This window comes from Pseudoalteromonas sp. BSi20311, from assembly GCF_000239875.1.
Classification (GTDB): Bacteria; Pseudomonadota; Gammaproteobacteria; order Enterobacterales; family Alteromonadaceae; genus Pseudoalteromonas.
Genome location: NZ_BADU01000097.1, coordinates 1 through 41,195, shown reverse-complemented (window position 1 = coordinate 41,195; position 41,195 = coordinate 1). Strand labels below are relative to the sequence as shown.

40 protein-coding genes and 1 rRNA gene are annotated in these 41,195 nt (G+C 40.8%); 26 read left to right on the top strand and 15 right to left on the bottom strand.

Features of this window, described 5'->3' with window-relative positions; genetic code table 11:
• Positions 1 to 384: 384 nt before the first annotated feature.
• The 5 genes from mnmE to rpmH all read right to left on the bottom strand — a co-directional run bounded on the left by mnmE (position 385) and on the right by rpmH (position 4,496).
• The gene (mnmE, locus tag P20311_RS11575; protein WP_008112978.1) at positions 385 to 1,749 is read right to left on the bottom strand and encodes a tRNA uridine-5-carboxymethylaminomethyl(34) synthesis GTPase MnmE; all 1,365 of its coding nucleotides are present in this window, start codon (positions 1,747 to 1,749) and stop codon (positions 385 to 387) included.
• A gap of 131 nt (positions 1,750 to 1,880) precedes the next feature.
• Complete coding sequence (yidC, locus tag P20311_RS11570; protein WP_008112975.1) at positions 1,881 to 3,518, bottom strand: membrane protein insertase YidC; 1,638 nt, start codon at positions 3,516 to 3,518, stop codon at positions 1,881 to 1,883.
• A gap of 8 nt (positions 3,519 to 3,526) precedes the next feature.
• Entirely contained in the window at positions 3,527 to 3,802 is a 276-nt protein-coding gene (gene yidD / locus P20311_RS11565) for a membrane protein insertion efficiency factor YidD (RefSeq protein ID WP_008112973.1), read from the bottom strand.
• 126 nt (positions 3,803 to 3,928) lie between these two features.
• Positions 3,929 to 4,354 (bottom strand): ribonuclease P protein component, encoded by a 426-nt coding sequence (rnpA, locus tag P20311_RS11560; protein ID WP_008112970.1) that lies wholly within the window; start codon positions 4,352 to 4,354, stop codon positions 3,929 to 3,931.
• Between the two features lie 7 nt (positions 4,355 to 4,361).
• Complete coding sequence (gene rpmH, locus P20311_RS11555) at positions 4,362 to 4,496, bottom strand: 50S ribosomal protein L34 (protein ID WP_008112968.1); 135 nt, start codon at positions 4,494 to 4,496, stop codon at positions 4,362 to 4,364.
• A 506-nt stretch (positions 4,497 to 5,002) separates the two neighbouring features.
• Between rpmH and dnaA the strand changes: the two genes are divergently transcribed.
• The 8 genes from dnaA to P20311_RS11515 all read left to right on the top strand — a co-directional run bounded on the left by dnaA (position 5,003) and on the right by P20311_RS11515 (position 15,261).
• Entirely contained in the window at positions 5,003 to 6,391 is a 1,389-nt protein-coding gene (dnaA, locus tag P20311_RS11550) for a chromosomal replication initiator protein DnaA (RefSeq protein ID WP_008112967.1), read from the top strand.
• Between the two features lie 13 nt (positions 6,392 to 6,404).
• On the top strand, positions 6,405 to 7,508 hold the full coding sequence (gene dnaN, locus P20311_RS11545; RefSeq protein ID WP_008112965.1) for a DNA polymerase III subunit beta: 1,104 nt from the start codon (positions 6,405 to 6,407) through the stop codon (positions 7,506 to 7,508).
• A gap of 15 nt (positions 7,509 to 7,523) precedes the next feature.
• Positions 7,524 to 8,618: a DNA replication/repair protein RecF gene (gene recF / locus P20311_RS11540; protein WP_008112963.1), complete on the top strand. Its 1,095-nt coding sequence runs from the start codon at positions 7,524 to 7,526 to the stop codon at positions 8,616 to 8,618.
• Positions 8,619 to 8,630: 12 nt separating this feature from the next.
• Positions 8,631 to 11,057, top strand: coding sequence for a DNA topoisomerase (ATP-hydrolyzing) subunit B (gene gyrB, locus P20311_RS11535; protein WP_008112961.1), 2,427 nt, complete (start codon positions 8,631 to 8,633; stop codon positions 11,055 to 11,057).
• 140 nt (positions 11,058 to 11,197) lie between these two features.
• A complete protein-coding gene (glyQ, locus tag P20311_RS11530) occupies positions 11,198 to 12,100 on the top strand; it encodes a glycine--tRNA ligase subunit alpha (RefSeq protein WP_008112959.1) in 903 nt (300 codons plus the stop codon).
• A 2-nt stretch (positions 12,101 to 12,102) separates the two neighbouring features.
• On the top strand, positions 12,103 to 14,172 hold the full coding sequence (gene glyS, locus P20311_RS11525; RefSeq protein ID WP_008112957.1) for a glycine--tRNA ligase subunit beta: 2,070 nt from the start codon (positions 12,103 to 12,105) through the stop codon (positions 14,170 to 14,172).
• Positions 14,173 to 14,245: 73 nt separating this feature from the next.
• Complete coding sequence (locus tag P20311_RS11520; RefSeq protein WP_036985110.1) at positions 14,246 to 14,695, top strand: hypothetical protein; 450 nt, start codon at positions 14,246 to 14,248, stop codon at positions 14,693 to 14,695.
• 71 nt (positions 14,696 to 14,766) lie between these two features.
• The gene (locus P20311_RS11515) at positions 14,767 to 15,261 is read left to right on the top strand and encodes a hypothetical protein (RefSeq protein ID WP_008112954.1); all 495 of its coding nucleotides are present in this window, start codon (positions 14,767 to 14,769) and stop codon (positions 15,259 to 15,261) included.
• Between the two features lie 6 nt (positions 15,262 to 15,267).
• Here P20311_RS11515 and tusA read toward each other — a convergent pair whose 3' ends face one another.
• The 3 genes from tusA to fadB all read right to left on the bottom strand — a co-directional run bounded on the left by tusA (position 15,268) and on the right by fadB (position 19,090).
• Positions 15,268 to 15,507, bottom strand: coding sequence for a sulfurtransferase TusA (gene tusA, locus P20311_RS11510; protein ID WP_008112953.1), 240 nt, complete (start codon positions 15,505 to 15,507; stop codon positions 15,268 to 15,270).
• A 249-nt stretch (positions 15,508 to 15,756) separates the two neighbouring features.
• On the bottom strand, positions 15,757 to 16,926 hold the full coding sequence (gene fadA / locus P20311_RS11505; RefSeq protein ID WP_008112952.1) for an acetyl-CoA C-acyltransferase FadA: 1,170 nt from the start codon (positions 16,924 to 16,926) through the stop codon (positions 15,757 to 15,759).
• A gap of 4 nt (positions 16,927 to 16,930) precedes the next feature.
• Complete coding sequence (fadB, locus tag P20311_RS11500) at positions 16,931 to 19,090, bottom strand: fatty acid oxidation complex subunit alpha FadB (protein WP_008112951.1); 2,160 nt, start codon at positions 19,088 to 19,090, stop codon at positions 16,931 to 16,933.
• Positions 19,091 to 19,393: 303 nt separating this feature from the next.
• Between fadB and P20311_RS11495 the strand changes: the two genes are divergently transcribed.
• The 9 genes from P20311_RS11495 to P20311_RS11455 all read left to right on the top strand — a co-directional run bounded on the left by P20311_RS11495 (position 19,394) and on the right by P20311_RS11455 (position 27,285).
• Complete coding sequence (locus P20311_RS11495) at positions 19,394 to 21,280, top strand: lytic transglycosylase domain-containing protein (protein ID WP_008112950.1); 1,887 nt, start codon at positions 19,394 to 19,396, stop codon at positions 21,278 to 21,280.
• Between the two features lie 117 nt (positions 21,281 to 21,397).
• Positions 21,398 to 22,720 (top strand): Xaa-Pro dipeptidase, encoded by a 1,323-nt coding sequence (gene pepQ / locus P20311_RS11490; protein ID WP_008112949.1) that lies wholly within the window; start codon positions 21,398 to 21,400, stop codon positions 22,718 to 22,720.
• An 80-nt stretch (positions 22,721 to 22,800) separates the two neighbouring features.
• The gene (locus tag P20311_RS11485; RefSeq protein ID WP_008112947.1) at positions 22,801 to 23,415 is read left to right on the top strand and encodes a YigZ family protein; all 615 of its coding nucleotides are present in this window, start codon (positions 22,801 to 22,803) and stop codon (positions 23,413 to 23,415) included.
• Positions 23,416 to 23,509: 94 nt separating this feature from the next.
• Entirely contained in the window at positions 23,510 to 24,961 is a 1,452-nt protein-coding gene (locus P20311_RS11480; protein ID WP_008467072.1) for a TrkH family potassium uptake protein, read from the top strand.
• 24 nt (positions 24,962 to 24,985) lie between these two features.
• The gene (locus P20311_RS11475; RefSeq protein WP_008112943.1) at positions 24,986 to 25,648 is read left to right on the top strand and encodes a flagellar brake protein; all 663 of its coding nucleotides are present in this window, start codon (positions 24,986 to 24,988) and stop codon (positions 25,646 to 25,648) included.
• A 515-nt stretch (positions 25,649 to 26,163) separates the two neighbouring features.
• Positions 26,164 to 26,376, top strand: a complete 213-nt coding sequence (locus P20311_RS11470) for an EF-hand domain-containing protein (RefSeq protein WP_008112941.1) — start codon at positions 26,164 to 26,166, stop codon at positions 26,374 to 26,376.
• A gap of 69 nt (positions 26,377 to 26,445) precedes the next feature.
• Positions 26,446 to 26,658 (top strand): EF-hand domain-containing protein, encoded by a 213-nt coding sequence (locus P20311_RS11465; RefSeq protein WP_008112939.1) that lies wholly within the window; start codon positions 26,446 to 26,448, stop codon positions 26,656 to 26,658.
• Between the two features lie 134 nt (positions 26,659 to 26,792).
• Entirely contained in the window at positions 26,793 to 27,005 is a 213-nt protein-coding gene (locus P20311_RS11460; protein WP_008112937.1) for an EF-hand domain-containing protein, read from the top strand.
• A 64-nt stretch (positions 27,006 to 27,069) separates the two neighbouring features.
• Positions 27,070 to 27,285, top strand: coding sequence for a calmodulin (locus P20311_RS11455; protein ID WP_008112935.1), 216 nt, complete (start codon positions 27,070 to 27,072; stop codon positions 27,283 to 27,285).
• Between the two features lie 85 nt (positions 27,286 to 27,370).
• Here P20311_RS11455 and trkA read toward each other — a convergent pair whose 3' ends face one another.
• The 4 genes from trkA to def form a co-directional block, all read right to left on the bottom strand.
• Positions 27,371 to 28,747, bottom strand: coding sequence for a Trk system potassium transporter TrkA (gene trkA, locus P20311_RS11450; RefSeq protein ID WP_008112933.1), 1,377 nt, complete (start codon positions 28,745 to 28,747; stop codon positions 27,371 to 27,373).
• A 75-nt stretch (positions 28,748 to 28,822) separates the two neighbouring features.
• Positions 28,823 to 30,118: a 16S rRNA (cytosine(967)-C(5))-methyltransferase RsmB gene (gene rsmB, locus P20311_RS11445; protein ID WP_008112932.1), complete on the bottom strand. Its 1,296-nt coding sequence runs from the start codon at positions 30,116 to 30,118 to the stop codon at positions 28,823 to 28,825.
• Positions 30,111 to 31,064 carry a methionyl-tRNA formyltransferase gene (gene fmt / locus P20311_RS11440; RefSeq protein WP_008112930.1) on the bottom strand — a complete coding sequence of 318 codons (954 nt, stop codon included), beginning with the start codon at positions 31,062 to 31,064 and terminating at the stop codon, positions 30,111 to 30,113. Before fmt ends, rsmB begins: the two co-directional genes overlap by 8 nt.
• 31 nt (positions 31,065 to 31,095) lie before the next feature.
• Positions 31,096 to 31,602, bottom strand: coding sequence for a peptide deformylase (def, locus tag P20311_RS11435; protein ID WP_008112927.1), 507 nt, complete (start codon positions 31,600 to 31,602; stop codon positions 31,096 to 31,098).
• 119 nt (positions 31,603 to 31,721) lie between these two features.
• Between def and P20311_RS11430 the strand changes: the two genes are divergently transcribed.
• The 6 genes from P20311_RS11430 to hemF all read left to right on the top strand — a co-directional run bounded on the left by P20311_RS11430 (position 31,722) and on the right by hemF (position 36,647).
• The gene (locus P20311_RS11430) at positions 31,722 to 32,843 is read left to right on the top strand and encodes a LysM peptidoglycan-binding domain-containing protein (protein ID WP_008112925.1); all 1,122 of its coding nucleotides are present in this window, start codon (positions 31,722 to 31,724) and stop codon (positions 32,841 to 32,843) included.
• 28 nt (positions 32,844 to 32,871) lie between these two features.
• Complete coding sequence (dprA, locus tag P20311_RS11425; RefSeq protein ID WP_008112923.1) at positions 32,872 to 33,963, top strand: DNA-processing protein DprA; 1,092 nt, start codon at positions 32,872 to 32,874, stop codon at positions 33,961 to 33,963.
• A gap of 1 nt (position 33,964) precedes the next feature.
• A complete protein-coding gene (locus P20311_RS11420) occupies positions 33,965 to 34,438 on the top strand; it encodes a DUF494 family protein (protein WP_008112921.1) in 474 nt (157 codons plus the stop codon).
• Between the two features lie 126 nt (positions 34,439 to 34,564).
• The gene (locus P20311_RS11415; RefSeq protein ID WP_008112917.1) at positions 34,565 to 35,140 is read left to right on the top strand and encodes a type I DNA topoisomerase; all 576 of its coding nucleotides are present in this window, start codon (positions 34,565 to 34,567) and stop codon (positions 35,138 to 35,140) included.
• 23 nt (positions 35,141 to 35,163) lie between these two features.
• Positions 35,164 to 35,727: an L-threonylcarbamoyladenylate synthase gene (locus tag P20311_RS11410; protein ID WP_008112915.1), complete on the top strand. Its 564-nt coding sequence runs from the start codon at positions 35,164 to 35,166 to the stop codon at positions 35,725 to 35,727.
• Between the two features lie 2 nt (positions 35,728 to 35,729).
• Positions 35,730 to 36,647, top strand: coding sequence for an oxygen-dependent coproporphyrinogen oxidase (hemF, locus tag P20311_RS11405; RefSeq protein ID WP_008112912.1), 918 nt, complete (start codon positions 35,730 to 35,732; stop codon positions 36,645 to 36,647).
• Between the two features lie 46 nt (positions 36,648 to 36,693).
• Here hemF and P20311_RS11400 read toward each other — a convergent pair whose 3' ends face one another.
• A complete protein-coding gene (locus P20311_RS11400; protein ID WP_008112910.1) occupies positions 36,694 to 38,298 on the bottom strand; it encodes a methyl-accepting chemotaxis protein in 1,605 nt (534 codons plus the stop codon).
• A 102-nt stretch (positions 38,299 to 38,400) separates the two neighbouring features.
• Entirely contained in the window at positions 38,401 to 38,838 is a 438-nt protein-coding gene (locus P20311_RS11395) for a group II truncated hemoglobin (RefSeq protein WP_036985113.1), read from the bottom strand.
• A 52-nt stretch (positions 38,839 to 38,890) separates the two neighbouring features.
• Here P20311_RS11395 and aroE point away from each other — a divergent pair, with 52 nt between their 5' ends.
• Both aroE and P20311_RS11385 read left to right on the top strand, forming a co-directional pair.
• Positions 38,891 to 39,715 (top strand): shikimate dehydrogenase, encoded by an 825-nt coding sequence (gene aroE / locus P20311_RS11390; RefSeq protein WP_008112907.1) that lies wholly within the window; start codon positions 38,891 to 38,893, stop codon positions 39,713 to 39,715.
• A complete protein-coding gene (locus P20311_RS11385; RefSeq protein ID WP_008112905.1) occupies positions 39,712 to 39,966 on the top strand; it encodes a DUF1488 domain-containing protein in 255 nt (84 codons plus the stop codon). Before aroE ends, P20311_RS11385 begins: the two co-directional genes overlap by 4 nt.
• Position 39,967: 1 nt before the next feature.
• On the opposite strand, the gene P20311_RS11380 is transcribed toward P20311_RS11385, so the two are convergent.
• Complete coding sequence (locus P20311_RS11380; protein WP_008112903.1) at positions 39,968 to 40,507, bottom strand: gamma carbonic anhydrase family protein; 540 nt, start codon at positions 40,505 to 40,507, stop codon at positions 39,968 to 39,970.
• Between the two features lie 593 nt (positions 40,508 to 41,100).
• Here P20311_RS11380 and P20311_RS11375 point away from each other — a divergent pair.
• Positions 41,101 to 41,195: ribosomal RNA gene (locus tag P20311_RS11375) — 16S ribosomal RNA — on the top strand; the annotation flags it as partial.

The following is a 41,195-nucleotide window of genomic DNA, read 5'->3' as shown; positions in this document are numbered from 1 at the left end:
AAATTAACTATATTTTGCTGGTGGAGTGGGCGATCAAACTTACTTTTTAGGTACGTTTTATTTTTATGGTTTGATAATTACCTATGCCCCAGCTTGAAAAGCTAATGTAATAGGTTCTCTTTTAGGGCGAAATAAGCTTAATTTTTTACTATTAATGTAGGTAGCTTATCTGTTGTTTGGTGTGATTATAGGTTTAGCTCATCTGCCTTAAACACATTTTTAAACATGAATGGAGGCTAATATTGGTGCAATTTAGCTATATTTTTTAGTCTGTTTGGTTTTTAAAGTGAGTTATTAAAATACATTTTGGCGAGTCGATATTAAAAATAGTAGGACATTAAAAAGGGCACCTAGGTGCCCTTAATGATTAAATTATTAGTTCAACTATTTACCGATACAGAACGAGCTGAAAATTTTGCCAAGCAAATCATCAGAAGTAAATTCACCAGTTATTTCGTTAAGATACTGCTGTGTTAAACGTAGTTCTTCAGCGAGGATTTCACCGGCCACGTGCATTTCTAATTGTGTTTTACCGGTATCTAAGTGATAGGCTGCGTGTTCCAGTGCATCTAAGTGACGACGGCGTGCCATAAAGCCACCTTCTGTGGCACCATCAAAACCAATGCAGGCTTTTAAGTGCTCACGCACTAGTTCTATACCGTCAGCATTTTTAGCGCTTAAACTGATGACCGGATATTGTTGTTCTTGATCCATACCAACCGTATCACCCGATAAATCGGCTTTATTTCTGATCACGGTTACGCCCATACCTTGGGGTAATTTAGCCATAAATTCAGGCCAAATAGCATGTGGATCGGTATCAGTTGTATCGGTACCATCAAGCATAAATAATACCCGATCGGCTTGGTTTATTTCATCCCAGGCACGTTCAATACCTATTTGCTCAACTTTATCTGGGCTTTCTCGTAAGCCTGCGGTGTCGATTATATGCAGTGGCATACCATCTATATGTATATGCTCACGTAATACGTCACGAGTGGTGCCAGCTATTTCAGTTACGATGGCCGCTTCTCGCCCTGCCAATGCATTAAGTAAGCTTGATTTACCTGCATTAGGGCGACCAGCAATAACGACGCGCATACCTTCGCGCATTATGCTGCCTTGTTTGGCTTGATTGGTTACGGCATTAAGCTGCTCAATAATGGTATTTAAATCACCGCCCACTTTTCCGTCTGATAAAAAATCGATTTCTTCATCAGGAAAATCAATAGCCGCTTCTACGTACATGCGCAAGTGAATGACTTTTTCAACTAAGGTTTCTATGTGTTTAGAGAATTGGCCTTGAAGTGACTGTAGGGCGCTTTTAGCCGCTTGCTCACTGGTTGCATTAATTAAGTCGGCGATTGCTTCTGCTTGAGTTAAATCAAGCTTGTCGTTCATAAACGCACGCTCAGAGAATTCACCAGGCTTTGCTAAACGTACACCGTCTATTTTACTAATTTCTTTAAGTAGCATATCAAGCACAACAGGGCCGCCATGGCCTTGAAGTTCGAGTACATCTTCACCGGTAAATGAGTGTGGGCCGGCAAAGTAAATCGCAATACCTTGGTCAAGTTGCTGACCTGCAAGGGTGTTAAATGGCACATAGTCGGCATAGCGAACTTTAGGGACTTTGCCAATTATTTTTTCAGCAACCTGTTTGGCTAGGTTTCCTGAAACGCGAATAATACCAACACCGCCTCGGCCTGGGGCAGTGGCTTGTGCTGCAATTGTATCGTGATTGATCATGCGGTTTATTTGCCAACTTAAATAACGTAATGGCGGTATTGTAACCTATCAAATAGGCACTCGCGAATGCTGTTATAAAAAATTGGCAATAAAAAAGGCGACCTAAGTCGCCTTTATATAAGTAGGGAGGATTAATCGCCCCTTACTTTAATACCTTTCTTTTCCATGCCACGGTAGATGATTAACATCTGGACAATAGAGATAAGGTTAGACACTAACCAGTAAAGTACTAAACCAGATGGGAACCATAAGAAGAACACAGAGAAGATAACCGGCATAAAGGTCATCATTTTTTGCTGCATTGGATCGGTAACCGTCATAGGTTGTAGTTTTTGTGTAACAAACATACTCAAACCAAATAAGATTGGTAATACGTAGTATGGGTCTTGCGCAGAAAGGTCAGTTAGCCAAAGTACAAATTCAGCGTGACGAAGTTCTGTAGACTCTAAGAATACATAGAACAAGGCTAAGAAGATTGGCATTTGCAGTAAAATAGGGAAACAGCCACCCATAGGGTTTACTTTTTCTTTACGGTACATTTCCATCGTCGCTTGGCCGAATTTTTGACGATCATCGCCATACTTTTCTTTTAGCGCCTTCATCTTAGGCTGTAATGCACGCATTTTAGCCATTGAGGTGTACTGTGCTTTAGTCAGTGGGTACATTAATGATTTAACAATAATAGTGATGGCAATAATTGCTACACCCCAGTTACCTAAAATACTGTGTAACCATTTTAATAGCACAAATAAAGGTTGAGAAATAAACCATAACCAACCGTAATCAACGGTTAAGTCTAAGTCAGTGTGAATCGCTTCAAGTTTATCTGACTCTTTAGGGCCCATGTAATAAGTCGCAGTAAGTACTTGCTCACTACCAGCTTGAACATTTACCGCTTCGTCTTTAACACCAATAATAGCCGCGTTACTTTTAGTGATTAAACTATAAAGTGTATTTGCTTGATCTTGCATTGGTACCCAAGCACTTACAAAGTAACGCTGAATAAAGGCAACATAGCCACCTTGGGTATTAATGCTGAGGTTTTTATCGGCCATATCTGAAAAACTATACTTTTCGTATTTTTCTTCATCAGTACCGTATGCAGCCCCTAAATAGTTTTGATCAACCATACTGCCTTTTTCTTGTACGGTGCGCTTTATTTGTGTGTAAAGTTGCACTTGTACTGGCGCGCTAGTGGTGTTGTTAACTTTATATTCTAAGCCAACATCATATTGACCCTTTTTGAATACATAGGTTTTAGTGAAACTTACACCGTTACTATCAGTAAACTGAAGAGGAACACGAAGTTCATCACCCGTTAAAGTATAAGAAGTTTGTTCTGATTGGTAAGTAGGACGACCATTTGCTGATGCATCTGGGCCATTTAAACCAATTAAACCACTTTGAGAGAAGTATTGACTGCCATCAAACTCACCCAAAAGCATAAAGGGTGTTTCTTCACCTTTTACTTCTTCGTATTTCAGTAGGTCTGATTCAACAATATCACCACCTTTGGTGTCAATTTTTACTTTAAACACGTCTGTTGTAATATTTATAACAGCGCGTTTAGCTAAAGTTGTTGAAGCAGGTAAACCTGAGTCTGATGAAGCTGGAACATAATCATCTGATTCTGGTGAATTGGCTTTTAGTGTTTGTGTAGTGGCACTAGGATCGGCTTTTGGTGTGTTGTAGTCATTATTCCACTCTTGAAATAATAAAAACGACACTAGCATTAGGCCGATGAATAAAAACGTGCGTTGCGATTCCATAACAGCTCTTATTTCTCGTGTTGGTGGTTAATACGGGTTAATTTTTCAGGAACGGGGTCGTCTCCGCCTGAATGTAAAGGATGGCATTTTAATATGCGTTTAACAGCTAACCAACACCCTTTTACCGATCCATGCAAATTAATTGCTTGAATAGCGTAACTAGAGCACGTTGGATTAAAACGACAATGCGGACCCAATAGCGGGCTAATCCACTTTTGATAACCGCGGATAAATAAAACTAAACAACGTGTTGGTAAAGCAGCAAGTGGTTTAAGTAACCTCATGTTGTACATGCCCCTACGTTATGTTTAGTGAATAGATACCATGTATTTAAAGACTCACTATGAGATTTTAAACGCATGATTAAAAGGTGAGCTAAAGATACCTTAATTAACCCTGTAATTCTATTGCTATTGGGTTTGTTTAGTCGATTTAGCTGATTTGTTTGGGCGTTTTTTAAATGGTGGCGGTTTAGGGGCACCAGGTTTGCAGCGTTCATTAATCTTACGCCACAGCTTTGTAAGTTGTTTGGTTAATTCTTCATTAGACTGTTCATCAATGCCACTTTTAACCATCAACACAATATCAATATTATCGAGCGTGTGTTGGTTTAAACGAAAACTTTCGCGAGCAAGACGTTTAATACGGTTTCGTTGACATGCCTTTTTTACACGTTTTTTAGCAACAGTAAGGCCTAACCTAGGTTTAGACTGGTCACTTGGTTTTGCTAATAAGGTAAATAAAGGAGTTGCAGCCCGAGCGGGTTCGTTAAATATGCGAGAGTAATGCGAGGGAGTTAACAGACGTAACTCCCTGCCAAAGCTAAAGTCTTCCACTTATAAATTAAGCAGAAAGAACTTTGCGGCCTTTAGCACGGCGACGAGCTAATACTTTACGGCCATTTACAGTTGCCATACGAGCACGGAAACCGTGTGTACGTTTGCGTTTTAAAACGCTAGGTTGAAAAGTTCTTTTCATAACAATCTCATCCGATCGGTTAAAGTTAAAACATCCTATGCAGGTCGCGATCCTGGCACAGGTGCCATTGCGAGCGCGAGATATTATAGATGAAGTGACGAAAAGTCAATCATAATAGAGTGCGTAAAGCATGTTTATTTATGATCAATTTTCATGATCCGATAGGATCATCATAAATAAGAAGTTTTCCACAGCCCCTGTATAAAAAGTGAATAAAAGCATGGGAAAAGTAAATTAGATCGTAAATTGTGGTCGCGATCTGCTGCCAGTTTTGTTATGATCTCTAATCAAGCTTTAAAATAAAAAGCTATTTAAATCAGTCTGTTATTATATTTATACATCGATATCAACAATTTTACAAAAATCAATCTTTTACTTGTGGATAAAGTGCATTCATAATAGTCGGTCTTGGGCTGCTTATTGAGCCATTTAAACGCAATACAGGTGTGATTTTTGAATCATTATTGATGTGCGGGAATAAAAATTATATCTCTGGGAGTTTTACTGTGTATCTGTCGGTTTGGCAAAGTTGTTTATATGTATTGCAAGATGAATTGCCTTCGCAGCAATTCAGTATGTGGGTCAGACCACTTCAAGCAGAAAGTACCGAAGATACCTTGACGATTTATGCGCCTAATCGTTTCGTACTTGATTGGGTGAGAGAGAAGTACTTAAATAGAATAAATGAATTATTGGTAGAAATTTGTGGTGTAGAAGCACCCGAGTTACGCTTTGATGTAGGTAGCAAGCCGCTATTAAATGCACAAGCTGCACCAGTGGTTGAAACACAATCAGCGCCAAGCATGCAATCAACGGCAAAACAACCGCCTCGAGAACAAAAACCGGTTGTAGAGCCAGCTCCTAAATCTGGTTATAAATCAAACATTAAAGAAAACTATACCTTTGATAGTTTTGTTGAGGGTAAATCTAACCAATTAGCAAAAGCGGCTGCCACTCAGGTAGCAGACAACCCTGGCTCTGCATTTAACCCTGTATTTATTTACGGTGGTACGGGCTTAGGTAAAACGCATTTATTACATGCGGTAGGCAACGGTATTATGGCCAATAAGCCCGATGCTAAAATTGTTTACATGCATTCAGAACGTTTCGTTCAAGACATGGTTAAAGCACTGCAAAATAATGCGATTGAAGAGTTTAAGCGTTATTACCGTAGTGTTGATGCATTAATGATTGATGACATTCAATTTTTTGCTAATAAAGAACGTTCTCAAGAAGAATTCTTTCATACCTTTAATGCATTATTAGAAGGTAACCAACAAATTATTTTAACCTCTGACCGTTACCCTAAAGAGATTGAAGGGGTTGAAGATCGCCTTAAATCTCGTTTTGGTTGGGGATTAACCATCGCGATTGAGCCGCCAGAGCTTGAAACACGCGTTGCTATTTTGATGAAAAAAGCCCAGCAAAGTAAAATTAACTTACCGCATGAAGTGGCATTTTTTATTGCGAAAAAATTACGTTCAAACGTACGTGAGCTTGAAGGTGCATTAAACCGTGTAATTGCTAACGCAAACTTTACCGGTCGCCCAATTTCTATCGACTTTGTAAAAGAAGCACTGCGTGATTTATTAGCGCTGCAAGACAAACTAGTCACCATAGACAACATTCAACGTACGGTTGCTGAATACTATAGAATACGTGTATCTGATTTACTGTCTAAGCGCCGTAGCCGCTCTATAGCAAGGCCTCGCCAAGTTGCCATGGCACTATCTAAAGAACTCACTAATCACAGCTTACCTGAGATTGGGGATGCCTTTGGTGGGCGCGACCATACAACAGTACTGCACGCGTGTCGAAAAGTTAAATCATTACGTGACGAAAGCCACGAGATTAAAGAAGATTACCAAAACTTAATAAGAACATTGTCATCTTAGGGCTGACTTTATTATGCAAATAACAATATCAAGAGAACAATTTTTAAAACCATTGGTACAAGTATCGGGTGCCATTGAGCGTAAGCATACGTTACCTATTTTATCTAACGTATTGCTCGTGGTAGAAAATGGCCAGCTTTCAATGACAGGGACAGACCTTGAAATTGAGTTAGTGGCGAGTGTATTTGTAGGTGACGATGTTGCCGATACTAAACTCACATTACCGGCTAAAAAATTACTCGATATTTGTAAAAGTTTACCGGATGGTTCTGATCTTACTTTAAGCTTGCAAGACCATCAGTTACTTTTAACCAGTGGGAAAAGTCGTTTTTCATTGACCACTTTAGCTGCTGAAGATTTTCCTAATTTAGAGCAGTGGGATGGTGAAGTTGAGTTTCAACTAACGCGTTTAGAATTACGTAAATTACTTGAAAGCACACACTTCTCAATGGCAAACCAAGATGTGCGTTATTACTTAAACGGCATGTCGTTTGAAGTTGATAACAGCGATATAAAAACAGTTGCCACTGATGGGCATCGTTTAGCTATTGCACAAAAACAACTAGGTCAGTCGTTAAATACACAGCGCCAATTAATTATACCGCGCAAAGGCGTACAAGAAATTATGCGTCTAATGGTTGCTGATCAAGAGCTGGTAACTATTCAGTTTGGTGCCAACCACATTCGTATTATTGATATTGAATTTACCTTTACGAGTAAATTAGTTGATGGTCGATTCCCTGATTACCGTCGTGTTTTACCGCGCGGTGGCGATAAGGTCATTACCGCGAATCGTGAATGGCTTCGTAATGCTTTTCAGCGTGTGTCGATTTTATCGAACGAAAAGTTTCGTGGTGTACGCTTAAATTTATCAAACGGTTTATTAAAAATTACAGCCAACAACCCAGAGCAAGAGCAAGCTGAAGAAGTGGTTGAAGTAATGTACGAGGGTGATGACCTAGAAATAGGCTTTAATGTCTCTTATGTATTAGATGTATTAAATACATTAAAAACCGAAGATGTATTATTTACCCTTGCCGATTCAAACAGTAGTGCACTTATAGAAGGTGCCGGCGATGAAGAAGCTATGTACGTTGTTATGCCAATGCGTTTATAAGATCATAAATACATAATGAGCTTAAGTCATTTGAGCCTCAAATATTTTCGTAATATTGAGGCACTGACGCTAGAACCAGTTAACGGCGTTAATATAATTTATGGTGAAAACGGCAGCGGAAAAACCAGCCTTTTAGAGGCTATTTATTACCTTTCTCACGGCAAATCTTTCCGAACCTCTAAACATAAAAGCATCATAGCCCATCAACAAGATCAATTTGTTATTCATGGCCGCAAAGCGTTACACGATTTATCTATTCCAATAGGGATAAGTAAAACTCAAGCGGGTGAAACTAATTTAAAAATACAGGGTAAGGCGAGTCGAAAAGTATCTGAACTTGCTCAACTTATGCCAGTTCAAGTTATTACACCAGAAAGCTATTCATTATTTTTTGGTGGCCCTAAAGAGCGCAGAAAGTTTTTAGACTTAGGTTTGTTCCACGTGGAACATGAGTTTTTTTTCTTATGGCAATCGTTTAATAAAGTGCTAAAACAGCGCAATGCATTGTTGAAATCTAAGCCTAAGAATTATTTTGACCAAATCAAGTTTTGGGACAAAGAATTTGTTAGACTGGCTGAACAAATAAATAAATTAAGAATCGCGTATATAACTAGGTTTAAGCAGCAGTTTTTTGATAAAATGTGTGCAGAATTAACGCTAATACGTGATCTAGAAATTAGCTTTAATGCAGGCTGGAAGGAGACCGAATCTCTTTCTGATGCGTTAGAGCAAAGCTTTGAGCGAGATGCTCGCCAAGGCTTTACTAGTAAAGGCCCTCATAAGGCTGATTTTAGTTTTAGTGTCGCTGGCAGCAGTGTTGAGAATGTATTCTCACGCGGGCAGTTAAAGCTATTGTTGTATGCGTTAAAAGTAACGCAAAATAGTTTGATTGAGTCAGAGACAGATAAGCAATCTATATTGCTAATAGATGATTTACCTTCAGAGCTAAGCGAAGATACAAAAGAGAAAGTGGGTCAGTTATTGACTCATTGCAGTTCTCAAATATTTATTTCTTCAATTTTATCTGAAAGTATTTCTGCTGTGGTGGAACCCATGAAACGAGAACTAAAAATGTTCCACGTGAAACATGGCAACCTAATAACAAGATAAGTGGGATTAACCATGTCTGAGAATTATGATTCGTCGAGTATTAAAGTACTTAAAGGATTAGATGCAGTAAGAAAGCGTCCTGGTATGTATATAGGGGACACCGATGATGGTACGGGCTTACACCATATGGTGTTTGAGGTCGTTGATAACTCTATCGATGAGGCCTTAGCCGGTCACTGTGATGATATATTTGTCACAATTCACTTAGACGGTTCGGTATCTGTAAGAGATAACGGCCGTGGTATTCCTACTTCTATACATGAAGAAGAAGGTGTATCTGCAGCTGAAGTTATTATGACGGTATTACACGCTGGTGGTAAGTTTGATGATAACTCTTATAAAGTATCAGGTGGCTTACACGGTGTTGGTGTATCGGTAGTAAATGCATTATCAGAAAAGTTAAAACTAACTATTCGTCGTGAAGGTAAACTTTACGAGCAGTTTTACACTATGGGTGTTCCAGATGCACCACTTGCAGCTATTGGTGATTCTGAAACAACCGGTACTGAGTTACGTTTTTGGCCAAGTGCAGAAACGTTTACTAACCTAGATTTCCATTACGATATTTTAGCTAAGCGTTTACGCGAGTTATCGTTTTTGAACTCAGGTGTGAGCATCATTTTAAATGATGAGCGCGAAGAAAATAAGAGTGACCATTTTAAATACGAAGGTGGTATTAGAGCGTTCGTTGAATACTTAAACCGTAATAAAACGCCTGTACACAAAGGGGTATTCCACTTTACTCACGAACGTGAAGAAGACGGTATTAGTGTAGAAGTATCAATGCAATGGAATGATGCATTCCAAGAAAACATTTACTGTTTTACTAATAACATTCCACAACGTGATGGTGGTACGCACTTAGCCGGTTTTAGATCTGCGCTAACACGTACGCTTAATAACTACATGGAAAAAGAAGGCTTTAACAAAAAGGCTAAAACAACAAGTAACGCAACGGGCGATGATGCTCGTGAAGGCTTAACGGCTGTTGTTAGTGTTAAAGTTCCTGATCCTAAATTCTCATCACAGACAAAAGACAAGCTAGTATCTAGTGAAGTTAAGTCTGCCGTTGAGCAAGCCATGGCTGAAAAATTCACTGAGTTTTTATTAGAAAACCCAATGGATGCTAAAATTGTTGTTGGCAAAATTATTGATGCAGCACGCGCGCGTGAAGCAGCCCGTAAAGCACGTGAAATGACCCGCCGTAAAGGTGCTATGGATTTAGCTGGTTTACCGGGTAAACTAGCGGATTGCCAAGAAAAAGATCCAGCCCAATCTGAACTATATATAGTGGAGGGTGACTCAGCTGGCGGTTCAGCCAAGCAGGGTCGTAACCGTAAGAATCAAGCGATTCTTCCGCTTAAAGGTAAAATCTTAAACGTAGAAAAAGCACGTTTTGATAAAATGCTTTCTTCACAAGAAGTGGCAACGCTAATTACTGCACTAGGTTGTGGTATTGGCCGTGACGAATATAACCCTGAGAAATTACGTTATCACCGTATCATAATCATGACCGATGCCGACGTGGATGGTTCTCACATTCGTACTTTGCTACTAACATTCTTCTATCGTCAAATGCCGGAAATTGTTGAACGTGGGTACATTTATATTGCTCAGCCTCCACTTTATAAAGTGAAAAAAGGCAAGCAAGAGCGTTATATTAAAGATGATCCAGCATTAGTTGATTACCTTACATCTTTAGCGCTAAGCAATGCAGCACTGTACACTAGTGATAGTGCTGAAGCGGTTGATGGTGAAGCATTAGAGTCAATTGTTCACGATTATCAAAACACGGTTAAAGTTATCGAGCGCTTAAAGCGTAAGTATCCGAACACAGTTATGAACCGTTTGATTTACCAAAGTGAGCTGAAAAAAGAAGACCTTTCAGACGAAGCTAAGGTAATTGCTTGGACTAAAGAGCTGGTTGATGACTTAATTGAACGTGATGAAGATGCAACTATTTTCCATGCGGGAACTGAGCACGATACAGAGCGTAACTTGTATTATCCAGTTGTGAATATTCGTCAGCATGGTGTGGATAAAGCACACGTACTTCATTATGACTTTATTACATCAAGAGACTACCAACGCATTGCTGTAACAGGTAAAAACATTGCTAATATCATCACAGAGGGTGCATATATCCAACGTGGTGAGAAAACAAAACCTGTTGATAACTTTGTGGATGCATTGGAATGGTTGATCGCAGAGTCTAAGCGCGGGATCTACATTCAACGCTATAAAGGACTGGGTGAAATGAATCCAAATCAGCTTTGGGAAACCACCATGGATCCTAGCGCACGCCGTATGTTGCAAGTAACAATTGAAGATGCTGTTGCAGCGGATCAATTATTTGCCACTTTAATGGGCGATCAAGTTGAGCCGCGTCGTGAGTTTATTGAAACGAACGCACTGCGTGTGGTTAACTTAGACGTATAAAACATTATCGTAATCACAAAAAAGGAGCCTTAGGCTCCTTTTTTATTTTTTCAAACGCACAAACTGCTTAAAACCTGAGTGTGCACAAGGTATACTGAGGGTAATTTTCACGCTACTTCTCAGATAGTAAAAAGCCAAATATGCAAAAATATGACGTTAAAACCTTTCAAGGTTTGATCCTGGCTTTACAGGATTATTGGGCACAGCAAGGCTGTGTCATTATTCAACCACTTGACATGGAAGTGGGCGCAGGGACATTTCACCCGCAAACATTTTTAAAATCAATTGGCCCAGAGCCGATGTCGAGCGCATACGTTCAACCGTGTCGTCGTCCTACCGATGGCCGTTACGGTGAGAACCCAAACCGCTTACAACATTACTACCAATTCCAAGTTGTGTTAAAACCATCTCCAGAAAATATTCAAGAGCTTTACTTAGGTTCTTTAGCTGCTGTAGGTATTGATACCCTAACTGACGAAGTTCGCTTTGTAGAAGATAACTGGGAATCACCTACATTAGGTGCGTGGGGCCTAGGTTGGGAAATTTGGTTAAATGGCATGGAGGTAACGCAGTTTACCTACTTCCAGCAAGTGGGCGGTTTAGAATGCTCACCGGTAACGGGCGAGATTACTTACGGCCTAGAGCGTTTAGCAATGTACATTCAAGGCGTAGATAGCATTTACGACCTAGTATGGGCTGACGGTCCATTTGGGCGCGTAACTTACGGTGATGTGTTCCATCAAAATGAAGTTGAGCAATCAACCTATAACTTTGAACATGCAAACGTAGCCGACTTATTTGAACAGTTTGATAAATGTGAAGCTGAGAGCCAAAAGCTAATTGAAGCAAGCCTACCATTACCAGCCTACGAGCAAGTAATGAAAGCATCGCACGCATTTAACTTATTAGACGCACGTCATGCTATTTCAGTAACTGAGCGTCAACGTTATATTTTACGCGTTCGTGCGTTATCAAAAGCGTGTGCACAAAGTTATTACGATGCACGTGAAGCACTTGGTTTCCCGCTGTGTAAGGATAAGTAAGCATGTCAGCAGAAAATTTATTAGTAGAAATTGGCACCGAAGAGTTGCCACCAAAAGCACTTCGTAAATTAGCCGAAGCCTTTGCTGCAAACTTAACAGCAGAATTAGAAAGTCTAGAACTAGGTCACCAAGGTGTGAACTGGTATGCATCGCCACGTCGTTTAGGTTTACAAGTAAAAGCACTTGAAGCTAAACAACAAGACAAAGAAGTTGAAAAACGTGGCCCTGCAACTAAAGCCGCTTTTGATGCTGAGGGTAACCCAACTAAAGCAGCCATGGGTTGGGCTCGTGGTTGTGGTATTGAAGTAAAAGATGCGCAAACACTAGAAACAGATAAAGGCGCATGGTTATTGCACATTGCTAAAGTAGCAGGGCAAGAAACCAAAACGTTAATGACCGACGCTATAAGCAAAGCACTCGCTAAGTTACCTATCCCTAAACCAATGCGTTGGGGTGCGAATAAAACACAATTTATTCGCCCTGTGCATACCGTAACTATTTTATTCGGTAGTGAACTGGTTGAGGGTGAAATTCTTGGTAAGCAAGTGAGTAATCAACTGCAAGGTCATCGTTTTCATCACCCTGAAAAAATTAGCATTGATCATGCTGATGATGTGTTTGATGTACTTAAATCAGCTTACGTTGTTGCTGACTACGAACAGCGTAAAGCACAGATTCGCGCGCAAATAGAAGATGCAGCCAAAGCAGTTAATGCCGTTGTTGCTATGGATGAAGACTTACTTGAAGAAGTTACTTCATTGGTAGAATGGCCAGTAACGCTAACAGCCACATTTGAAGAAGCATTTTTAGATGTACCTGCTGAAGCGCTTATTTACACCATGAAAGACGATCAGAAATACTTTCCGTTATTAGATCAAGACGGCAAACTTTTAAATAAGTTTTTGTTTGTCTCTAACATCGAAAGTAAAGATCCTAGTGTAGTTATTTCTGGTAACGAAAAAGTAGTGCGCCCGCGTTTAGCCGATGCGCAGTTCTTCTTTGAAACAGATAAAAAGAAAACATTAGAAAGCCGTTTAGAATCTCTTGATAGTGTATTGTTCCAAAAACAACTTGGTACGCTTAAAGACAAGTCACAGCGTATTAGTGAACTAGCTGGTTACATTGCCGAGCAACTTGGTGCCGACAAAGAGCTAGCAGCGCGTGCAGGCTTATTAAGTAAAACAGACTTAATGACCGAAATGGTAATGGAATTTACCGACGTACAAGGTGTAATGGGAATGCATTACGCGCGTCACGATGGTGAAGCAGAAGAAGTTGCAGTGGCACAAAACGAACAATACATGCCACGTTTTGCCGGTGATAACTTACCAACTAATGTGATCAGTTGTGCAGTCGCCATTGCCGATAAGTTTGATACGCTGGTGGGTATTTTTGGCATAGGCCAAGCACCAAAAGGTGATAAAGACCCATTTGCACTTCGTCGTGCTGCTATTGGTGCATTACGTATCATGGTAGAAAAACAGCTACCGCTTGATATTTTAGACCTGGTTGCTAAATCACAAACCTTGTTTGGTGAAAAGCTGACTAACCTAAATGTATCAACGGATGTGTTTGACTTTATGCTAGGGCGCTTCCGTGCTTGGTATCAAGACGAAGGCATTGAAGTAGATGTGATTCAAGCCGTACTAGCGCGTCGTCCAACGAAGCCTGTTGACTTTGATCGCCGAGTTAAAGCCGTAAGTCATTTCCGTACATTAGACGCCGCAGAATCGCTTGCAGCGGCTAATAAGCGTGTAAGTAATATTCTGGCTAAGAATGACATTACAAGCCAAGGCAATGTCGATCAGAGCTTACTCAGTGATGATGCTGAAAAAGTATTGGCTTCGCAAGTTGCAAAATTTGCCACTGATTTAGCACCACTGTACAGCGATGGAAACTACCAAGAGGCATTGAGCCAATTAGCAGGCATTCGTGAGAGTGTTGATAACTTTTTTGACAATGTCATGGTAATGGCTGACGATGAAGCTGTTAAGCAAAACCGTCTTGCGCTTTTAAGCCAGCTTAGCGGGTTATTTTTAGAAATTGCAGATATTTCTGTATTACAAAAATAACAGCTTATAGCTATTTAAAAAGCCAGCATTATGCTGGCTTTTTAGTATTCACTGTATGCAAAGGATACAAATGATGATCTCTATAAAACGAATTTTAACGTTAGCAATGGCTGGTTTACTTACGGCCTGTACCAGCCAAATTTCGATTAACGACGTGTTGCCGCAGCAAGAATTGGATCGCAGTATTTATTTAAGAGGGGATTTCACATTATGGGATGCAGAACCTCAATATCAATTTAAACAAGTCGGCCCTGCGCTTTATCAAGCTCAAGTTAAATTTTCGACCCCAGGCAAAGTGTACGAATTTAAAATAGCGGATGCGGACTTTAGTGAAGGCTTTAACTGTGGCTACAGCGATTCACAGCCATCAGGGCAAAGCCTAACACTTGGCCAGTCAACGCGCGCCGATTGCAGCACTATTTACAACTACTTTAGTTACACACCCGCAATCAAAGGGTCGTACATAGTCAGCATTGATTTTAGTGACTACGATAAGCCGCAAGTAACGATAACTAAGAAGTAATTTTTTCTTTATATTTCAGCCGTTATCTAAATAGTAAGTATAAATTAATATTATTTATAAGGAAATTTCTAGTGGGATCTGAGAAGATAAATGATGAAAATTGGATTAATTACTCGATAGCTGCAGGAGCAAGTTTCGCTTATTTTTTAGCACTACCTAGCTTTTCACATGTTGATAAAGGTTTGATGGGTATATCTATTTATCTATTTGGATTAAGTTTAATTTGGAATACCTTGCTAACAGTAGGATTAAAGAACGACAAAAAATTGAACGCATTCATTTTTAAAGGGCTGGGCGAAACAGGCCATTATGTCTTTTTCTTGATCCCATTACTAACATTTGGGATGGCTATGCTTTGTTATATATGGTCAATATCAGGTTCAATAGTTTTGTTTATTCTGGGTGGATTATTTGCATTCGGTGGTATATTAAAACTATCAGCAGTTAAAGGTGAAAATAATATGATGGAGGGTTTTTATTTTTCAAAAAAGTCCTCCATGTTTTCATGTGTGGTTTTGTTCTCTATAGCTTTACTCTTAAGCATATTGGCTTTAGTAAATATATAAACAAGCTTACAACCCTTTCTTCACCACATATCTATACGGTGACTCTTCAACTTCTTTAGCCACCAGCGTGTGGTCCATAAAGGTACAAAAGCTGGGAATATCGCGGGTGGTTGAAGGGTCGTCGGCAATAATAAGCAGTGTTTCACCATCGCTCATTTTACGAATCGCAGCGCGTACCATCATCACAGGCTCTGGGCAACGAAGGCCGATGGCATCTAATTGGTGATCGGGGTTATCAAAGCTCATAAAAATTACCTGTAAAAATAGTCGCGGCTTGGTTAGGTCGGGTAGTTTAGCGTAAATAAAGCTGTTGGTTAACTATTTTACGTATAACAAAACAGCTCAACTTATTAATAGATAATCTGAAATAAGTTTAATGCACCCGATCACATTATTCATTTTAAACCTGCAAAAGCTGGTGGCATAAAAAAGGCGAACTAACTTGCGCTAGCTCGCCTTTTAATCACCAAGATGGTTTTACATATTCAATACTAATTAGTCTTGAACACGTTCAAATACAGTGGCAATGCCTTGGCCTAAACCAATACACATAGTTGCTAAACCGTATTTTGCGTTTTTGTCTTCCATTAAGTGAATAAGCGAGGTGCTAATACGTGAACCCGAACAGCCCAGAGGGTGACCAAGTGCGATAGCGCCGCCATTCAAGTTAACTTTTTCGTCAACTACATCAGCTAAGCCTAAGTCTTTAAGCACAGGTAGTGATTGTGCTGCGAATGCTTCGTTAAGTTCAGCTACGTCGATGTCATCAATGGTAATACCGGCTTGTGCCAATGCTTTTTTACTTGCAGGTACTGGGCCGTAACCCATGATTGATGGATCGCAACCGGCAACAGCCATAGCGCGAATACGTGCACGAATTGGTAAGCCCAGTTCTTTTGCTTTTTCTTCGCTCATTACTAACATGGCTGATGCGCCGTCAGAAAGTGCAGAAGATGTGCCCGCAGTAACAGAACCCGTAGCAGGGTTAAATACTGGACGTAGCTGCGATAAACCTTCAACCGTTGTTTCTGGACGAATTACTTCATCATCTTCAACAAGAATAAGTGAACCGTCAGCATCGTGACCTTCCATTGCTAAAATTTCGCGGCGGAAACGGCCTTCAACTGTTGCAGCATGTGCACGTTGATGCGAGCGGTAAGCAAATTCATCTTGTTGCTCACGGCTAATACCGTGAAGTGTTGCAAGGTACTCAGCGGTTAAACCCATAGAGCCTGATGCTTGTGCAATTGATGTAGCTAGGCCAGGGTGAAAGTCGTTACCGTGAGTCATAGGTACGTGACCCATGTGCTCAACACCACCAATTAGGTATGTGTCGCCAGCGCCAGTCATAATTGCGCGAGCAGCGTCATGCAATGCTTGCATTGATGAGCCACATAAACGGTTAACTGTGGTTGCTGGCACTGAATGTGGAATGCCCGCAAGTAGAGATGCGTTACGTGCAACGTTAAAGCCTTGCTCTAATGTTTGCTGTACACAGCCCCAATAAATATCGTCAATTGACGCAGGGTCAACTGCCGGATTACGTTCTAATAAGCCTTTCATTAAATGAGCGCTTAAGTCTTCCGCACGTTTGTGCTTGAATACGCCGCCCTTTGAGCGACCCATTGGTGTGCGGATACAATCTACAATTACTGGATTATTCATGATATTAACCTTCCACCTTATAGAAAACACGGCCTTCTTCAGCCCACTTGCGAGTTTGCTCTGATACTTGGTAAATCGCACCTAGGTGAGCGTATTTGTCAGCAGTTGCTACAAAGTTAGCTAAACCTGTTTGATCTAAGTAACGGAACGCGCCGCCTCTAAATGGAGGGAAACCAACACCGTATACAAGTGCCATATCAGCTTCTTGAGGAGAAGCCACAATGCCTTCTTGTAAACATAGTAGCACTTCGTTGATCATTGGGATCATACAACGGTCAATGATTTCTTGTTTATCAAATTCTTTTGGTGCGTCTGTAATTGGTGCAAGTAGTTCAATCGCTGTTTGGTCATGTGATTTTTTAAGACGACCGCGACGATCTGTTTCGTACTTGTAGAAACCTGCTTTGTTCTTTTGACCAAAACGTTTTTCGTTAGCAAAAACAGTCACTGGGTCTTTATCTGCACGTGCCATACGCTCAGGGAAACCATCTGCCATTACGCCAGTACAATGATAAGCCGTATCAATACCTACAACATCAAGCAGGTACGCCGGGCCCATTGGCCAGCCAAATACGTTTTCCATTACTTTATCTACTTTTGCAAAGTTAGCGCCTTCAACCACTAATTTGCTAAAGCCAGCAAAGTAAGGGAATAAAACACGGTTTACAAAAAAGCCTGGGCAATCATTAACAACAATCGGTGATTTACCTAGTTTAAGTGCGTAATCAACCACGGCATTAATCGTTTTATCTGAGGTTTTTGCACCACGGATAATTTCAACTAATGGCATTTTTGGTACTGGATTGAAAAAGTGCATACCACAGAAGTTTTCTGGCTTTTCAAGCGCTTCTGCAAGTAGGTCGATACAAATAGTCGATGTGTTTGACGTCAGTACCGTGCCTTCTGGCATATTCTTTTCAAGATCAGCAAGTACGGCTTGCTTCACTTTAGGGTTTTCTACTACGGCTTCAACAATGATGTTGGCGTTTTGTAGGTCTGCATCGTTAAGCGTTGGTTTGATTTTGCTAAGCGTTGCTAGCATTTTTTCCATCGGCATGTGGCCGCGCTTCACTTTTGCACCTAATAGTTTAGATGCTTCACCCATACCTAAATCTAGCGCATCCTGTTGGATGTCTTTCATTATGATTGGTGTGCCTTTATAAGCAGACTGGTATGCAATACCGCCACCCATAATACCTGCGCCTAATACTGCCGCTTGTTTAATTTCTACATCGCTGTGTTTAGCAAATTTACGTGCTTTACCTTTGATGTATTGATCCGCTAAAAAGATACCCGTTTGAGCAGCAGCTTCACTAGTACGTGCTAGTTTTGCAAAGTTGGCATTTTCAATTGCCATTGCTTCAGCGCGTGAGCTGTTTGCTGCTGCTTTAATAGTGCGAACTGCCATAACTGGAGCAGGATAGTGGCCTTTGGTTTTACCCATTACCATACCTTCTGCCATTGCAAAGCTCATGCCTTGCTCAACACGGTTTAATTTAAGCGGTTGTAATTTTATAGCGCGTTTTGCTTGCCAATCTAACTTGCCAGCAATCGCTAATTCTAATGTTGCTATACTTGACTCTTGTAGTTTGTTGGCACTAACTACCGCGTCAAATGCACCTACTTTTAGGGCGTCAGCAGCGCGATTTTCGTTACCTGTGGTGATCCACATCATCGCGTTATCGGCACCAATAATGCGCGGAAGGCGCACTGTACCGCCAAATCCAGGCATTATGCCTAATTTAACTTCTGGTAAACCCATTTTTGCTGAGTCACTAGCAACACGATAATCGGTAGCAAGTGCCCACTCACAGCCGCCGCCAAGCGCCAAGCCGTTTATAACACTTAGTGTTGGGAATGGTAAATCTTCAATTGCATCAAAAACGTCAGTTGCATTTTTGATCCACGTTACTAATTCTGCTTCAGGTTTAGTAAAAGTAGGTAAAAATTCGAAGATATCGGCACCAATAATAAAGTGGTCTTTATCACTGGTAAAAATCATGCCTTTAATATCAGCGTTAGCGGCTAATTCTTTTAATGCTGCCGCACAATCTGAAAGAGTTTGTTGAGATAATGTGTTTACAGAACCTGTAGCACAAAACTTAAACTCGGCGATGTTTTCCTTCACGAAGCTAACTTCAAAGGAATCGCTTTTATATAACATTATTATTCTCCCTAGTTGATGAACTAAGACTGGTACGATGAGTTCATATTCAGACCAGTGTGCTTGCTTTAAATTAAAAATGCAACGAAAAATTTATCTTGGTTACAAACGTCTGGTTAAAATATAGCTGGTTTGGTGCTAAGGTGGGTTTGAAAGTTTTCTTTATTCATTTTATTGCGCTGTCTTGGTGTTCATAGCTTGGGTTTTATTAGAATAAATAGTACCGCTGTGTATGTGCTGTTGTTTACTTACCCTTAGCCACACTTTGTCAGCCTTGAAGGTTACTATGCCCTAAAGGACATTATGAAAAAATACTTATTAAGCGTAGCGGCAGCGACTTTATTTTTCTCTTTCCCCTCTGCCAACGCGAATACTGATATTGATGCATTCTTAGACGCTGAGAAACAGGCGCGCTATGGCAATTATCAAAACTTTAAAGAAGCGGTTGATTCATTATCTCATCCGCTTAAACCGTATGTTGAAAAAGCATATTGGGAACGTTACCCCAGCTTAGCCCATCAAACAGAGATAGAAAATTTTCTCACTATTTATGAACATACGCCATTAGAGTGGCCAGTGCGTAAAGCATGGTTAAACTATTTAAAACGCAGAAATCAAAAAGCAGCGTTTATTAAAAACTACCGTGAAACCTCAGACAGTGAGCTTACTTGTATCCACCTTACTTTTCAGCTTGATCTTGGTGCGCCTAAAAAAGCAATACTCAATCAGGTAACCGACTTATGGACAGTGGGTGAGTCGCAGCCAAGTGAATGCGATGGCCTTTTTAAACGCTGGCGTCAAGATGGTTATTTAACGCCCGATGTTGTTTGGCAGCGTGTCACTTTAGCGGCGCAAGGGGGGTCTTATCGTTTACTGCCTTATTTAAAAACATTGTTGCCAGCCAATGAGCGTTACTTAGCCGATTTATACTCAAAAGTAAGACGTGACCCAAGTGCAGCGGCGGGGTTATATCGTTATAAGCGCAAAACAGTAAAAGAAGGTGAAATAGCCCTTTATGGTATTAAGCGTTTAATTTGGCGTGATAAAGAGTTGGCATTAAAGGCATGGCAAAAAATTGAGGGTTTATTTGATTACACTGATGATGAAAAAGCGGATGTATATTATGCCTTTGCGCTTTCGTTGGCGTCGAGCGGGCATAGCCAAGCTAGCTTCTATTTAAATAAAGTACCCAAAGAGCGACAAGATCGTAAATTAATGCAATGGCAGTTAGCTAATCTACTCAAAACCCAAGATTGGGAGGGAATTGCAGCGTTCTTTACCGGTAAACAAAACCTTAGCTTAGGGCAACAGTATTGGCTTGCTTATAGTTATGACAAACGCGCAGATCATGAAAAAGCCAAGGCAATTTGGACTAAAGTGGCCGCTAATCGTGATTATTACGGCTTTTTAGCCGCTGCACGTTTGGGCATACCGGTTGATTTAAATGAGTTGCCCGTTAATGTAAATCAAGCTTTAGTAACAAGAGTGAGTAATGCGCCAGGCTTTAAGCGTGCCAAAGCCCTGTATGAATTAGAGCGCTTTACTGCCGCTCGACGCGAGTGGAATTATTTAACTGATACCTCAGCTGATGATGAAAAATTAGCTGCGTCGGTACTTGCAGCCGAGCTGGATTGGTTTGATAGCACTATATTCACCTTAGCAAAAATAAAAGCATGGGATTATGTGGATTTACGTTTCCCTTTTGCATTTCAAGAAATGTTTGAGCGTTACAGCAAGCGAAGCAAAATTGACCTAACTTGGAGTATTGCAATTGCACGTCGCGAAAGCTCATTTGCGCCTGATGCGCGCTCTCATGCAAATGCACGCGGGTTAATGCAGCTATTACCGAGTACGGCAAAGTATATTAATAAAGGCACGGTTTCTAATCGTCGTTTGTATCAACCAAAAACCAACATTCGTCTCGGGACTCGTTATTTACAGTATTTAAAAAAGAAAAACCACGGCAATGAGGTGTTAGCTACAGCATCTTATAACGCTGGGTATCATCGTATTAAGCGTTGGTTACCAGAAGAAGCAATGCCGGCTGAGCTATGGGTTGAACTTATTCCTTATAGAGAAACCCGAGATTATGTAAAAAATGTATTTGCTTATCGGCAGGTTTATCATACTCGCCTTGGTCGAGAGGGAAACCTTCTAGCCCCCATATTAGAAATGACGATGGGCGGATAGTAAAAATAAATCTACAACCACAGAGGGATATTTACACAGTAAGTATCCCTCTTTTTTGAGCGCTTTGTGTATAAGTGGTAGACTCAAAGCAAGTTAAATTTAACAGATGGGTTTATTATGGAAAAATTAGCCGTTTTATACGCCGAACATATTGCAACATTGCAGCAGCGTATACGTACTATTTGTGAGCAAGAAGGGTTAGAAGGATTAGTCATTCATTCAGGCCAAGCTAAGCGCCAATTTTTAGATGATATGTATTACCCATTTAAAGTTAACCCTCATTTTAAAGCGTGGTTACCGGTTATTGATAATCCGCATTGCTGGATTGTGGTAAATGGCAGTGATAAGCCAAAGCTTATTTTTTATCGTCCAATTGATTTTTGGCATAAAGTACCTGATGAGCCTAGAGATTTTTGGGCTGAGTACTTCGATATTGAATTGTTATTACAACCTGATCAGGTTGAAAAGCTACTTCCTTATGACAAAGCTAAATTTGCTTACATAGGTGAATACCTAGAAGTAGCACAAGCACTTGGTTTTAGCATTATGAATCCTGAGCCAGTACTTAACTACATTCATTATCACCGAGCTTATAAAACGCAATATGAACTTGAGTGTTTACGTAATGCGAACCGTATTGCAGTAGATGGCCACAAAGCGGCGCGTGATGCGTTTTTTAATGGTGGTAGCGAGTTTGATATTCAGCAAGCGTACTTAATGGCAACGCGTCAAAGCGAAAATGAAATGCCGTATGGCAACATTGTGGCCCTTAACGAAAATTGCGCTATTTTGCATTACACGCATTTTGAGCCAAAAGCACCACAAACGCACAATTCATTTTTAATTGATGCGGGCGCTAACTTTAATGGTTACGCTGCAGATATTACACGTACCTACGACTTTAAAAAGCAAGGCGAGTTTGCTGATTTAGTTAAAGCAATGACGGCGCATCAAATTGAGTTAGGCAAAAGCTTAAAACCAGGTGTACTGTATGGCGAGCTGCATATTGACTGCCACAACCGCATTGCACAGTTATTAAGTGATTTTGATATTGTTAAACTTCCGGCTGCGGAAATTGTTGAGCGTCAAATTACCTCAACCTTCTTCCCTCATGGCTTAGGGCATCATTTAGGTGCACAGGTACATGATGTAGGTGGCTTTATGCGTGATGAAACTGGTGCACATCAGGCACCACCAGAAGGTCATCCATTTTTACGCTGCACTCGCTTAATTGAGAAAAACCAAGTGTTTACCATTGAGCCAGGTTTGTACTTTATTGACTCTTTGTTGGGTGATTTAGCACAAACAGACAATAAGCAGTTTATTAACTGGGAAAAAGTAGAAGCGTTTAAACCATTTGGCGGCATTCGTATTGAAGATAATATTATTGTTCACGAAGACAGCCTAGAGAATATGACGCGTGATTTATTGCTCGACTAATATTTAACTAATAAAAGTTTATATTATTCACGAAAGGGGCCTGTTGGCCCCATTTTTAATTTAACAGCCAAGTAAGCGCTATGTCAGAATATAAATACCCAGCCGACGATGTTTTTCATCAAGAAGAAATTAAAAAAAGTACCTTTATTGTGCATATAGGCCACACGCCCGATTTAAACTCAGCCAAAGCCTTTATTAAAAATATTGAAGAAAAATACAGTGATGCACGCCATAATTGTTGGGCGCATGTTGCGGGCAATCCTGGCGGAAGCCATGTTTATGGTTTTTCTGACGATGGAGAGCCAAATGGCACCGCTGGTAAACCTATGCTCAACGTGCTGGTGGGTTCTGGCTTAGGTGAAGTAACCGCTGTGGTAACACGGTATTTTGGTGGGATAAAGCTTGGCACTGGTGGGTTAGTTCGTGCTTATGGTGGTTCACTTAATAATGCCTTAGCAAAATTACAAACCGTGGTAAAAGTACCCAGCATTGAGCTGATTGGCTTTAGTGAATACAGTATGCAAGGCGCAATAGAGCAGCACTTAAAAACCAACTTTCAGGTACTTAATATTGAAAAGCAGTTTACGGCAAATATTGAGTGGAGTATTACTATTGATAGCCGCCAAGCACAACAAGCATGCAAAGATATTTTTGATTTAAGCCACGGCGCAGTTGAGTTAACAATCAAAGAGTAATAGTCTTACATCCATCCCATTTAATCAGTAAAGATTAAATTTTCGAGTCATACAGTAGTTATTTTAATTTACTAATAAAAAAGCGATACGCTCAATGCAATTTCGTACCATCATAAAAATTCTTGGCCAACTGGTCGCGCTATTTAGTATTACAATGGTGCCACCAGCACTCGTGTCTTTAATTTATAAAGATGGTGGGGGGGTGCCGTTTGTTTTAGCCTTTATATTTAGCGTTATTATTGGCTTAATGGCTTACTACCCAAATAGGCATGAGCATGGTGATTTAAAAGCACGGGAAGGCTTTTTAATAGTGGTTTTGTTTTGGCTGGTGCTAGGGGCATTTGCATCATTACCGCTGATATTTTTACAAGAACCCAACCTCTCTTTGGCCGATGCGGTGTTTGAAGCTTTCTCAGGCTTAACTACCACAGGGGCGACCGTATTAACTGGCATTGAGTACTTGCCTAAATCGGTATTATTTTATCGCCAACAATTACAGTGGTTTGGTGGAATGGGGATCATTGTATTAGCAGTAGCCATACTGCCAATGCTTGGCGTGGGTGGGATGCAGTTGTATCGCGCTGAAATTCCAGGCCCAGTAAAAGACTCCAAAATGACCCCGCGTATAGCCGACACCGCTAAACACCTTTGGTATATTTACGTATCTATTACACTTGCGTGTACCTTGGCGTATTGGAGCGCTGGCATGAACTGGTTTGACGCCATATGCCATGCCTTTTCTACGGTTGCTATTGGTGGTTTTTCTACTTATGACGCGTCTATGGGGCATTTTGATAGCCCTGTAATTAACTTTATTTGTGTGTTCTTTTTAATTATAGCCGCCATTAACTTTTCACTACATTATGCCGCTGTAGCGAGTCGTAATATTAGTGTGTACATTCGCGACCCTGAATTTAAAGTATTCTTGTGTATTCAGTTAGCGCTGGTGGTAATTTGCTTTACTGTGCTTTCGTCTCATGATGTTTATGCAAATGGTGATGAAACTCTCGATCAGGCGTTGTTTCAAGCGGTGTCTATTAGTAGTACTGCAGGGTTTGCCACAGATAACTTTTCAGCTTGGCCGTTGTTTTTACCTATTTTACTTATTTTTTCGAGCTTTATTGGCGGCTGTGCGGGTTCTACCGGTGGTGGTATGAAAGTTGTTCGTGTGTTTTTGTTGTACTTGCAAGGGGTGCGCGAGCTTAACCGCTTAGTCCATCCCCGAGCTATATATTCAATAAAACTCGGGCGTAAAGCCTTACCTGACAAAGTAGTTGAAGCGGTATGGGGCTTTTTCTCAGCTTATGCACTAGTCTTTATTATTATAATGTTAGCGTTAATGGGCACAGGGTTAGACAACATTACCGCATTCTCTGCGACAGCAGCCTGCCTTAATAACTTGGGCCCAGGTTTGGGTGACGTAGCCTCTCATTATGGTGCTATTAGCGATGCCGCTAAATGGATATTAACAGTAGCTATGGTATTCGGCCGGTTAGAGATATTTACATTATTAGTGCTATTTACCCCAACATTTTGGCGTGGATAAGGTTTTAAATATTAGGAAGGAACTATGCAAAAAACCAATTTGGAAAAGTTAAACCAAATCGTCACAGGTGGCATAGTCGATGTAGAAATACTCACGCCAACCAGTAGCCGACGTGTAAAAACGGAGTTTATTGGTTTATTAGAAAACAAATTTATTATTTTAAACTATCCCAGCGCTAAGCGGCTCCCCATGGCAAGTGATTACTTGCGAGATGGGGTTATGGTGGTAGTAAGAGCGCTTATAGAGGGCAGTGGTGGGCACATCATTGCGTTTCGTCAGCAACTTATGTCTGTAGCCTCTCATCCAGCTAAATTATTGTTTATTCAATACCCTTCACAAGTACAGTTGTTTGCGCTTCGCTCACAAGCACGCATACCCACATTGTTTCCTGCTAAGTTAAAATTAACCGAAGAGCAACCGCCCTTTGAAGGGGTGATAAAAGACATTTCTCTCACCGGTGTTATGTTTGATATTAAAACTACTCAAGAACTCGATGAGCTAAAAGATATGCGCTGTACGGTTGTATTTGATGGCGATACTCAGCATGAGGGACAAATCTGCAGTGTAAAAAAACATGCTAACGGTATCTGTTGCGGAATTCGATTATTTGCCAGTGAAGAGCAAATGAAAACACTAATGGGGGATCATTTCATTGACCCAAGCGCGCTTGAAGTTGAAATAGCTTAGGGTCTGTTATCAAGTTGAACAAGCTTCTAATATAAATATCAGCAGGCTCCTGCGATTTCATGATTTCGTCATTTTGCAACAAATAGCCTTGTGCGGCTGTTTGTTTTAAACGCTATGTAAAATTTATTTTTTAAACTATTTAAAAACAGTAACTTAAATCTATTTTTTAATTGTAGTTTTTTATTTATAACAAAATAAATCTCAACTCACCTTCCTTTTTGTTTAATTAACCCTCTTTTTTAGCGGTTGCTAATCGACTGTGTGGTGTTTTCCTTAAACTCAACTCGCTGATTTTTAATGTTTTAATTTTATTGCCTCATCTACTGTTGCTAAAAAGCAACAAAATAACGAGTTGAATAGCGCCATTTTCAGCTAGGTACAGGTTAATTTATTGAAAATTATGGTTTTTATATTGTTGGCATCGAAGTTGTAATAGTCAGGCTGTATTGAACGAAACGTGATTTAAAGTAAAACACTTAATCGCATAAAACATAAACTTTGAAGGAAGATTGATTATGAAAAGCATTAATAAAACTTTAGCACTTATCGCATTAGCTTCTTCATCAGCGGCTTTTGCAGCAAGCGACTTTGACACGCTAGACGTTGACGGCAACGGCGCAATCAGTCAAAGCGAAGCATCAGTAGATGCAAAGCTAATGAGCATGTTTTCTGAGCTTGATACTGACCAAAACGGTGAGTTATCAAAAGAAGAATTTTCTAAAGCATAATCTTAAGCAATTAACGTTTTGGGAGCTTAACCTCCCACATTATTTAAACGATTTTAAGGAATACTCATTATGAAAACATTACACAAAACATTCGCACTTATCGCATTGGCTTCTTCATCAGCTGCCTTCGCAGCCAGCGACTTCGACACGCTTGATACCGACGGTAACGGCGCTATTAGCCAAAGTGAAGCATCAGTTGATGCAAAGCTAATGAGCATGTTCTCAGAGCTTGATACAGACCAAAACGGTGAGCTATCAAAAGCAGAATTTTCTAAAGCATAAGCTAAGGCTAGGCATATTCTGAGTTGCCAAAGACAACCTAAGTAGGCAAGGGAGCCTATGAAAAAGAATGACAAGGACGGTAATAGCCTGACATTTCCAATAGCACAAAGCATTACATTTTGAAGGATTAAATTATGAAAACATTACACAAAACATTCGCACTTATCGCGCTAGCTTCTTCATCAGCAGCCTTTGCCGCTAGCGACTTTGACACACTTGATGCCGACGGTAATGGGGTTATTAGTCAAAGCGAAGCTGCTGTAAACGCTGATTTAACCGCCGCATTTACTGAGCTTGATACTGACGGCAATGGTGAGCTTTCTAAAGCTGAGTTTGCAAACTTTTAATTTTTAACTTTTTTCATTGCACAGGGATCTCAGAAAAGGATTTCCCTCTTTAAGGAGACTTATTATGAAAGCATTAAATACAACGCTAGCGATTTTAGTATTAGCTTCATCATCAGCGGCATACGCAGCAGTAGACTTTGCCTCTTTTGATAGTAATGGTGACGGTGTAATTAGCCAGCAGGAAGCGGCTGCAAATAAACAACTCATGAATATTTTTGATGACTTAGATACTGACGGAAATGGTGAGCTTTCTAAAGAAGAGTTTGCAAAAGTACAATAAGTATTACCCCATCATACTCCACTAAAGCCGCTTAATAGTCAGCGGCTTTTTTGTGCTTGTTGATTACTTAACTCAAGCAGTTTAATTATAGAAAAATTGCGCTAACTTGGAATAACTTTTCAACCACGTTAATGTGCTTCTTATCAATTAAGAACATAATTACATGATCGCCTGATAGAATTATCGTGTCATCGTGGGCAATCAGTACATCGTCATTACGTACAATTGCACCTATTGTGGTGCCTGCTGGCAATTTAATATCAGCAATCGCGCGACCCACTACTTTAGATGTATTTTCATCACCATGGGCCACTGCTTCTATGGCTTCTGCAGCCCCTTTACGCAATGAGTACACGTTTACAATATCACCACGGCGCACGTGTGTAAGTAACGCAGAAATAGTCGCTTGTTGTGGTGAAATGGCAATATCAATTTCACCGCCTTGCACTAAATCAACGTAAGCACCTCGTTGAATAAGCACCATGGTTTTTTGTGCCCCCATGCGTTTTGCTAGCATGGCCGACATTATATTTACTTCATCGTCGTTGGTAACGGCAATGAACACATCAACCTGTTCTATGTGTTCTTCTGAGAGCAGCTCCTGATCGGACGCATCACCACAAAATACCACGGTGTTGTCGAGCATTTCAGAGAGTTGCTCTGCGCGTTCTTTACTGCGTTCTAATAATTTAACGCTGTGGTTTCTTTCTAGTGAACGGGCAAGGCCAGCACCAATGTTACCCCCACCGGCTATCATAATTTTTTTGTACGAGCGTTCCAGTTTTTGTAGCTCGTTCATTACCGCACGAATGTGTTTAGTAGCGGCAATAAAAAATACTTCATCGTCGGCTTCTATTACTGTGGTGCCTAATGGTTTTATTGCTTTGCCTTGACGGTAAATAGCAGCTACCCGGGTTTCAACATTAGGAATATGTTGTTTAAGTGTAGATAGGGCATAGCCTACCAATAAACCGCCATAGTAGGCTTTTACCGCCACTAAAGAGAGCATGCCATCGGCAAATTGCAGTACTTGTAATGCGCCAGGGTAGTCTATTAGGCGGCGAATATACTTAGTAACGAGTGCTTCTGGGGCTATGTAATGATCGACAGGTAAGTCATCATTATGAAAGAGTTTTTCGCGGTATTTTAAATACTGCTCAGAGCGAATACGGGCTATTTTGGTCGGTGTATTAAAAATACTGTAGGCAACTTGGCATGCCACCATGTTAACTTCATCTGAGCTGGTCACCGCAATAATCATATCGGCATCTTCAGCCCCTGCGCGACTTAACACGTCAGGGTGGGCGCCGTGGCCTGCAACACCTTGTAAATCGTATTTATCTTGCAGTTCGCGCAAGCGGTTACCGTCGATATCAACTACGGTTATTTCGTTTTGTTCACCCACTAGGTTTTCTGCGAGTGTGCCGCCAACTTGCCCAGCACCGAGTATGATTATTTTCATTATGTACCCGTATTATTAATACTAATTACATCAAAGTATTAGCTACCTCTAAATTGAAGTAGCTAAATGTGTTGCCTAGGCTTTTTTAACTAATTTAGCGTAGTAAAAACCGTCACTTTCGCCTGGTAATAACTGCAAGCCTGGTGTGGCTTTAGTGTCTTCGCTGTGTAGAGGAATATGTTCTACATCGTCGTTATTAGCTAAAAATTTAGCAACTTGTTGTTGGTTTTCTTGTGGAAGTACCGAGCAAGTTGCATACACTAATGTGCCGCCTGGTTTTAATAATGGCCAAATGCTATCGAGTATATCGCCCTGTAGGGTCGATAAGTCGTTAATGTCAGATGCGCGACGTAACCATTTAATATCTGGGTGACGACGAATTACGCCAGTTGCAGAGCAGGGTACATCTAACAAAATACGATCAAACTGTTCTTCATCCCACCAAGTGTGAGGTTGCGATGCATCTCCACATTGTAAATCGGCGCCTAAACCTATGCGTTCTAAGTTTTGTTTAACACGCTCGAGGCGTGTGGCATCGCTATCAAGCGCAAGTACATCAGCATCGGCAAGCTCTAAAATATGGCAGGTTTTACCACCAGGAGCTGCACAGGCATCGAGTATGTCATCACCATTTTGTGGGTCGAGATAGCGAGCTGCAAGCTGCGCTGCTGCATCTTGTACTGAACAAGCGCCGGTATCAAACTCAGGAAGTGAAAACACATCTCGAGGCTTACTTAGCTTTATGCCATCAATAAAATCTGGGTTTAGGGTATGTTCGATATCGTTAGCAGTTAGCATCTCGCTATATTCTTGGGTGCTAAACTGCGATTGATTCACTCGCAGCCACATTGGTGCTTGCTGCTGGTTTGCTTCTAGTATGTCTTCCCAGTTATTTGGGTAGGCTTCTTTTACTTGCTTTATAAACCAGTTTGGGTGGTTATATAAACACACTGGAATCTGTTTGGCTTTTTCTTCAAGCTCAAGTTGTTGGCGCTGAAAGCTTCGTAAAATGGCATTAATAAGCCCTTTTAGACCAAGAGCGCGTAATTGTTGTAACGCATTAACGGTTTCGCTAATTGCAGCATGTGGCGGTACACGCATGTGTTGTAGTTGGTAAATGCCCACATACAGCAAAAACTGAAAAATACGGCGCTTACCTTTAAGTGGTTGCTCAACTAAATGCTGGCAATAATTTTCTAGGCTAGGTAAGTAACGTAATACTCCGTAGCAAATTTGCTGCAGTAAGGCTTTATCTTTAGGTGATAGGCCTTGGCTAGCGAAAGGGAGTTCTTGATTAAGCGATGCGCCTTTATCAACCACGTTATATAAAGTTTCAGCGGCTAGCGCTCTGACATTACTTACATTACTCATTATTTTCGCCTAATACGGTGCCAGGTGTAACCCAGTCGCTACGACCGTTTAAAAAATCATTAATTGCCATTGGCTTTTTGCCTTGTGGTTGTAATTCGCTAATAGATAAAGCGTGTTTACCACAAGCCACAACGATACCGTTCTTATCACTTGTTAGTACGGTGCCAGCTGCGCCTGATTGCTCTACAACATTTGCTTGGTATATTTTTACCGTGTTACCGCTCATTTGGGTAAAGCATACTGGCCATGGGTTAAAGGCACGAATGTTACGCTCAATTTGCTCGGCATCCATAGACCAATCAATGTTGGCCTCGTCTTTAGAGAGTTTTTTCGCGTAATTAGCATCTGCATCGTTTTGTGGTTCAGGGGTTATTTCACCTTTAGCCAAACGATTTATAGTATTTATGAGAGCATCAGGCCCAAGCTCAGCAAGCTTAGTGTATAAGCTTGCACTGGTTTCAGCGCTATCAATAGGCCAATGGCTAATATGTAGCATATCGCCGGTATCTAACCCTTCATCCATTTGCATTATAGTGACACCGGTTTGCTGATCACCTGCCCAAATAGCGCGTTGAATCGGCGCTGCACCACGCCAGCGTGGTAAAATAGAACCATGTACATTTAAACAGCCTAGACGTGGGGCATCTAAAATGGCTTTTGGCAAAATTAACCCGTAGGCAACCACAATCATGATATCGGCATTGAGGCTGTTTAATTCCTCAAGTGCTTCGTCTGTTTTGAGTGATTGCGGCTGAAAAACAGGGAGGTCATGTTCTAGTGCAAGCGCTTTTACTTCACTGGCTTTTAGTTTTTTTCCGCGACCCGCTGGACGATCTGGTTGACTGTAAACACCCACAATTTGGTGTTCACTATTAATGAGTGCTTGCAGATGGCGTGCAGCAAAGTCCGGAGTACCGGCAAATATAATGCGTAATGGTTGTGTCACTGAGTTTCCTAATTATTTACTAAGGTGCTTATTATTGCGCTGCAAACTTCGCTTCTTTTTCAAGCTTTTTACGAATGCGTTGGCGCTTTAATGGAGATAAATAATCAATAAATAATTTACCTTGAAGGTGATCAAGCTCATGCTGAATACAAATCGCTAATAACTCGTCGGCATCAAGAATAAACTCTTTACCTTCTTCGTTGAGTGCAGCCACGGTGACGGTTTCTGCGCGATCAACTTTTGCATACGAATGAGGAACTGATAAACAGCCTTCTTCACTCACGGTAGAGCCATCTTTTTTGATAATTTGTGGATTGATAAGCACCAGCGGTTCATCGCGCTCTTCTGATACATCGATCACCACAATGCGTTGGTGAATATCAACTTGCGTAGCAGCAAGCCCAATACCATTTTCATCGTACATAGTTTCTAGCATATCTTTGACGATTTCACGCACTTGGTCGTCAACAACCGTTACTTCTTTTGCGATTGTACGTAAACGTTCATCTGGAAATCTTAAAACTTCTAACCTAGCCATAGTTACCTTTTACACTTATGCTTAAATTTAGGGTATCGTATGTTCTTATTTTAGCCATTCACGTTCCCCTTTAACAGGTTTTGGTTAATAATAATGAAAAAACACTATGAGGAAGCTCAATGAAATCTCCATTAATTGCAATAATACTTGCATTAGGTGCTACTTTTCCTGTGCTAGCAGATATACTAACTATAAAAAAAGACGCGCCTAAACAATACGTTGTAAAAAAAGGTGACACGCTTTGGGATATCTCAGCTATATATTTGAACGAGCCATGGCTGTGGCCTGAGTTATGGCAAATGAACCCGCAAATAGAGAACCCTCATCTTATTTACCCGGGTGATGCGTTAGCATTAATTTACGATACGGACGGTAATCCGCGTTTAGTGATTAATAAAGCGTATCGAAAACTATCACCCATGGGGCGTATTACCCCTAAAGGGAAAGATGCCATTACTACCTTACCGCTTGCGGTGATTAAACCGTATTTGTCATTTGAACAAGCGATAAACAGTGATTCGATAAAAGAAAAACCTTATATCTTGGGTGCAAACGAAAATACCAAAACTCAAACTATCGATCATATTTTATATGTTAAAGGTAATTTAAAGCGCCATCAGGCTTATGCTATTTACCATAAAGGGGCGCCTTACACCGACCCTAAAACAGGTGAAGAACTTGCGAGTAGAGCATCTTATGTGGGTATGGCCCGTGCCTTTAGAGAAGGTGATGCAGCTAATGGCGAACCTGCATCAGTAAGAGTTGAATCAGTTAAACGCGAAATTAAACAAGGTGATTTTTTATTACCGGCTATGGTAGGGCAGATGCTGCCAGTGTATTTTAATATGCATCGTCCTACCCAGCCATTGCAGGGGCATGTAATTGCTTCACCCCGTGAAGTGAGAGAATTTAGCACGATGGATGTGGTGGTGCTAAACTTAGGCTCAGAGCAGCAAGTTGAGGTAGGTCATGTGCTGGATATTGAACGCCAGTCACCGACGGTTATTGATGGTGCCAGAGGTCCGCGTTATACCGAAGACTCGAGTCGTTTGGAAAAATTAATATCGGCTACCAACGAGTTACTTGGTTCAGAAAGCAATGAAGATAGCATTGCGTGGAAAATGCCAGCAGAAAAAGTTGGTGAAATGATTATTTTTAAAGTGTATGACAAAGTTAGTTATGCGCTAATCACTAAAAATCAGTACCCAATTCGCATTGGAGATTTAGCAGTTATTCATTAAGTAGCGAGTCGGTGTTCTAGGAGGGAACATGGAACAATCGTCTGGCAAGCTAAATCATTGGCTTGCCTTTTACTTATGCAAAGGGCTAGGGATTAAAACGCTCTTAGCCCTGTCTAAACAACACAGCCTAGCATCGCTGTTTTCTTTATCACACGCTGAGCTGGTAAACATTGGTTTAACGGCTCACCAGGCTAGCAATTTACTTAACACTAACTGGCAGCAAGTTGCACATTATGAGCAGTTGATCAGCCAACAAAACATTATTGTTATTAGTATTTTTGACAACACTTATCCTGAACATCTAAAGCAGATTGCCAGTGCCCCGTTATTACTTTTTTGTAAAGGGGATACCAGCTTGCTAGCTTCGCCGCAAATTGCCATTGTTGGCAGCCGAAACGCAACCACCACAGGGCTTGAAATTGCTGCTGAATTTGCACACCAGTTAAACCTTGCTGGCATAACTGTAACCTCAGGTATGGCGCGAGGCATTGACGGTGCAGCTCACAAAGGTGCATTAGCGGGAAATGGCAAAACTATTGCCGTGTTAGGTACTGGCGTTGATATTTACTATCCTAAACGACACAAGTTGCTCACCGAGCAAGTATTAACAACGGGCTTATTGGTGAGTGAGTTTTTGCCAGGTACGGCTGCCAATGCGCATAATTTTCCACGACGCAATCGTATTATTTCAGGGCTATCATTTGGGGTGCTGATAGTGGAAGCCGAAATTAAAAGTGGCTCATTAATTACCGTACGTTATGCGCTTGAACAAAATAAAGAGGTTTTTGCGGTACCCGGTTCAATAAAGAACCCGCTGGCACAAGCCAGTCACTTTTTAATTAAGCAGGGTGCTAAGCTGGTGGAAAACGTCGCGGATATTCTTGATGAGATGAACTTTTCATACCCTTCTGGTCTAAACTATAAAGAGTTAACCAATACAACACCCTCAGAATGCGAGGTGCTTAACAGTATTGGTTTTGAGGTGACCAGTGTGGACGACATTATGCGTCGAGTGCAGTGGCCAATTGATAAAGTACAAGCGCGATTGCTTGATTTAGAGTTAGACGATCAAATAGAGCGAGTATTAGACGGCTATATTAAATTAAGCGCTGGAGGATAATATGTTTGATATTCTCATGTATTTATTCGAAAACTACGTTCATAGCGAAAGTGATGTATTTGTTGAGCAAAGTAAGCTTACCGATGAGTTACTCCGCGCTGGATTTAATAAACCCGAAATTAACAAAGCCATTGACTGGCTAGATCAACTTGCCGCATTACAATATAGCAATGAATCTCCTTATTTATTGGCCACAGAGCAGCACGCAGTGCGAATTTTTACTGAGAGCGAGTGCCAAGTTCTCGATACCCAATGCCGTGGCTTTTTAATGTTTGTTGAACAAACTGGCGTCATTAATAGCACCACTCGTGAAATGGTGATGGACCGTTTAGCGGCGCTTGATAACTCAGCTATTACTTTGGAAGATTTAAAATGGTTAATTCTGATGGTGTTATTTAATGCCCCTGATTCTCAGCATGCGTATGAGCAAATGGAAGATCTTATTTTTGATGAGCCCAGTGAAGTGTTACATTAACAGGTTAACGAATAATCATTATTGCGTGTTTTATTATTTTCAGCGTTAACAAACCGACTGCCATAGCTTGTATCTTTAAGGGTTTTGGGTATATTAGGCGAAAATTCACCAACCACTAGGATTTACATGAGTAAAATCGACCATTCACTTTTTTCGGCTAATAAACACGCCCTAGAAAAAGAATATGAGATATGCCCGCAATGTGGTTCAGAACTCGTCATTCGTAATAGTAAATCTGGGCCTTTTTTGGGCTGCGCTAGTTACCCTAAGTGCGATTTTATTCGTCCGCTTGCTCATCATGATAGCAATGAAATCAAAATACTTGAGGACAGCGAGTGTCCAGAGTGTAGCAAGCCGCTGGTGGTGAAAAATGGCCGCTACGGTATGTTTATTGGCTGTACCGGTTACCCTGAATGTCATTATATTGCCAGTGAGCATGACGATACCCCAAGTGAAGAGCCTGTGATTGGTTGCCCTAAATGTAAAAAGGGGCACTTGGTTTCACGCAGTAATAAGTTCGGAAAAGTATTTTATTCCTGCGACTGTTACCCAAGCTGTAAATATACGCTTAATCATAAACCTGTAGCTCACGCGTGTCCTGTATGTGACTGGCCAGTTGTTACTGAGAAAAAAACCGCGAGTGGCGCTGTGTTACAATGTCCACAAAAAAGCTGTATGCATAAGTTTGCTGCCACTGAATAACGTAAATATCTCTGGAGACAATTTTGTCTGACCTTTCTTCTTTATCTGCTGCAATAACAAGCTTAGAAAACGGCGATGTTATTTTATACCCAACCGAAGCTGTTTATGGTTTAGGTTGCGATCCTGACAATCAACAGGCGGTGGAACGTTTACTTGATATTAAACAACGCCCAGTTGAAAAAGGGCTTATTTTAATTGCTGACAATTACGGGCAATTATTAAAGTACGTGGATGACGCTAAGTTGCCCATGGACAAACGCGCTGATATTTTTTCAAGTTGGCCTGGTGCTATTACCTGGGTTATGCCTGCTGCTAAAACCACGCCGAAGTGGTTAACTGGGCAATTTGATACTATTGCAGTGAGAGTAACTAACCATCCTACAGTTAAACGCTTATGCCAAGAGTTTGGTAAACCATTGGTATCAACAAGTGCTAATTTAACTGGCCAAGCAACGGTAACAAGCATTGTTGAAGCGCAGCAGCAGTTTGCAGAGCAGGTTAGTTTTTATGTTGATGAACCATTAGGCGGTAATACTCAACCAAGTACCATTAAAGATGCCACGACAGGCAATATATTCAGAGGTTAACTATGCAAAGCGAATTATTAAAACAAGTAAAAGCCTACTTTATGGCTTTGCAAGATTCCATTTGCCAAGGCTTAGAAGCAGCAGATGGGAAAGCACAATTTGTTGAAGACAGCTGGCAGCGAGAAGAGGGCGGCGGTGGTCGTACTCGCGTTATCACCAATGGTAATGTGATTGAGCAAGGGGGAGTTAATTACTCTCATGTATTTGGTGCCTCTATGCCGGGCTCTGCCACTGCACATAGACCTGAGCTTGCCGGACGCAGTTTTCATGCGTGTGGTGTATCATTAGTGATTCACCCTAAAAACCCACATATACCAACAAGCCATGCCAATGTACGCTTTTTTATTGCCGAAAAAGAAGGTGAAGAACCGATTTGGTGGTTTGGTGGTGGTTTTGATTTAACCCCGTTTTACCCTGTACTTGAAGATGTAGTGCATTGGCACCAAGTTGCGCACGATGTGTGTCAGCCGTTTGGCGATGACGTATATCCAAAATATAAAAAATGGTGTGACGAATACTTTTATTTAAAACATCGTGATGAAACTCGCGGCGTAGGCGGCTTATTTTTTGACGATTTAAATGAGTTAGGTTTTGAGCAAAGCTTTGCATTTATGCAATCGGTAGGGAATGGCTTTTTAGATGCTTATGTTCCTATTATTGAACGTCGTAAAAACGATGAGTACACCGAACAACAACGCGACTTCCAATTATATCGCCGTGGTCGTTATGTTGAGTTTAATTTAGTTTGGGATCGTGGCACATTGTTTGGTTTACAAAGCGGTGGCCGTACGGAATCTATTTTAATGTCTATGCCACCTTTAGCCCGTTGGGAGTATAACTATACCCCAGCCGAAGACAGCGCAGAGGCATTGCTATATAAAGATTTCTTAAAGCCTCGAGATTGGTTAGCACTGGGCTAAGAATGATATGCCAGTCAATAAACTACTGATTGACTGGCTTTTAAAATTATTGCTTAAGTTTAAAGCTGCGTACCTGCTCATCTAGCGAGCGAGCTAAATTGAGTAACTCTTCACTGACTTTTTGATTTTCATCTGCATCCACTAACGATTGCTCTGCATTATCGCTAATGCCAACGACGCTTCTATTTATTTCTTCGGCGGCTAGATTTTGCTGCTCTGTTGCATCGGCTATTTGTATATTTAGCTCATTTATTTCATTCATTTGCCCTGAAATATCTTTTAAAGCCTGTGCAACTTGTTGTACTTGTTGCGCTCTTTCGTCTGCCTCTGCACAGGACTCACCCATGGTTTTAACTGTTTGCGCTGCTTCTGATTGCAACTTATCTATAGTACGGCGTATTTCATCGGTAGAGGCATGAGTTCGGGTTGCTAAAGTTCGTACTTCATCAGCAACAACGGCAAACCCTCGGCCTGCTTCACCTGCACGGGCAGCTTCAATGGCAGCATTAAGTGCTAATAGGTTTGTTTGTTCAGCAATACTGCTGATCACCTCAAGTACTTTGCCCACTTCAAGCGTTTGCTCTTGCAGTTGTCTCACTTGATCTGCCGCTTGGCGTACATCTTCTGCTAACTGATTAATACTGAGTTCGGTTTGCTCTGCAACCTGCATGCTTTGTTGTGCTAGTTCATTACTGTTCTCAGATTTTTCTTGAGCAAAATGAGTGGTGTTTCTTACTTCATTGGATGAGCTTTCTAGTTCATTAATTGCTGCGGCTACCGAGTCGGTACTTTTCTTTTGTTCTAAAATAGCGCGTTCGGTGGTATCGGCCGAGGTATAAATTTTCTCTGCTGAATGAATAAGCACTTTTGAAGAGTGAGATACCTGTGCAATGTTATCTTTAAACGTAGCAATCATTTGGTTAAAGCTGGTGGCAAGCCAGCCGAGTTCATCTTCGGCGTTATCTTCAATGCGTAAGGTTAAATCTTTATTGGTAGTAGCTAAGTGCATTGCATGGCCGAGCTTTTTAAGGCGCACTATAAATATTTTTCTAAACACTATACCTAGCAGCACAAAGGCAATAATAAAAATAGTAGAAAGTAGGCTGGTGGTTACTAAGGTGTTGTAAGTTACCTCATTATCAATATCAGCTAAGGAATAACTAATTTTTACCACGCCTAGTACATCGCCTTCTTGCGCTTGGTGGCAGCCTAAACAGTTAGTACCTTTATAATCAGTGCTAGCATACATAGGACGTAGGTAGGTCATACTGCGGCTATCGGTGTTTTGCTCTATAAATAAGCTTTCTTTACCCTTTAGTGCTTCGCGTTCGTTGTTATTACTTGCTGTTTGGTTTTTATTTCCGGAACCATACAGATTATTAACTATATCTGAGCGAATAATATGAGCATCTTCTATATTAGGATGTTTGCGTAACTTTTGGCTCAATAATTCTCGATTAGCCATAGTACCGGTTAGCATCATGGTGTTTATTGAATCAAAATAATTATCGGCAAGCAGCTTAATGTTTTCTGCCACCGTATCCTGGGCGAGCGTGCGCTGCTGGCTAGCACTACTAAAAATACTGGCTATTAATACAATAACGCCAGTTAGAGCTAATAAAGCATAAATTTTATGTTGGATTGATTTCACACGCGCCACGCTTTTCTAATTATTTGATAGGGTATTATCTATATTTTAGAAAAGCGGATTTTGACTTAGCGCAAATAATCCCCAATTAAAGAACGAGGAAGGTTAATGCTGATTAATCATATGGCTGGCAAGCTGAGCCAGTGACTGACGTAAGCCTTCGCGTAACACAGGGTTATCTATTTCTATATCTAAGGTCTTATTCATGCAATGCATCCACTGATCACGTAAGTCTTGATCAATAGGGAACGGCATATGGCGTTTACGCAGCATCGGGTGGCCGTGTTTTTCTACAAATAGGTCAGGCCCACCAAGCCAACCGGATAAAAACTCAAAAAATACTTGGCGAATTCTGTCTAATGGTTGAGGATGCATATCATATAACGGTTTAGCGTATTCATCACTGGCCATTATATCGTAGAATCTATTAGCAATTGCACGCGTGGGGGCTTCTCCACCAATGATTTCATACGGGGTTTTATCTGGCGTAGGTGCTTGCGTAGTTGTAGACGGCTTTGATCTTGAAAAGAGTCTTTTAATCATAAGTTTATCATCGTTAATAGGCAGTACTAAAACTGCGAAGAGGTTGTTTAAAATGGACAAATATGCGGTTTTTGGAAATCCAATCAAACATTCAAAATCTCCCATTATTCATCAGCAGTTTGCAAAATCATTGGGAGAGCAAATCGACTATCGCGCAATATTAGCACCTATCGATGGATTTGAAAAAACAGTCGCTGCTTTTTTTGAGCAAGGGGGAAAAGGCGCCAATGTCACTGTTCCTTTTAAAGAGCAGGCTTTTGCTTTAGCCGATGAACTCACCCCAGTTGCTAAACTGGCAGGTGCAGTGAACACCCTTAAAAAGCGCGATGATGGTAGTTTACTCGGTGATAACACTGATGGCACTGGTTTTGTTAACGACTTACTGACCAATAAAATAACGATAACAGGTAAACGCTTGTTGATCATTGGTGCGGGTGGCGCTGCTCGAGGAGTTATCTTACCTTTACTAGAGCAACATCCTGCAGAGATAGTTATTGTTAATCGCACAGTACACAAAGCCCAAACATTGGCAAAACTCTTCACTGGGCATGGCAATGTTTCGGGGTATGGTTTTGACGACCTTCCTTTTACTGATTATCATTTAGTTATTAACTCAACTTCGAGCAGCATGAATAACAAATTACCTGCGTTAAGCGAAAAGCACTTAAGCACATGTGAAATGGCTTATGATATGTTTTACGCCACGCAAAATACGCTATTCATGAATTGGGTCAGCGAACACAATAAAGCAGCTAAGCTATTAGATGGCAGTGGTATGCTAGTAGGCCAAGCCGCACAAGCTTATTATGTATGGCGAAATAAAATGCCTGAGATTGTTCCTGTTATTACTGCACTAAAGCAGGGAGTGCTTAAATGAATCAAGCAATACAGTTTATAGATCGACTCGAATTTAGAGAGCCAACTCATCAATTAGTTTTTTTTGCACAAGTAAATGGCATGCTAGTTGAGTGTGTGATTGCTGTCAGTAGTTTAAATTTAGCTGATGAGAGTCATGCAACGCGTTATTTTGAGCAATACCGTTTTGATTATGAAGAACGTGCCGAGCAGCTTATCGAAGATGAATGCTATAACTCGGCAGGTCAAATAGAAGTGAGTTTAGTTAATTAAATTAACTAGCATCTTCAGCTAAGTATTCATCTTTAAGCTGCACGTAATTATCAGCAGACATTTTTAAAAAGCTCAGCTCTTGCTCTGTTAATGGGCGAGCTTGTTTTGCTGGGCTACCTACATATAAAAAACCAGACTCTAAACGCTTATTAGGGGGCACTAAAGCACCGCCACCAATAATTACCTCATCTTCTACAATCACATTATCCATGATAATGGCGCCCATACCCACAAGTATGCGATTACCTAATACGCAGCCATGTAGCATTACCTTATGACCAACGGTTACATCATCACCAATAATAAGTGGGTAGCCGTCTGGATTATTCTTTGTTGCTCTTGATAAGTGTAAAACGCTGCCATCTTGTATATTAGTACGCTGACCAATACGAATATGGTTAACATCACCGCGGGCAGCAACTAACGGCCATACACTGCTATCATCACCTATAGTGATATCACCGACTAATACAGACGACTCGTCTACATAAACAGATTCATTAAACGCAGGAGTGATTCCTTTATAAGAACGTATTGCCATACATGCACCTTTAAATTAAACATATTAAGAGTATTAGTGTAACAGTAGCGCTTATTTTAGTGCCAGCAAAGCCTATATTGATTATAAAACTACCAGTTTCACCTGCTTTCGCTCAGATACTAACCGAACAGTGTGTTTTTTTAGTTTTTCTTTAAAAAAGTACTTGCGTAAAAATCTGTTCTCCCTATAATGCGACCCCACTGAGACGGGGAACGCCAACGCATAGCGAGGCACGAACTGCTCAGAGAGTTAAATAAAACTTGAGTTTAAATCATCGTAAGAAAGTTTAAAATTAAGTGTTGACTCGAAAAATAAAGGATGTATTATACGCATCCCTAGCGACAGCGTCGCAACGTTCTTTAACAATATAAAGCAATCATCTGTGTGGGCACTCGTACAGATTGAGTTCTAACAGCCAAGCTACTTAGGTAGTGAGGCAAACAAATTTAGAGTCTCAATTGAAACTGAGTGACCAACAGCAATAACTTACTTAGGTTTTACTTAAAAAAAGAATTGCAGCACAGTCAATTCAATATCGAAAGATATTAAATAAATTCAGAATTCATTGAGCTGTCGAAAGACATAAAACTTTTTAATTGAAGAGTTTGATCATGGCTCAGATTGAACGCTGGCGGCAGGCCTAACACATGCAAGTCGAGCGGTAACAGAGGGTAGCTTGCTACTTTGC

Bases quoted from the DNA above. Each gene is read 5' to 3' on its own strand.
- mnmE (WP_008112978.1), bottom strand. From the start codon at position 1,749: ATGATCAATCACGATACAATTGCAGCACAAGCCACTGCCCCAGGCCGA.
- yidC (WP_008112975.1), bottom strand. From the start codon at position 3,518: ATGGAATCGCAACGCACGTTTTTATTCATCGGCCTAATGCTAGTGTCG.
- yidD (WP_008112973.1), bottom strand. From the start codon at position 3,802: ATGAGGTTACTTAAACCACTTGCTGCTTTACCAACACGTTGTTTAGTT.
- rpmH (WP_008112968.1), bottom strand. From the start codon at position 4,496: ATGAAAAGAACTTTTCAACCTAGCGTTTTAAAACGCAAACGTACACAC.
- dnaN (WP_008112965.1), top strand. From the start codon at position 6,405: ATGCAAATAACAATATCAAGAGAACAATTTTTAAAACCATTGGTACAA.
- recF (WP_008112963.1), top strand. From the start codon at position 7,524: ATGAGCTTAAGTCATTTGAGCCTCAAATATTTTCGTAATATTGAGGCA.
- gyrB (WP_008112961.1), top strand. From the start codon at position 8,631: ATGTCTGAGAATTATGATTCGTCGAGTATTAAAGTACTTAAAGGATTA.
- glyQ (WP_008112959.1), top strand. From the start codon at position 11,198: ATGCAAAAATATGACGTTAAAACCTTTCAAGGTTTGATCCTGGCTTTA.
- glyS (WP_008112957.1), top strand. From the start codon at position 12,103: ATGTCAGCAGAAAATTTATTAGTAGAAATTGGCACCGAAGAGTTGCCA.
- P20311_RS11520 (WP_036985110.1), top strand. From the start codon at position 14,246: ATGATCTCTATAAAACGAATTTTAACGTTAGCAATGGCTGGTTTACTT.
- tusA (WP_008112953.1), bottom strand. From the start codon at position 15,507: ATGAGCTTTGATAACCCCGATCACCAATTAGATGCCATCGGCCTTCGT.
- fadA (WP_008112952.1), bottom strand. From the start codon at position 16,926: ATGAATAATCCAGTAATTGTAGATTGTATCCGCACACCAATGGGTCGC.
- fadB (WP_008112951.1), bottom strand. From the start codon at position 19,090: ATGTTATATAAAAGCGATTCCTTTGAAGTTAGCTTCGTGAAGGAAAAC.
- P20311_RS11495 (WP_008112950.1), top strand. From the start codon at position 19,394: ATGAAAAAATACTTATTAAGCGTAGCGGCAGCGACTTTATTTTTCTCT.
- pepQ (WP_008112949.1), top strand. From the start codon at position 21,398: ATGGAAAAATTAGCCGTTTTATACGCCGAACATATTGCAACATTGCAG.
- P20311_RS11485 (WP_008112947.1), top strand. From the start codon at position 22,801: ATGTCAGAATATAAATACCCAGCCGACGATGTTTTTCATCAAGAAGAA.
- P20311_RS11480 (WP_008467072.1), top strand. From the start codon at position 23,510: ATGCAATTTCGTACCATCATAAAAATTCTTGGCCAACTGGTCGCGCTA.
- P20311_RS11475 (WP_008112943.1), top strand. From the start codon at position 24,986: ATGCAAAAAACCAATTTGGAAAAGTTAAACCAAATCGTCACAGGTGGC.
- P20311_RS11470 (WP_008112941.1), top strand. From the start codon at position 26,164: ATGAAAAGCATTAATAAAACTTTAGCACTTATCGCATTAGCTTCTTCA.
- P20311_RS11465 (WP_008112939.1), top strand. From the start codon at position 26,446: ATGAAAACATTACACAAAACATTCGCACTTATCGCATTGGCTTCTTCA.
- P20311_RS11460 (WP_008112937.1), top strand. From the start codon at position 26,793: ATGAAAACATTACACAAAACATTCGCACTTATCGCGCTAGCTTCTTCA.
- P20311_RS11455 (WP_008112935.1), top strand. From the start codon at position 27,070: ATGAAAGCATTAAATACAACGCTAGCGATTTTAGTATTAGCTTCATCA.
- trkA (WP_008112933.1), bottom strand. From the start codon at position 28,747: ATGAAAATAATCATACTCGGTGCTGGGCAAGTTGGCGGCACACTCGCA.
- rsmB (WP_008112932.1), bottom strand. From the start codon at position 30,118: ATGAGTAATGTAAGTAATGTCAGAGCGCTAGCCGCTGAAACTTTATAT.
- def (WP_008112927.1), bottom strand. From the start codon at position 31,602: ATGGCTAGGTTAGAAGTTTTAAGATTTCCAGATGAACGTTTACGTACA.
- P20311_RS11430 (WP_008112925.1), top strand. From the start codon at position 31,722: ATGAAATCTCCATTAATTGCAATAATACTTGCATTAGGTGCTACTTTT.
- dprA (WP_008112923.1), top strand. From the start codon at position 32,872: ATGGAACAATCGTCTGGCAAGCTAAATCATTGGCTTGCCTTTTACTTA.
- P20311_RS11420 (WP_008112921.1), top strand. From the start codon at position 33,965: ATGTTTGATATTCTCATGTATTTATTCGAAAACTACGTTCATAGCGAA.
- P20311_RS11415 (WP_008112917.1), top strand. From the start codon at position 34,565: ATGAGTAAAATCGACCATTCACTTTTTTCGGCTAATAAACACGCCCTA.
- hemF (WP_008112912.1), top strand. From the start codon at position 35,730: ATGCAAAGCGAATTATTAAAACAAGTAAAAGCCTACTTTATGGCTTTG.
- P20311_RS11395 (WP_036985113.1), bottom strand. From the start codon at position 38,838: ATGATTAAAAGACTCTTTTCAAGATCAAAGCCGTCTACAACTACGCAA.
- aroE (WP_008112907.1), top strand. From the start codon at position 38,891: ATGGACAAATATGCGGTTTTTGGAAATCCAATCAAACATTCAAAATCT.
- P20311_RS11385 (WP_008112905.1), top strand. From the start codon at position 39,712: ATGAATCAAGCAATACAGTTTATAGATCGACTCGAATTTAGAGAGCCA.
- P20311_RS11380 (WP_008112903.1), bottom strand. From the start codon at position 40,507: ATGGCAATACGTTCTTATAAAGGAATCACTCCTGCGTTTAATGAATCT.